Source organism: Metabacillus mangrovi (assembly GCF_009711125.1).
Classification (GTDB): Bacteria; Bacillota; Bacilli; order Bacillales; family Bacillaceae; genus Metabacillus_B; species Metabacillus_B mangrovi.
Map to the genome: position 1 here is coordinate 1 of NZ_WMIB01000015.1, position 57671 is coordinate 57671.

Here is a 57671-nt window from a genome sequence, read left to right on the forward strand (position 1 = left end):
GAAACCAAAATTCCTATGATTAGGAGTTAACTGCGGTGTATCCATACATTTTTTGTAAGACGTGCATCGCTAATGGGACTGACCCCGCCATATGTATGTCGAATGTAAAAAACTTCAATCTGCCACGTCAGATTAAGGGGGAATTTGTTTACTAACATAATCAGGTTACGGAAAATAGAATTTTGCTGATGAGGAAGAAGAGGGAAATTAATATTTTAAAAGAGTGGAGAAAAGGAGGTGTCTGACCCGCACCCCATTAGCGAGCTAAAGCTCCGGCACCGACTCTGCGGTCCTTTGGTACACAAAGCCTCGCAGCCGCAAGTCTCCGTCCCCCGATGCGTTAAAGCAGAAGGGGACTGGCACCGTGCCAGTCCCCACATTCTCTACCGAACTAAAGCTCCTGCACCAACTCCACAACCCCTTGCTGTGCAAGGGTTCGCAGCTGCAAGTCTCTGTCCCCACATGCGTTAAAGCGGAGCGGGACTGACCCCGCCCCGCCGCCATGCATCGTCCAGCCACCAGCACCCTAAACCGTCAACGTAAACAATTCCTCCAACTCATCCGTGCTCAACTCCGTAATCCACTGCTCACTCTGCAAAATTTCATCGTTCAGCGATTGCTTCTTCTCCAGCATCCCATCAATCTTCTCCTCGATCGTCCCGGTCGTGATCAGCTTATGGACGTGCACAAAACGCTCCTGCCCGATCCGGTATGCCCGGTCCGTTGCCTGGTTCTCGACCGCCGGATTCCACCATCTATCAAAATGAATCACATGGTTCGCAGCCGTCAAATTCAGCCCCGTTCCGCCAGCCTTCAACGACAATATCAAAAACGGCACTTCCCGGCTCTGGAATTTTTCCACCATCCGGTCGCGGTCCGTTTTCGACACACTTCCGTTCAGGAACAGCACATCCTCACCGAACGCACCCTGCAGCAGCTTCTTCATCATTTCCCCCATGCCGATATACTGGGTGAAAATCAAACAGCTTTCCTCCTGCTCGCGGATCGCGGTCACAAGTTCGATCAGCTTCTCCATCTTATTCGAGCGAGCCACCACATCACTCGGCACCGCTTCCTTCAAATAAAGCGCCGGGTGATCACAGATCTGCTTCAGCTTGCCGAGCATTTTCAAAATCAATGCCTTCCGCTGCATTCCCGCAAGCTGCGAGACCTGCTCGAACGTATCCTTCACGAGCTGCTCATACATCGACGCCTGCTCGACCGTAAGCGGGATGTATTCCTTCTGCTCGAGCTTCTCCGGCAGGTTCAGGGCGACCTGTTCATCGCGCTTCGTCCTTCTCAGCAAAAACGGCCGGATGTAGCGGCGCAGTTTTTCAACGAGAACGGTGTCGCGTTCCTTCTCGATCGGCAGGACGAACTTTTTATGAAAAGAATGCAGACTGCCCAAATACCCGTGATTGATAAAATCAAAAATCGACCACAGCTCGGTCAGCCGGTTCTCCATCGGCGTCCCAGTCAGCGCGATATGCTGCAAACCGCTCAGCTTGCGGATCGCCCGCGACTGCTTCGTATGGGCATTTTTTATATTCTGCGCTTCATCGATGCAAATTGTACTCCAGGTCACCGCTTCCAGATCCTCAACGTCTGCCTGCGCGAGCCCATACGACGTCAGCACGATATCCTGATCGAGAATACTCGCGCCAAACGCCTCGCCTCGAGGCCTCGTCGGACCGTAATGTAGCCTCACCTTCAAGTGAGGCGCGAACTTCTCAATTTCCTTCTGCCAATTCCCCAATACAGACGTCGGCGCGACAATTAATGCCGGAGTATCAGGCTTTTCCACCGCCTTCACATACGTAAAGTAGGCGATCATCTGAATCGTTTTACCGAGGCCCATGTCATCCGCGAGGCAGGCCCCGAACCGGTTCTCACGCAGACCAAGCAGCCAATCCACGCCTTGCTGCTGGTAAGGCCGCAAATTTCCCAGGAAATCAGCCGGTACCTCATAGGTGGAATCATGGTTCAGTGTCGTCAGCCTCTTCATCATCCCGCGCATCTGCTTCGTGAGCTCAATCTCAATTCCTGCAAAAGCGCCCTGCGCCTCATCGTTCTCCTCGCCGTCTTCCCGGGCCAGCTCCTGGTGCAGCACATCCGACACGTGCAATCCTTCCTTCTCCGCCTTTTGCAGCAGCGTCTTCACTTGCTGGATAAAAGCGGGGTCAAGCTTGATCCACTGACCGCGGAAATTGACAAGCTTCCGCTGGTCGTTCACGAGCCGGTTGAAATCCTCCTCCGACATCTCGATCCCGTTCGTCGCAAAGCGCCAGTTAAAATCAACGAGTGTGTTCATCCCGACAAACGACTGTCCTCTCGGGGTGGAGGAGAGCTTCGCCTTCACCATCATCTGTGATTCCTTCACCACCTGCCACCAAGATGGCAGCAGGATCTCGACACCCATGTTCACGAGCGTCTCGCTCGCGTCCGTCAAAAACATCCACGCCTCATCTTCGCTCACCAATGTGACACCACCGCTAAAGCTCAGAAAAGGCACGATCTGCTGAAAGCGGTCAAGCTCCCGTTCCACGTCATCCGCAAAGCCCTTCCAGCCGCGCGGCAGGGAGGATACACCCTCATACACGTGCAGATCATCCTCGCGCTTCTTGCTGCGGAGAATCACCTCAAGACGCCATTCGCCGCCATCGTATTCCGGCTCATTCAGGCGAAGGCCGATCGTGAACGGCTTTTCATCAATATACCAGCCAATCCGCTCAAGCCAGTCCTGCTCATCGAGAAAGTACCCGGTAAAGTTCGCCATCACCGGATGGGCATCGCGGATCTCCATCCACGCCATTCGCAGGGTCTTGTTCAAGGTGATCAAATCCGAAACCGCCGCACTGAACCATTCCGCGGTAAACCCTTCAAGCTCCTCCGACTCGGGCTTCCAGCCGATCTGGCCGACCTGCCATGCCTGGAAGTCCGGTTTGAACTGCCCATAGGCGGCCAGTTTATAGATCACTCTTGCGGCATCCTGAAGCGCAGGCTGCATCACCTGGATCTCAGCCATCGAATTGAACGCGTTCTGCCCGAGCAGCTCGGCTGTCATCCAAGGGGAGAGCAAGAAGGCCGGCGTTCCGATAAAGCTGATATCCTCAAGGGCCGTTCCGTAATAGGAGGATTCATGCCAAGTGAAAAATACCCGTCTCATTTCTTTCAGGCTGACCGGCTCATCCTCATTTTTTTTCGCCCAAACGGTAAATTGAAAATCCTCCGTCTGTTCAATATGAAGTTCATAGTTATCCATCAATCAACTTTCCCTTCACCAATTCTTCCTTGAATGCGCGGAGGCGCTTATACCGTTCCTGCATCACATCCAGATAGTCTTCCCAATCCTCTTCGTTTTTCAGCTTTTTATACAGCTTCTTTACTTTTTTCATCAAACGGACCGCCCGCCGGTAGCTTTCCCGGTTCCGGTTTTCCATTTCCATGAAAATTGTCTGCTTGTAAAGACCGAGCACTGATTCCGGCTCCCGGGCCTCCGCCTCGTGCAAAAAATCCTCATCCAGCTCATAGATCGGAAACCCAAGAAGCAGATTCAGCTCCGCCCATTCGTAAAACCGCTCATCCATGCCCAGCTGGTTTTCAAAGGCCTTGTAGCTGAACGGCAGCATATCCCGGCATGCCTCCTCGAAGGTACGGTCACTATCCTTTTCGTCCGAATAGGACCTCATGATATACAACAGATGGTCCGTTCCAATCCGCTTTTCGCTGCTGCTGTAGTCTCCATCAATAAAATCCTTCCGGTGCTTCTCTAAATACGGGATCCACTTTTCCAGTCTCCGCATATTTTTCGCTGCCGCGAGAGTGCGAGCCCAGTTTAAAGAGGCAGTAAAAAAGAGTCCGCCTGCATCCTCCAGGATTTGCAGCAGCTCATCGTCTCGCTTCAATAGAAAAAGAATATGCAGGTACGCGTACAAATATCTCGTATCTGTTGCGCCTTCCTTTTCTTTTTCAACGAGAGCCTTATACTCCGCCTCCAGCCACTTCGGCCGGTTCAGCAGCTCCTCCCACAGGATCTTATACAGTTCAAATGCCGGCGGAAACAGCGCATCCCGCGCTTCGAGCAGCCTCCTAAAATACGCACCGCTCTGCTCAAGCAGCGGATCAAGCGCGAAGGGAGCGGCATAGCGGGACATCTCATCGAGCTCCTGCTCCACCGCATTGCTCATATGCGTCACATACACCTTCGCCATGTTCTGAAGCGACGGATCCTTTGCCTTCGTTCTACTGTAGGACTCCACCATCCTCATGATCGTCACAACGGCCAGGTGAATGACGAACAAACGCTTCAGCTCAAGCTTTTTCGGCGCCTTCTGCTTCAGCTTGAAAAAATACTGATGGTAAAGCCCCTGCATCGTTTTCACTTGGAGGGACTGGTATTCTTTTTCAAAATAGCTATGCCAGCTCTCGAGCGAGTCCTCCTTAAAAGTGGGCTCCTGTCTCAGAAGGGCACTGGCGCGCTGCATCTGCTTTAAAAGTTGGGCGTCGCGATCGTCCTTCCAGGCGTCCACAAACGTTCCGACGCGCTCGACGCTTGCATATACATATAAAAAAGCGGCCATCAAATGCCGGCAAAAACCGCGGGCGGGACAGGAGCATTCACTCGCCTGGACAAAATCCAGATCCAGAATAATCGAAACCGGAGACACATCCTGCACCTTCGCACGAATCCGCTCAGCGGAAACGTTCACATTATAGACACTTCCCTGCCGGTACAGCAGCAGCCCCTTTTTTACAACCGCCCGGTCATCCTCACTGCCCGGATCCAATATCGTCCGAAGCCGCTCCGCTGTAAGCAGAACGCGCTCTTTTTCAAGATCTCGCATCAGCAAACTGATCTCTCCTTTCGGGCTGCATTCGGCCCGCTTGTCGAAACTTCAGAAGTCCTAGCACGATAGGCACTTCCAAAGACTGTATCCATTCCTTTATTATAACGTAGAAAAATGTTTCGTTAAAAGGTTTCGAAAAAGGAAAATGCGGGGACTTAATTGTCAGAACGACTCGAATCGTATAAGAAGAGGCTTGCAAATTTTGTAATCTCTTATTATACTATTCTTCGTACATGCTGTATAAAATTGTAAAAGTGAGAGGGAACAATGTACAATGGACACTAAGCAGATGAAACAAGAGGAGTTTCTGCAAATCCTGATGCACGCCTACCGCACTGGCGAGCAGAGAAACGTAACGACAAAAGAGATGCTCGAAGAAATCATAACGCAAATGAAAAAAGTCTATGCATCCTGAGTGGATCGCCCATACATGAAAAGAGAGTCCGGACTCCCCGCCGGGCTCTTTTTCGATAACATTCCGCAAAACCCGCAAATAATTTTTTGCGGGTTTTTGAAATTTTATGATTCTAAATACCTACAAAAACTCCATTGCTCTTACACGATAAGGTAAATGAAGCAATCATAATCGACATCATTCGACCAAATCAAAGGAGAGACCAACATGTCCCACCAATGGATGACCCCCGAACAAGCGGAATTAAAAAAACAGCGCAAGCAGCGTTTTATCATGATTTCTATTCCGATAGCAACCATTGTACTCGGCGCGCTGCTAACCATACTTACAAACTGATAGAAAAGCACAGGCTTGTAGGAGCCTGTGCTTTTTAGGTCTTTTGTCACTAGTTCAAAATTAGTTAAAAATAGAGTTTCTTTGTAAATTTTTTGTATCAATTTCCTGTTTTATGTGGTAAATTCCTATCTTGGGAACTATAATTGCAAGTATTCCTACTCAATAACAGATGGAGGCAACTATGGAAGAAACTATCAGTCTGAAAGAGCTCTTTCAGACACTCAAGAAACGTCTCGCCCTTATTTTTATGATTACTGCCCTGGCAACCGCAGCAAGCGGTGTGGTCAGCTACTTTTTTCTAACCCCGATCTATCAAGCGTCCACACAGATTCTTGTCAACCAATCCAAAAACGAGCAGCAGGCTTACCAATTCAATGAGATTCAAACAAATATTCAGCTGATCAATACGTATAGCGTCATCATGAAAAGTCCGGCCATTATGGACAAAGTGGAAGCACAGCTGAAAACGGAATTATCAGAGGATGCGATCACGGTCGCAAGTGAAAAGGACTCTCAGGTGTTTACGGTGACCGTTGAAGATGAAAACCCGGCTCAGGCTGTTAAAATCGCTAATGCAACTGCGAATGTATTCCAGAGTGAAATCAAAAACATCATGAAGATCGACAACGTCAGCATTCTGTCAAAGGCAACTTCAGGCGAAGATCCGTCTCCGGTGAAGCCGCAGCCTGTTCTGAATATGGCGATTGCCCTTGTAGTAGGTTTAATGGCTGGTGTCGGGATCGCGTTCCTGCTTGAATACCTGGATAACACGATCAAGACAGAACAAGATATTGAAAAACTGCTCGAGCTGCCGATTTTAGGAGCGATTACAACAATTACAGAAGATATGGAAGCAGCAGGACCATCCCAAAAGCAATCCTACACCAAGGCAAGAGGTGAAACGTATGGCGCGTAAAGACCGCAAACAAATTTTTCAGATTCAGAACCGCAGCCTGATTTCCATGAATAATCCAAAATCTCCGGTTGCTGAGCAATACAGGACGATTCGGACTAATATCGAATTTTCACAAGTAGAAGGCAATCTGACTACAATGCTTATCACATCCTCAGGGCCGGGTGAAGGAAAATCTACGACATCCGCCAATATGGCCGTTGTATTTGCCCAGCAAGGGAAAAAGGTGCTGCTCATCGACGGAGATCTGAGAAAGCCGACAGCTCACTTCACTTTTAAAATGGATAATTCCGTAGGACTTACAAATGTACTGACTCGACAAATGTCTCTTCAGAACACGGTCCAGCTTACTGATCAGACAAACCTGCATCTTTTAACAAGCGGTCCAATTCCGCCGAACCCTTCAGAACTGCTTGCATCCGGCAATATGCGGAGTCTGCTGGATGAAGCAAGAAAATTATACGATTTAATTATTTTCGACACACCGCCAGTTCTTGCCGTAACAGATGCCCAGGTGCTGGCCAACCAGGTAGATGGAGTTGTTCTCGTTGTTAGCTCGGGCAAAACAGAGATTGAACGTGCTCAAAAGGCAAAAGAACAGCTTTTTAATGCAAGTGCCAAAATTCTTGGTGTCGTTCTTAACAATAAAAAACAAGAAGACAGCCTCTATTATTATTATGGAGTAAAAAAGTCATAATTCGACAAAATTTACCCCTTTAAGCAGATTAAGGATAATGATAGGATTAAAATAGTGTAGAAAAACATAAAAATAGGTCGAAAGATTTAAAAATAACGCAAAAATATAAAGGAGGTGTTCTGTGTGATTGACATACACTGTCACATTCTTCCGGGTCTCGATGACGGATCACAGCATCTGACAGATTCCATCGCTATGGCCAGGGCTGCAGTAGAGGAAGGGATTACGAAAATTGTGGCTACACCCCATCATCAAAATGGAACATACGACAACCAGAAGGATGAAATCGTTGATCACACAGAACGCTTGAATAAAGAGCTAGACGCCCTTCATATTCCGCTCACGATCATACCCGGTCAAGAAGTACGAATCCACGGTGAACTTCTGCAAGGAATTGAGAACGATGAAATCCTTCCCATTCACGGAACCAGCTGCCTGTTAATTGAATTCCCATCCGGACACGTACCAAGATACGCAGAGAAGATGCTGTTTGATCTTCAACTGAAAGGGATTACCCCTATTATCGTCCATCCCGAGCGCAACCGGGAAATCAATGAGAATCCCGATCTTCTTTATACTTTTGTCAAAAAAGGGGCCTTAACCCAAGTAACAGCGGCCAGCCTGACTGGCCAATTCGGAAAAAAAATCCGCAACTTCTCGCTGGACCTTGTCGAAGCACAGCTCACACACTTTATTGCATCAGATGCGCATAACACGACTTCAAGAGGCTTCCAGCTTTTAAATGGAATAAACGTTCTTGAAAAAGAATTCGGAAGTCAGGCAGCGTACTACTATAGAGAAAACGCCGAGCTGCTGATCAGCGGTCAGACTGTATTTGCCAAGGAACCAAGCCGGATCAAGAAAAAGAAATTCCTCGGCATATTTTAAAAGAAACAAAAAGGTGATGCCTCCTGACCTCTATCAACGGAGACACTCGGCCGCACTGTGGGTGCAAACCTTAGACGCCTGTCGTCAATAGTGCGGTGTGAGGGTGGGTTGAATGCCCATTTATATTTATACATAAAAGAACGATCTAATGAGCGAACACGAGTTTGTTCTTTCATTAGATCTGTTCTTGTAAAACACATAAAGGAGAGTGGTCTAATGACGTTCGGAAAAAGACTGGCATTCTTGGTTTTTTTGGATTCGTTTACCGTCGTTGCTGCTATTTATCTCAGTTATTTCATGATCAATCCTGCCAAAGAGCTTCTCAATCCTGCAATCATAATCAGTTCAGTCGTGCTGCTGGCAGCGCATCACATTTTTGCTTCTCTTTACAAGCTGTATGTAAAGGCGTGGGAATACGCCAGCATAAAAGAACTGCTGGCTATTTTTTATGCAGTATCCTTTTCAGCGTTCACAACCGGAGTTTTTCAGCAGGTGGCTTACCAGGATGTCTATGTACGCATACTACTCATTACGTGGTTAATTCATATGGTGTTAATATGTGGGACAAGGTTTTGCTGGAGAATCTTCAGAGATGTCTATTATAGAAATGCTTCTGACAAAAAGAGGACATTAATAATCGGGGCCGGAATGACAGGTACGATGGTAGCAAGGCAGCTGATGAACAATCGTAACACAAACCTGCTTCCTGTCGCATTTCTGGATGATGATAAGAAAAAGCAGAATCTGCAGATTTTTGGGTTGGCTGTTGCCGGAGGAATTGAAGCGATAGAAGAAGCTTGCAGCAAACTATCAATCGAAACGATTATTCTAGCCATTCCTTCATTGGATAAAATGGCACTAAATACAATTTATAGCAATTGTGAGAAAATAAACGTTAAGGTGTTAACGATCCCAAAGATGGAAGATATCATGCTTGGCAAGGTATCTTCAAATGAATTCAGAGATGTAAAAGTGGAAGATTTACTCGGTAGAGAACCTGTTGAACTGGATATAGAAGGAATTACAGAAACCATTTCGGAAAAAACGATTTTAGTAACTGGAGCCGGAGGTTCGATTGGCTCTGAAATCTGCAGGCAGATCTGCAGATTCAGCCCATCAAAAATTATCTTATTAGGCCATGGAGAGAACAGTATCTATCAAATCGACATGGAACTCCGCAGCAAATTACAGAATGAAATAGAAATTATCCCTGTTATAGCCGATATACAAGACCGGAACCGAATCTTTGAAATCATGCAGGAGTACAAGCCATATGTGGTATACCATGCGGCGGCTCATAAGCACGTGCCCTTAATGGAGTACAACCCGAGAGAAGCAGTGAAGAATAACATTTTCGGTACTAAAAATGTGGCAGAAGCAGCGGATACATTTGGCGTAAACACATTCGTATTAATTTCATCTGACAAAGCCGTTAACCCGCCGAATGTGATGGGTGCTACGAAAAGATTCGCAGAAATGATGATTCAGCATCTGTCCCAAAAAAGCTCGACAAAGTTCGTAGCCGTTCGTTTCGGTAACGTTTTGGGCAGCAGAGGAAGTGTCATTCCTTTATTTAAAAAGCAAATCCAATCAGGTGGCCCGGTTACTGTAACCCATCCAGAAATGACAAGGTATTTCATGACAATTCCGGAGGCCTCACGACTCGTCATTCAAGCGGGGTCATTAGCACGGGGTGGAGAAATCTTTGTTCTAGATATGGGAGAACCGGTTAAAATAGTTGATCTTGCAGAAAATTTGATCAAATTGTCTGGTTATACAACTAAAGAAATAGGTATGAATTTTTCAGGACTACGTCCTGGAGAAAAGATGTATGAAGAGCTTCTCAACGAAAATGAAGTCCATTCAAAGCAAATATTTCCTAAAATTCATATTGGGAAGGCTGCATTAATCAATGAAGAAATCTTACTTGATTTCATGAAAGACTTCTATGTATTGGAAGAAGGCGAGATTAGAGATAGATTGTTGGATATGGCTAATAATCGGATAAATGTAACGACTGCTGTTTAGGTCGTCTTAAGTTAATTATGTAGGAAAATTAATAAAAATAGTTTATTCAATTGGTCAAATGAAATTGTAAGTTCAAAGTAATTTGTCTTGTGCGAACCTAAGGTTTAAAAATATGTTAAATAATATTTAGCGGTAGAAGGATCCACTCTTTGATATAAATTGTGGATCCTTTTACCATTTTGCTAAAACATAAAGACACGGAGGAGTTCAGCAAGTGTATATGAAGATTAAAAGGTTACTAGATATTATTCTTTCTTTAACTGGGCTAATATTATTATCACCGTTTATTTTAATTTTTGTAATAGCTATAAAGCTCGAGTCAAAAGGCTCTGTATTGTTTAAACAAAAACGTATTGGCATAAATAAGACACATTTCAATATCCTGAAGTTCCGCACTATGAGAATAGATACACCTAAGGACACGCCCACACATTTGCTGGAAAATCCAGAACAGTATATCACTAGAATGGGTAAGTTTTTGAGAAAGACTTCACTTGATGAGCTACCGCAGATTTGGAACATCTTTGTCGGTCAGATGAGTATCATTGGACCTAGACCTGCATTGTGGAATCAATATGATTTAATCGCTGAACGTGATAAGTATGGAGCAAATGATGTTCCGCCAGGGCTAACTGGCTGGGCTCAGATTAATGGGCGTGATGAGCTTCCTATTGAAATCAAGTCCAAGTTGGACGGGGAGTATGTTGAAAGAATAAGTTTCTGGATGGATGTAAAGTGCTTCTTTGGTACCGTCGTTAGTGTTTTAAAAAGTGACGGTGTTGTTGAAGGTGGGACTGGAACTACAACGAAGAAAGAAATCGCGAGTAGTAAGGAGAGTATTTCTAAATGAAAAAAATACTGATAACTGGTAAGAACAGCTATGTGGGTACGAGCCTGGAGAAATGGCTAGGAAACTATCCTGATAGATACTTGATAGATTCAATTAGTTTAAGAGACGATTCGTGGAAGGAGAAAGACTTTTCAGAATATGATGTTGTAGTTCATGTAGCTGGGATAGCACATGTTTCGTCCGATCCTAAAATGGAAGATATGTATTATAAAGTGAACCGAGATCTTACAATAGAGTCTGCTGAAAAGGCCAAAACAGAAGGAGTTAAGCAGTTTATTTTTATGAGCAGTATTATTGTATATGGGGATAGTAGTAGCAATAGAAGAGTAATCGACAAAAATACAACCCCTACACCGAGTAATTTTTATGGGAATAGTAAATTGCAGGCTGAGCAGGGTATCAAACCTTTAGAAAATGAAAACTTTAAGGTCGCTATAATTAGACCCCCAATGATTTATGGGAAAGGGTCCAAAGGGAATTATTCCAGACTTGCAAAGCTGGCTCGAAAATTACCTTTATTTCCTGATATAGATAACCAGCGTAGCATGCTCCATATTGATAATCTTTGTGAGTTCTTAAAAATTATCATTGATAATCAAGATTGTGGACTTTTCTATCCACAGAATAAGGAGTATGTTAAGACGAGTGAGATGGTTAGTCTTATAGCAGCAGTACATGGGAAGAATATGATGTTAACCAAGATGTTTAATAGCCCTTTGAGAATATTAGCATTTAAGATTAGCTTGATTAATAAATTGTTTGGAAATTTGGTATATGAACAGTCAATGAGTAATCATGAAGTGGAATATAGGATTAGGAATTTTAAAGAGTCAATTAAATTGTCAGAGTTAGATTATTAATTAACTTAGTTTATACATGGAACAGAGGTGTACCAATGAAAAAAGCATTAATGATGGCATCAGTAGCCTCCATGATCGATCTATTTAATATGGATAATATAAAAATCCTTCGAGATATGGGATTTGAAGTTCATGTAGCTTGCAATTTTGAATACGGAAGTATAACAAGTCAAGAACGAGTAGATAAATTCCGCACGGATCTTGAAAATAATGGAATAAAAACCTTCCATATTCCTGTACCACGAAGTATGTCTGCAATTAAAAATATCGTAAGATCTTATAACTACATGAAAAAATTATGCGCAGAACATAACTATCAAATTGTTCATTGTCATTCCCCGATTGGTGGAGTTATTGCTAGAATGGCTTGCAGAAATTTGAGGAAGTATGGGACTAATGTAATATATACTGCGCATGGTTTTCATTTTTTTAAAGGAGCTCCTTTAAAAAATTGGCTAATGTACTATCCTGTAGAGCGCTATCTCTCAAAATTTACTGATATATTAATTACAATTAATAAAGAAGACTTTAGGAGGGCATATGGTTCTTTCAATTCAAAAAGTATTCAGTATGTTCCTGGTATTGGACTCGATACTAAGAAAATTGAACTTAAGTCTGTAAATAGAGTAGAAAAACGTAATGAATTAGGAATTAACAACAACGGGTTAATTTTACTTTCTGTTGGTGAGATAAATAAGAATAAAAACCACGAAACGGTAGTTAGAGCTTTATCAAAAATAAATAATTCTAATATATATTATGTTATATGTGGAAAAGGTCCACTTGATAATCATTTAAGAAAAATAATAAAAGAATTAGGAATGGAAAAACAAATAATGTTATTAGGTTACCGAACAGATATTGTAGAAATAGCTAAGGTCTCAGATATTTTTGTTTTTCCTTCTTTTCGGGAGGGGCTTTCTGTAGCCCTAATGGAAGCAATGGCTTGTGGTTTACCAATAGTGTGCTCAAATATCCGTGGAAATAATGATTTAGTTAAAGATAGAAGAGGTGGATACTTAGTTACCCCATCTAATACTGATATGTTTGCAAGTGCAATAAGTAAGTTAATTAGTGATAAAAGGTTATGTATCGAAATGGGCGAGTATAATAAAGAAAAAATAGTAAACTGCGATATAAGATTAATAAATGAAAAAATAAAAAAAATATACAATAATTAAAGGGAAGTTAGATAGAAAAGAGTCGTTCATCTATTAATTTTCATTTAATGGAGAGGAAAATGTTACAATTTTAAAATTAAATGGTTAATAATTTAGGATGTGCATGTTCCTTTAATTGAACAACAGTGTGATTAAATACAGAGCGTTGTCAAATATTTTGACCTAATATAAAATACATGCCTATGACTAAACAGCTAGCTTGAATTATAAATTTTGAAGATAAAGCTTGAATTATTCCCTACTTTATTGATTGGAATTTACAAGAATATGTATTCTCAAGGTGATTAATGTGTTAATTTATCCTATAAAGTGAGTACTTATTATATTTAAGGAACAATATGAGAACTGGCTATTATTCTATTCTATTCTGTTGAAAGTCGTATATCTAGGAGAGACGAGCTTTGAGAATACTTCACATAATAAACAATCTAGGCCCAGGTGGGGCAGAAAAATTAATAGAAGAATTATCACCAGCAATTAATAATTTGGCAGGAACAAGTTTAGACATCCTGGTATTATCTAAAGATAACAATATATATTATGATTCCTTAAGTTCAAAAGGAATAAAAGTAGACATAATTAGGTCTCAAAGTATTTATAGTCCACTTCACATTTTGAAAATAAACACCTACATTAATAAAGGGAATTATGATATAGTTCATTCCCATTTGTTCCCAACGCAATATTGGGTTGGATTATCTAGAATATTTTCCAACAGTAAAAAGGTGAAATACGTTACAACTGAACACAGTACAAATAATAGAAGAAGGAATAAACCATATTTTAGATTAATGGATAAGTATATTTATTCTAAATATGATTCTGTCATTTCAATTACGGATAATACAAGAAAAAATCTAGTTAACTGGATTAAGCCAAAAGATCGTGAACTTAACAGATATAAAGTGATTGAAAATGGTATTAACATAGATAAATTCATTAATGCTGCTCCATATAGTAAAAATAAAATAAAGGAGGAGTTCTCGGAACAAACAAAATTGATATGTATGGTAGGAAGGTTTGAAAAGGCAAAGGACCAGGCAACTCTTATTAGAGCAATGAAAGTACTTTCTTCGGAAATTCATTTATTGCTTGTAGGGGAAGGGGCATTAAAAGGAAACAATATGAGTTTAGCTAAAGAACTTGGGGTTTCAAACAGAGTGCACTTTTTAGGGTTTAGAAATGATATTCCTAATGTGCTTAAGACTGTAGATATCGTAATATTGTCTTCCTATTGGGAAGGACTTAGTTTATTTTCCATAGAGGGGATGGCATGCGGAAAACCCTTCATAGCAACTAAAGTACAGGGTCTAGAAGAAATTGTTGGTGGATATGGATTATTGTTCCGTCAAGGTGATGTTAAGGGCCTTTGTTTATTAATAAATAAATTACTATCTGATAGAATTTTTTATAAAGAAGTATCAGAAAGGTGTATTACAAGATCAAGAACATATGACCTTAGGAATACAGTGGAAAAACTTGTGCAACTATACAGAAATTTATAATTCACTTTGTAGAGTTTTTTAATAGTTACTATAGTCCATCTCTGCGATTAGGAGTGAATACATTTTGAAAAATGATTTACTAGATGTAAGTAATAAACTTAAACTGAAAAAAGGCATTTATTTATTAATTTCGGTAATCATAGCTTTTTTATTTGCATTACCTGAAGACATTACTTGGGCAAGAGATCGTTTAAATTATTTAACTTACGCTGAATCAAGTTCAATAATTATACAACGCTATCTTTCTACCGGCATTTTATCAATTTTTTCAAATGAACCATTGTTCTTGGTAATAAATATAATTTTGTTGGCCATGTTTCCTCCAGAACAAATAGTGAGAATAATAATTTTTATATCTACTTTAGGTGTTTTATACGCTTTGGGGAAGGTAACAAACTATAGCTTCTGGATTATTATATTATTCCTCTTTATACCGCAAATAGTAAAAAATCATATAATTCATTTAAGGCAAGGTTTAGGATTAAGTTTTTACCTAATAGGTTTAACTCTTAATAATAAATTTAGTAGATACTTAAAAGTTTCTGCAGTTTTTATTCACAGTAGTTTTGCATTTCTAATACTTTTTGAAATTTTAGAAAGTTTCCTCAAAAAAATTAAATTTAATTTTGCGTTAAGATTAGTAACTTCCACTATATTCTTGACTTTTTTCGTTTTTCTTGTGCCCGAATTGGCGCGTTTATTTGGAGATAGAAGAGCAGCTGACTATGACTTTTCAATAGCGCAAAGTGCGAGTGGCTTAGGTTTTTTATTATGGGCTGTAGCTGGTAGTATATTCATTCTAACTATAAAAAAGGATAAAATAAATGTTATTGCTTGTTATGGAATAATGTTTTATCTAGTTTCTTATTTCTTTTTGGATTTTGGGGCAAGAATATTAGAAAATATTATTCCTTTAATTTTATGTGCAGTATTAAAAGATCAAAAAGAAACTAAAATATTCTTTATTATTTTTTTAACAATATATGGATTTATACAATGGTACACAAATGGTTATAGTTTCCTCATATAGGAATAAGTTATTTTCAATCGCATTTATAAGGTAGGAGAAGCATGAAGAAAATAAAGGTGCTGCAGATTATACCAAGTTTTGGCGTTGGTGGAGCGGAGAAATTAGTTTTAGATTATCTATATTTCTTTGATAATGAGACAGTCGAAATCAAAGCAATTTCTATGTTCGAGAATCAAAATACTATAAATGATGAATTTATAAGAGAAAAAGGATTAGATGTCGTATATTTAGATAAAAAACCAGGCTTAGATTTAAGCATGTTTATAAAAATTAATAAAATTATTAAAGAGTTTGAACCTGATGTTATCCACAGCCATATGAATACAATGAAGTATTTAATTTTTAGTAAAGGAAAAGTAAAATTATTTCATACTATTCATAATGAGCCGGAAAAAGATGCATATGGTATGGACAAATTAGCTAATAAGTTTAGTTTTAAATATTTAAAATGTACACCTATCACTCTTTCGGAAGAGTTAGCAGAAAAAGCAAACGAATACTACGGCATAAATAATGCAATTGTTGTAAATAATGGAATAGATTTTAAAAAATTTATTAGTCTTAAACACAGTAAAGAGGATTTGAGAAAAAAACTAGGTCTTCCTACAGATTCATTTATAATTGGTCATGTTGGTAGGTTTATGGACCAAAAAAATCATGATTTTTTAATTAACATCTTCGCGGAAGTAGTAAAGGTTAAGGAAAATTCTTTGTTACTGTTAGTTGGAGATGGAGAATTACGATGTTACATTGAAGAGAAAGTTAAAAAATTAGGTTTAATAGGGAAAGTGAAATTCCTAGGTTTAAGAAAAGATATTCCTGAAATAATAAAAACTTTAGATGTTTTTTTGTTTCCATCTTTACACGAAGGATTTCCAATTACCTTAATAGAAGCCCAAGTAGCAGGTGTGAGATGTGTGATTTCAGATCTAATCGATAGAAGAATTGTTCTTAATATTGATACAGTTCCCGTAAGTTTGAATACTCCTGCTCGTGAATGGTGTAATACCGTATTAAATAATGAAATTAAAGGAACCCCTATTGATAAAATAGATTATTTCGATATTAATGTAATTGTTAAACAACTAGAAAGAAAATATCGAGAGGAATAACAAGGTATACCTTATCCGGTAGTTATTGCATTGCTTAGTTGCTATCTTATGAAGAGCAAAATATCTTAAAATTTCAAAGATGGACAAAAAATATCTTAAATTTAATAAAGGCAGCGTTAGAAGAATTGAAATGTTATATTTAGTGCTGTTTTTGAGAGAAAAAAAGTTTTTAATGTTAAAATATTATTTACCAATAACCGATGAGATCGCTGTTTAAATATATAAGAAGAATTGTAGTAATGATTACCTAAAAGAGCAATTAATTTATAATTCTGAACAAGAAACATTTAGAACTAAAAATAATTGGAAACAATAGTGGTTTTAATAAGGCGGACAAAAAATGAACTGTATCTCGAAATCAACATCAAAAAGAAGGTATAGTTTATAGGGAAGATAAGAAGGAGGTAAACATTGAAGTATTTACATGTTTTTTCCACTGATGAAAATGAAAAATTTTCAAAGTCATTTATAGAGTTTGTTAATAGTAATTTTAATTCGAAAGATCATGTTTTTTTATTGAGTAATGGGAAAGAGACTAAAACCTATATTTCAAACGCACCTAATTTAAAGATATTGCCATATAATTTAAACAGCATTCTATTAATTTCCCAGTATATGATAAAGTCAAAAAGAATTTTTTTTCATGGGTTTAGCAACAACAAATATATAGATGCCGCCCTTTTTTTTCAACCTTTATTGTTAAAAAAAAGTTTTTGGATAATTTGGGGTGGAGATTTATATCTCTATAAATCACAAAATGAAAGTATTAGAAATAAAATACGCGAAATGCCTAGGAGATTCATTTTTAAAAATATTGGTGGATTAATAACCCATATTAAAGGTGATTACGAATTAGCCAAAAAGTGGTATGGAGCAAAAGGGAAGTATTATTATTCATTTATGTACTTGAGTAATTTACATAAGAAGCATGATGATATTCATGTAAAAAAGGATAATAAAATTTATATACAAGTTGGAAATTCTGCATTAGATACTAATGAACACATAGAGATATTTAATAAATTAAAGATATATAAAGAGGAAGCGATAGAAATAATTTGCCCCCTTTCATATGCACATGAATCTAATCCTAACTACAGAGACAAAGTTATAGAAACCGGTAGAAGTATATTTGGTGATAAATTTAATCCTATTGTAGAGTTTCTTCCTTTTAACGAGTATGTTAGTTTATTATCAAAAGTCGATATTGCGATTTTTAATCATAAAAGGCAGCAGGCAGTCGGAAATATAACCACTTTACTTGGGTTAGGTAAAAAGGTCTACATTAGAAATGACATTACAACTTGGGATTTTTGTAGAGAGCATGGACTAAAAGTATTTAATGCAAATGGTAATTTAGATGATTTGTTTGTGAAAATGGACAATTACAGCAGTAGGGAAAATGTTAATAATGTAAAAAGTATGTTCTCAGAAGAGAAGCTAATAGAAGATCTGAATAAACTCTTTTCATAGGGGCGCTGTTATGAAAATTATTATATTTGGTGTAGGAGACCTTGCTAAACAACTTTACTACTATATTAGTAGAGAGGAAAAGTATGAGCTGGAATATTTTTGTGTGAATAAATCTTTTTTCAGTGAAAGTAAGTATTTAGGGAAAGAAGTAATTACTTTTGAAGATTGTTTAGGATTTCTATCTAATAAAGAATATAAGTTTATCTTAGGTGTAGGGTACAAGAATTTGAAAATGAGAAAAATAATTTTTGATATGATTAAAGAAAAAGGCTTTGATTTTATTAATTATATAAGTCCGAGTGCAACAGTCTATGGCGATATAAAAGGTGAAGGAAATATTATACTACCTAATGTTACAATAGAGCCATTTTCAGTTGTCAGAGATAACAATATAATATGGAGCAATTCTACAATTTGTCATGATAGTGTTATTGGAAATCATAATTTTATAGCAGCTAATTCTGTTGTGGGTGGTTTTTCTAAAATATTAGAGAATAATTTTTTAGGGTTTAATTCTATCATTAAAGATAACATTAGTGTGGAAAGGGAAGTGCTAATTGGAGCAAACAGTTTAGTGATAAAATCTCCAGAAAACTATAGTGTTTATTATGGGACACCTGCAAGGAAAATAAGAGAGCATTTTAAAAATGGTTTACAAATAGAATGATTACCCCTACTCCATAACTTCAAATACCTTTTTGAATTACTATGAGTTTTTTCGTCTTATAAAAGGAGCGATTTATATTAAAAAGCTAGTTGTAATAGGTGCAAACGAATTTCAAAAGAAGTTAGTTGTAAGAGCAAATGAACTAGGTTATGAAACTCATGTCTTTGCGTGGGAAGAGGGAGCAGTTGCCAAGGAAATAGCAGATTTTTTTTATCCTATTAGTATTACAGATAAAGAAAGTATTTTTAAATTTGTAAGTCAAATAAATCCTGATGGTATATGCTCTGTAGCATCTGATATGGCAATGCCTACAGTTAATTATATTGCAAAAAAATTAGGTTTAATAGGAAATTCGCTAGAGTCCACCGAATTAACAACAAATAAGTTTAAAATGAGGAAAGCTTTGAGTGAAGAAAACTTACCTTGCCCTAACTTTTATTTAGTGAAGGATAGCAACTCTATAGATTTTGAAGGAATAAAATTCCCTGTGATTATTAAACCCATTGATAGGTCTGGCAGTAGGGGGATTCGAAGAGTAGAATATATTGATGAAATTGATAACGCGATTGAAAATGCCAAAACGGTCTCTAGTGAAGATAGAGTCTTGGTTGAAGAATATATAGATGGAAAAGAATATAGCGTTGAACATATTACGCAAAATGGTAGACATATATTTTTACAAATAACAGAGAAGTTTACAACTGGTGCACCTAATTTTATAGAAAAGGGACATCTATCACCAGCTAGATTGTCTAATGAAAAAAAGCAAGAAATTATTAACATAGTTGAAAAGTCTTTGAGTGTATTAAAAGTTGAGAATGGGGCATCTCATTCTGAAGTAAAAATAACACCAGATGGTAAAATAAAAATAATCGAAATTGCTGCAAGAATGGGTGGAGACTTTATTGGATCTGATATGGTTTACTTATCTACAGGTTTCGACTTTCTAGAAAGCGTAATAAGAGTAGCTGTTGGAGAACCAATAAAATTAGACGATTTTAATCCTATAGAAAAAAATTCTATGGTAAGTTTCATTTTTAATGATTTTGATAAAGGGAAGTTTGAATTTTTAAAAAAGATGTACCCAACCATTATCAAAGAATATTACATTAAAAAAGAAATGAACAACGTATATGATAGTTCTTCTAGAAATGGTTATTTTATTCTAGAGACCACTAATAAAGAGTTACTATCAGAAGTGTTAAAAGTAACTAACATGGAGGATTAAGACATGATAGTATTTAATGTACCGCCTCTTGTGGGAAATGAAGAAGCTTATATCGGACAAGCTATTAAAAAAAATCAAAAACTTTGTGGAGATGGTCCCTTTACTAAAAAGTGTAATTCCTGGTTTGAAGAGCACTTTAATACTCCCAAAGCTTTACTAACAACTTCATGTACTCATGCTCTAGAGATGGCTGCCCTTTTGATTAATATTAAACCAGGTGATGAAGTGATTGCTCCTTCATATACTTTTGTGTCAACAGTAAATGCTTTTGTTTTACGTGGTGCAAAAATAGTATTTGTTGACATTCGTCCAGATACTATGAATATTGATGAAACCCTAATTGAAGCAGCGATTACAAATAAAACGAAAGCAATCATTCCTGTTCATTATGCAGGAGTAGCTTGTGAGATGGATAGGATTATGGAAATTGCTAATCATCACAAACTATTTGTAGTAGAAGATGCGGCACAGGGAGTAATGGCAACTTATAAAGGGAAGATGCTTGGGACGATTAGTGATCTGGGCTGCTATAGTTTTCATGAGACAAAAAATTATTCTATGGGAGAAGGAGGGGCACTTCTTATTCAAAATAAAGAATTTATGGAGCGCGCAGAGTTTATCCGTGAAAAAGGAACAAATCGTAGTAGGTTCATTCGTGGACAAGTAGACAAATATACATGGATAGACATTGGAAGTTCATATCTTCCTAGCGAATTAAATGCAGCATACTTGTTTGCTCAGTTGGAGGAAGCTGCTAAAATAAATAATAACCGTTTAAAAACTTGGGAAATTTACTATAATGGTTTGAGAGAGCTTGAAGAAAAAGGTTATATTCAATTACCGGTTATTCCGGAAAATTGTAATCATAATGCGCATATGTTTTATATTAAGTGCCGTGATATTGAAGAAAGAACTAAGCTTATTAAATTCATGGAAGAGAGTAATATTCAGACAGTATTTCATTATATTCCTCTGCATTCGTCTAAAGCTGGAATGAAGTACGGAGAGTTTTCTGGAAAAGATAGGTACACCACAAAAGAAAGTAAACGTTTGGTTAGGTTACCATTGTATTATGGGATTGATCCTGAATCTGTATGTACTGTAATATCACATATTAAAAAGTTCTATAAAATGAATAACGAAAGAACTAATGATATAAACAAAATGGTATTACTGTAAAAATAAGGGGAAACGTGAAGAGAATAAATATGTTGTCGGAAAATAGGTTTTTTAAGAATATTGTATTGGTGGCAAGTGGCACAGCCTTTGCTCAAATACTAAGTATAGCTATGTCTCCCATTATTACAAGAATATATCCGCCAGAAGAATATGGGGTTTTATCAGTTTTTGTGTCACTGTTATCCCTTATTAGTATAGGTGCTTCTTTAGATTTTCAAAAAGCAGTTCCAATTGCAGATGATGACCAATCTGCTTATAATTTAATTGTAGGTGCATTCTTAATATTAATAAGCTTTTGTGTGACATTAATAACTGTTTTTGCTTTTTGGGGAGAACAGGTCTTTAATTTATTAAATAGTGAAGTTTTAATAGACTATATGTATTTAATAGCGATAGGTGTTTTATTTATAGGTGTATATAATATTATGCTACACTGGTCTTTACGCATTAAAGATTTTCGAGTAATTACAAGAACAACTGTTACTCAGAGTATTGCATCTAACTTAAGCAAAATCGGTTTAGGTTTAATGGGATTAGGTTCTCTAGGCTTAATTTTAGGCCAGATTATCGGGCAAAGTGGAGGGATTGCTAGACTTTCATTTCCGCTAATAGAGAAGAGAAGGGAAATAATAAACGTCATAAAATGGAGCGAGATACGCAAACAGTTAACTCGATATATCAAATTTCCATTGTTCTCTGCTCCCAGCAACTATATTTACACAGCAGGTAATGAAGTTCCACTCATAATATTAACCTCTTTATATGGAACTACTGTGGCTGGATTATATGGTTTAGCAAATTCAATTGTTAGTTTACCTATAAGTTTATTAGCAATGTCAATTTCGCAAGTCTTCTATTCGGAAACGGCTAGTATTGGAAAGAGCAATCCCCAAAAAATAAAGTCACTGTCGTTGGAACTTTCTGGTAAATTAGCTTTAATTGGACTTTTACCTCTATTAGTATTCGTATTATTTGGCCCTTGGATATTTAGTGTTGCTTTTGGCCATCATTGGTATGATGCAGGTAAATATGCTCGTGTATTGGCATTTATTGTTTATGTGCATTTTGTAATATTACCTGTTGGTCGTATACTAGAAGTAATTGAGAAACAAAACATAGGTTTAGTAATTAATTTATTTCGTTTGGTGGTAATTATTCTTACTTTTATCATTTCGAAATTTTTGCAATTTACAGATATTCAGACTATCACATTATACGCACTAGTAAATATTGCGAGCTACATTATATCTTTTATTATTGTTCAATTAATATTAACTAAGGAAATCCAATTTTCAAGGGAATTTCGTAAAAAATTATAAGCCAAAGTTTTGTATGAATACGTCTAAGCCTCTTATATAAAAGAGTGCTTTTTTTAATTATTTAAGGGGGTTACATTTAATGAAAGGTATTATATTAGCAGGTGGGTCTGGGACACGTCTATATCCACTAACGAAGGCTGTATCAAAACAAATTTTACCTATTTATGATAAACCTATGATCTATTATCCAATTTCAGTTTTAATGTTAGCAGGGATAAGAGAAGTATTAATAATCTCCACCCCTAGAGACATTGGGGTTTTTAAAGAATTACTTGGTAATGGTAAATATATTGGTATGTCTTTTGAATATGCTGTGCAAGACCAACCTAATGGCTTAGCTGAGGCGTTTATTATTGGTGAAGAGTTTATTGGTGATTCTTCTGTGGCACTTATTTTGGGGGACAATATTTTTTATGGATCGAATTTTGGAAATCGACTTATGGATGTTGCTAAACTAGAAAAAGGTGCTACTATCTTTGGCTGTTTTGTAAAAGATCCACGAGCGTATGGAGTTGTCGAAGTTGATGAGAATTTCAAGGCTATTTCAATTGAAGAAAAGCCTGAGGATCCAAAATCTTCTTTTGCTGTTCCGGGTTTATATTTCTTTGACAATAATGTAATAAAAGTGGCTAAAATGGTAGAACCATCTACAAGAGGTGAGAAGGAAATTACATCAGTTATAAACCATTATCTTGAAGTAGAAATGTTAAATGTTGAACTTGCTGGGCGTGGTTTAGCTTGGTTGGATACAGGTACACATGAATCTCTACTTGAAGCTTCAAACTTTGTTGAGGCTGTACAAAAGCGTCAAGGTCTTTATATTGCCTGTATTGAGGAGATTGCTTTTCGTAAAGGATATATTAATCTTAAACAATTACGTATTTTAGCCGAGCCATTACTTAAAACTGAGTATGGACAGTATTTAAAAGAAATTGCTGATTCTGAAGAGAAAAAGAGAATAAATGTAAAAATGTAACATGTAATTGGATATTTGTATATTGTATATTATAATGAGAAAATTAATGCAATTATTAGGAGAGTTGAAATAATGATCAAGAAGAAAGTCCTTGTAACTGGTGGTGCAGGTTTTATTGGTGGGAATTTTGTTCAGTACATGATAAATAATTATGCTAACTATGATATTTATAATTTGGATTTTTTAACCTATGCAGGAGATCTAACTAAGCATCGTAATATTGAAACAACAGAAAACTATCATTTTATAAAAGCGGATATTGAAGATCGGGAAACAATCATTCCGCTTTTTGAAAAAGAAAAGTTTGATTATGTAGTTCATTTTGCGGCCGAAAGCCATGTAGATCGTTCAATCACTGATCCAAGTGTTTTTGTTCGGACAAATGTACTGGGTACACAAGTTCTTTTAGATGCGGCTAAACAAGTAGGTATTACAAAATTTGTACATGTATCAACGGATGAAGTGTATGGAGAATTGGATTTTAATCCAGCAACATTTTTCACTGAAGAAACACCGTTACAACCGAATAGCCCTTATAGTGCGAGCAAAGCTTCTTCTGACTTATTAGTCCGAGCATACCATGAAACATATGGATTACCAATCAACATCACCCGCTGTTCAAATAATTACGGACCTTATCATTTTCCAGAAAAGTTAATTCCATTAACGATCTCCAGAATATTAAATGACCAAAAAGTTCCTGTATACGGTGATGGTAAAAATATTCGTGATTGGTTACATGTCATTGATCATTGTGCGGCTATTGATTTAGTGATGCATCAGGGAGTGAATGGAGAAGTATATAATGTTGGTGGTCATAATGAAAAACCAAATTTAGAAGTCGTTAAAACGATTATTAATGCTTTAGGTAAATCACAGGATTTGATTGAGTTTGTTGAAGACCGTCTAGGGCATGATAAACGGTATGCTATTGATCCTACTAAATTAGAAAAGTTAGGTTGGAAACCAATGTATACGTTTGAAGCAGGTATCGCTCAAACTATTCAATGGTATCTTGATAACAAAGAATGGTGGGAGCAAATCATAAGCGGTGAGTATCAAAAATATTTTGATGAACAGTATATTTTGAAATAAAAATGCACCTGGATATTGGGTGTTTTGAAAGTGACTAAAAATAAATAACTCTAATTTTGGCAGGCTTAAAGAGGTAAGTTTGCCATTGGGAAGCATCGAAAAAAAGTCGTGCCGGTATTCATGCTTCTTTTTTACATAATATAGAGTAATTGAAGAACTAAATGGTTCACGAAACTAATTTGTAAGTGCGTTAATGCTGTATAATTATGTCCAAATGTTGAAGATATTATTTGTTCAAGAGCTGATCTTATTTATTAAGTCTTTAATTCACATTGAGAAAGTAAAATAGGAGGTTATACTTTATAAGAGCAGCGGTTCCAATAAACAATTTTCCGACTTTTATTTTTGAGGCTTATTCTTTAATATCTACCTACTTTTGTTTTGTTCTAGAACTAGAGGATTTTATGCCCTCTTTTTTGTTTACGTAATAGTGATACTCTGTCAATTAAGTAAACACATAAAATTAATAAAAGGTAATGGCTTCTTTTTTGCATATACTTGGCGGAAATTCGATAGGACTCCAAGTCCAATGGGCTCTGAAAGTCTATTAAACTGACTGATAAGGCCCTCTCACTTCTCTGTAATACTACAGTTCATACTCAAAAGACGACAAGTAATTAGAGGCGGAGCGAATGCGTTTCGCATTATAAAAATGCACGAAGTACTCAAAAATCTTCTGTATCACATGTTCCTTTGTTTCGAACGAATTTTATAGAGATCAGCCCACGCTTAAAGACACCGTGAAACGATTCAATGCAAGCGTTATCGAAACTTTCCTTTCCGGCTTCTACTCGTATACATCCACTTTGCACGAAAGAGGGTGAAATTCCTAGCACGTATCTCCCTGATTTAAATTATGCACGATACTTGGATTTGGAGGTTCGGCCAGAAGAGAAGGTTTTAGTGTCGTTATTACAACCTATTTGGACTTTGGTCAACCGATGACTTGTGTGTCATCGAATACTCCGATGAGGAGAAGCACCGGGACGGTCCTTGTGCTTCTTTTTCATTTAGTGGAATTAAATTGCTCGTAAGAGCTCTTATTTGCAGAAAGTTAATGACGTCCTGTAATGTCCTGATTATGTCCTCGAACTGAAGGGGTTTTTAACTATTTCTTTAAAATTTTTCAGAATTAACTTGAATCCTCATGAGCCACCTTATGGTTGTCGTTATATTTGGTAGGCTTTAATGAACGAAGAAACAGGGAATATCAAATTATTTTGTCTTTGTAATATTTTTAATAATTTGGTAGATTTATGATCATCCTATCCATCATCAAATCTAGCTGTACGTTCATTCTTTACCTCAAAGCCTATCATTATTATTAAATCAAATTTATATGATAAGCAATAAATCACCTTGAAGAATTCGGTCAGCAAGGTGAACATCCCGCTCCCAGGAACGATAATCTAACTCATCTTCTCTTTTAGCCTTTGCCGCACGTTCCCTTAATTGCTGAGTGTCTTTTTCTTGCTGGTTAAACATTTTGGACATAGTTCCTGGTTTGTATTGAATTAGCAGAGGCATGGCTTTACTTTCGGCCGGTCCATTTCATGAGATGGATATGGAGAGGGTGAATGATAAATTGTCGCCAATTTACAGGCACATCTGCTTCTTTATGTATAGAATGAATGAGCTCTAACTTGTTATGATGCAACTCGACTTGCAGCCTTGCCGCTCAAGCTAATTTTGAAGGTCTATTTCCTTCTGCCGTGCTGCCAATTCCCTCTGCCTTTGAAACGCTACAGTTTTCTTCCCTTTCCCATGCTGAACAGAATAAGACAGGCCACTTCTCGGAATTCCAGCCGTTGTCCGGCTACCTGACCTGGAATTTACACTATGCCGAAGACTTTGCACTCCAGCACTGATTCCAACGCTCTTCCGTCCTAAATACACTCTTACCCCGGGTGCAATTTTTAAAGCTCTTTCGAAAACCCAATCCCATTTATTTAACACCTCCGTTGTAAGTGTATCATTTTACAATAAAGACTAGGAGAATCATCATACGCTCTCTTCTTCACCTTTCCCAGTTCACATATAGCTTGAAGTTACTCTATAAAGGTTAACCATAATCGTATTGAGATTTTTTGAGAACTAGAAGCAGTTGGTACAATAGATTCAAGGATAACTTCGGTTGTAAGACCATAGGTAAGTGGAAAAACAGAAAAAAATTCCTCAGTTACTATTAAAGAAGGATCCACAGTATTAGCTACTACAAAGGCCTCTTACATTGGACCTTATACCTTTAATCCACTAGAGTTAAAAGGTGGAATAAAGTTATTCATTATAGCAACGGATAAAGGAGGTAACATCAGTAAGGGAAAGGAAGTAATCGTATTGGATTTGTCCATATCCCAAATTTCTGTATCGGCATTAAATGACAGTTCAATTTCAATTAAAGAAGCAGAAGCAAATGCAAAAGTGTATGCAATGAATGGAAAAAGAAATTAGGCGGATCAATTGCAAAGAATGGTGTGTATACACCATTAAGATTACGAAGCAAAATGCAAGCATACTATTTATTGTATGCTGTTGATATGGAAGGAAACTTTAGTCTCAAAATAATGGAACCACCCCAAGTATTCCAACAGTTAATCCTATTCATGACAACGCAACAGTCATTATAGGTAAAGCAGAATCAAATGCAACAGTATATGCTATGATCCGAACATCGATAGGATATAAGGAAATTGGAGAAGCAATATCAAAAAATGGCTCTTATTCAATTAAAATTCCAAAACAAAAAGCATGAACAGCTATTACTTTGTATGCTTTCGATTCTACGTTAAATATAAGTCCTGAAAAGACAAGTAAAGTCCTGAATAAAACCACTCCAGGCAATCCGACGATTAATAAAGTTACAACTAAGAAAGAAACGGTCACTAGTAAAGGCGGTAGCGAAAAAATTGGGCAAGGCACTGTTGATACCAAATGGAATTCTAAAGTTAAAATCAAAGCTCAGAAGAAAGGATCCGTCTTAAAGTTGTATGCTCAAGATCCTCTAATAAGATTAAAAGTAGAATTGTTAAGGTTCTTTAAGGCAGATTAGGAAAGGATTCTCAAGTTGACAACTCAGCAATACACTTTACAATAAGAAAGAACAGCACCTTCACGTGCTGTTCTTTCTCAAATGAATTTGAATGTTTTCAGGAAAGGGTGATGTTGCAGCATCATCTTTTCTTATTTATTTTCTGCTACTGGCGTTACTTCTACATCAATCGATGTATCAACATCAGCAAGATCAGCCTCGGTCATAGGAACATCTTCAGCAGTATCTTCTTTAACTTCATTTACTGCTGCTCCATGAGCCGCTACATCTGCATTAGCTTTATTAATTTCGCCTTCAAGTTCAGTTACCTTTTTATCAGCAACTTTAGCTCTCTCTACAGCTTCACGGGCAAGTGCCTCATAGGATGCAATTTTTGCATTAGCTTCATTTAGCTTTCCATTAGCAGTATTTAGCTCAGCAACTTTAGTGTTGTATTCTGTAGTTTTTGCATCAAGTGCAGCTTGTGTTTTAGCGTGATTACCTTGTTCAGCTTTTAAAGTTTCTTTTAAAGAAGCAATCTCTCTACTCAAGCTATTTACATCTTCTTCCAACTCGGCAACCTTAGCAGTAAGCACAGCTTTATCATTGGATAGTGTAGTAATTTGAGTGTTTAAGTTAGAAACTTTGTTATTCAGGGTGGAGATGTTTGTGTTAGCTTCAGTAAGCTTTGTTTCAGCTGCCAATTTAACTTCACTAATTTTTGCAACTAGCGCTTGTTCGTTATCATCAAATTTAGCAATCTTTTGACCTAGATCCTGTACTGTCTTTTCTGCTCCATCAAGTGTTACTCCTCCAGAGTAAGCTAGACCAAGCGCTCCAAGTGATACAGTACCTCCAGCTAATATAGCTGCCAAAACTTTAGATGTGAAAAATGCCATTCTACCCATCTCCTAATTAGTGTATTTGGTGGATTTCCTTTCCACAATATGTATTTTATAACGAACGTATTACTATTACAAGAGTTTTTTTAAAGAACAAAAAAATATTAATCATTAAGTTAATCTCTTGATAATAAAGAAAGCCGTGACCAAAAGATCACGACTCCTACACTAATTGGACTACCTAAATGGCAATAAAGGTAGTAGCAGAATTATAACACTTCACTTTTACATACACAATAACTGTATGTTTGAATATTCATACTAGAATGAATTCCGCCTGTGAATTCGCATTAAGCTACATACGGCTTCTCTGGTTTTCCAAGAACAGGCTTTCTGCTAAAGTTCCATTTACCTCCGGTAACAATTTTCCTAGGTGGTATTATTTACAACTACCCCCGTTTAACTAAATTTACCCTCAACTTAACAAAACCTTAAGATCCGCTTCATACCATTCTTGTACATTTGATAGGGACAATTCCATCAAATGTACAAGAATGGTTTTATTTTACCCTGTAGGTTATTGTAGTATCTGTTGACACTTTGCTGATAAGCCATGAACGCACGGATGCCAAAAAGAAATCCCTCCATAACAACGGTGCTGTACTTTAATAATGCCCATGAAATTAGTCGGGTTATGAATAATTGGGGATAGTGGGGTGGCGTTTCCAAGGCCAGTACCATCGATTAGGTTTCGTATCTCTTCTTCTAGTTCTATCCCATCATTCATTCACTTCTGTTCAAATTTCTCTCTAATTTGTTCCACACTCCAATAGACGGCTGCGTTTACATCTACCAATTATCTATAAATAAATGATCAACAGATCAGCGTCCAAACGATTTCCATCTTAGAGGCAATGGCCATTTCTCTGGAAATCAATATCCCCCTTTAAGGAAAATTCTACTTGACATGCTTCAATTAAAGGAGAATTAATTAAGAAGCTGAATGCATTATTTTTCATCGAAAGAGCCAATTCCGATACAAATCTTGCCAGAGCAACAATCACTCATACTCCGAATAAGTATGCTGTCACATTATAGATTTGCCCCCTTTGTTTGGTTTTTTTTTGAGTTAGGCTAAAAGGCTTAGGTATATAATTTTTACCATTAAAATGACGACCAGGTTGTCGGAATTTGATGAGAATTCCATATTCGACTTTTGGCCCTTGTGGGATATAATACTTTATAACGTTAATTTTACCAATAATTGAGAAGAAGGTGGAGCAATGGAAGCGAGTAGAGAAGAATTAATATCGAGGGTGCAGGACGGATATCCGTTTGCCGAAAAGTACCAAAAGCTTGAGAATAAACTAAACAGACTTAAGAAGACAAAAAGAATTGGGTTCTTCATTTACCTCACCATGTTTTGGGTAAATTCAACTTTTTTTTACCCGATTAGTTATGGTTTTTTTTCTTTTATACTTTATGTACAAATACTTGGTGGATTTTTGTGGCTTCCTAATGTTTATGGGAAAATTTATTATTTTGCAGCAAGAATGAGAAAGGCTATTAAAGTTGAACAACAAATGGATGAAGTATTGAACGAGTTTACAAAAAAGACCAGTATATTTTATGAATATTGCAGAGTCCCTATTCTAGAAAAAATGGAGAAGTTTTTTTTAACAGCAAGAGCAGATACTTTCAAAGAATGCTATGCATTAGTGGATACCGAATTACATCGGGACCAAGTACTACATTTGAAGGAAAGGCAACTGGACGCACAATTGGAACAAAATTCCCTTTTATCAAAACAAAATGATAGATTAAAGAGTATTGAATCTAATACATTTCATTCTTAATTTCATATAATCTTATAAAAAGTACATAAGCTCCTATACTTTTTAGGGGTTTTTGTTTTGTTGTTAATGTATGTAGTTAAATTGGAGTTTGTTTAAACTAAAGTGTCTTAAATAACTTGGATTTAACTTAAATTTCATACAACTAAACTGCTCTAACTTTTAAAAGGTTTTTTTAACATAAATATCCAATAAAAGGAGCACTTCAGCAAATCAATAGTAGCCCTCTAGAAGATTGGACAAACGAACTACACTCTTAAGTCGAATTATTAAAAAACAAACAATAAAATACATAATGGAGGAATTTATGCAAAAACTTGGGTCATTAACGCTTTTGTTTTCCTTTTTCCTGCTTACTGCTTGTACTCAAGAAACAAATGGTGAAATCCAGGCCGAACAAAAAGATGAAAGAGAAGCGATTGTACAAAACGAAACAGAGCAATCGAAAGAAGTAGCAGAAGAAAAACCTTTAGCAATTAAAAAAATCACTCCTTTGGAAATGATTGAAACTTACAATTCATCCGCAAAACTGACCGAAACCACACTTCTAAGTTCAAATTTCATAAAGGATGTAGAACCCTTTATGAAGCTTGAAGAAATTTCGAGTGGTGAAGAAAGACTGCCAGATGAACTGCTGCCGGAGGTACGTCTTGAGATTTTAGAAGATAGCAAGGAAAAAGTAACGATTAAAACCATTGAAATGGCTGATGAGGCTTATAAGCATGGCAGACACATTACATTGACAGCTTTATACAATGAAGAACAAGGAAACTGGGTATTGGATGACCTGATTGTAGAGGAAGTTAAAAAGGGGTTCCCGCTTAAATTAACATGGGATGAGGCAGTGAAATATGCGAAGTACAAAGGGATGGAAATTGAAAAGATTAAAGAAAAAACAGATGCGGGACCTTTATCTTTTGTGTTTAAAGTGCTAAGTAATAGTAAGGAGCAGATGTTTGCAGGTGCAGAACATCTTGAAATTAATACCGACAATGGGTTGATTACATTACCTGAAGAATACAATAAAGTTGAAGAGGAACCTGAGGAAGAGGCTATTATAAATGAGCCGGAGTCTAAAGATGTGCCAGATCAGAAAGATGTGCCAGTAAAAACGGGAGAAGGAGACTGGAATGGGTACTGGGCGGATGCATCTGGGACATCATTTCTTAATATAACCAATTATAAGAATAATTCCGCGTCGGTAACGTATAGCTTTTGTTTTACTGACAGCTGCACTCAAATCGGTGATACGGGAGAGCATGTTGTTAAATTTGTAAACAATCAGGCAAGGATAAAATACGAAGATGAGGGCTGGGGAAATCCTGGAGAAGTTGAAATCCAACTGGGAGAAGGAGTTATTCATACTACTTTGTATACGTACAATAAAGAATTTAAGGACACGTTAAAAAAGGACGAAGAGTTAAACGAGTAAAAGTGAATAAGGAGTTCACGGGAACGGTTCTCATGCTTCGAATACAAGTCCTGCAAAGGGTGAATCCTTTGCGGGGCTTTTTAGCGCGTCCTTCAATGAATTTGGAAGTTCTAAAGGCCCGACATCTTTAAGATCGTTCTCTGTAATTTAAGAATGAAGCACCGAACGAGTTCCCTGTTCAAAAAGAACATCTTTAAAGGAGTCAGCGTGTTACAAGGAGGAAGACCTGATTCCGTTGATGGTGCCCCATTAGTTACAAAAGGACCACTAGACAAATTTTTATTTTGTAAATTGTAATGTTCTTTTTCAAGCACAAAATAGTTAGAATAAACTAGAAATGATGAGATTTTCAAAGTAATCAGTTCTTAATAAGGGATAAATGGACGTATTTCGTATTTTGGTAAATGTGACCTATAGGCTATACTTATCTTAATTATTCGTTAAAAAGAACAAAACGGGTGGTGATTACAATTAGAAGGTTTACAAGAATTCGTAAATTTAGAAAAAAGACTAAATCGCTTTTCCTTGCCCTCCAAATAACTGCAATCTGGTATTGCATAATAATCTCTGCTACATATCTTACATCTAACACTGCTGCAACCTATAACGATGTTGAAACGATTGCAAATTCTATTCATGCAAATTGGGAAGAGAATAATGAGAACAAAAGTTTAGATTCATCAAAAATAAACATCTTAGTAAGTTCATGTGACAAGATCGTAGCCGAAAATAAAGATTATTCCGTAGATGTTACTGAACCAGTCTTATACGAGATTGCTAACTCAAATAATGAAATTGTTGAAGAGGGAAAAATTGAAGGTGAACGTTCAGCTGGCACCTCTGAAAAAATTATGTTCAGTCCTGATAAGGAAGGACATTATAAATTAGTTGTTTTTCAGGAAACAGGCAGCAAGATTTCAACTGAATTTGTAGTTCAAGCATGCGGCAGTCATACGGTAAATGAAGATAAAGAAAAAGTTGAGGAAAACCAAAATCCAAATGCTGAGATGTCAGAACAGACTAGTGAAGAAGAGGTTAAACAATTCGAAACACCTATCGAAGCCATAGCCGATAATAGGCAAGAAGCTGGTGAAGTGCAGGAACCGATTGCAGAAAACATCAGTAATTCAGATGAAGGAAAAGACAAAGGTCAATCAGCTGACCAAGTAGCTGAACAAACAGCTGAACAGGAAGAACTAGAAGATGTAAATGGGAACTAAAACAAAATGAAAAAAGGCGGTGTAGAATGGTGAAAGTTACTATTAAAAAACTGATCAGCAACATCATTACGTTTGTTCTGTTTTCATTGCTCATCTTGATGACCATAGTGGTTATTTCCTCAAAATCATCAGGAGGTGAGCCGGAGATATTCGGATACCAATTGAAAACCGTCCTTTCCGGTTCGATGGAACCTGCATTTAATACGGGATCCATCATTGCAGTCCAGCCAGCGGAAAATGCTGCTGCACTTAAAAGTGGTGATGTTATTACTTTTATGCAAAGTGATAACACGATTGTGACTCACAGAATAACCGACATAATTAAAAACGGTGACCAGACTATGTATCAGACAAAGGGAGATAACAACAAAGATGCTGATTCACAGCCAGTCCTGTCACAAAATATTATTGGTGTATATACGGGCTTAACAATTCCATATATGGGATATTTCATAGACTTTGCAAAATCGAATATGGGCACTGCTTTTCTGCTAATCGTTCCAGGAATCTTATTACTGATCTACTCAGCTTATACAATCACAGTGGCCTTAAGAGAAGTGGATAAAAGACAGATTGGTTCGGATTCAGAAAGAGCAGTCTGATTGATCTCCTTATTTAATAGGGATTCAATATAAAAAGTACATACCTCAAATAATGAGGGGAAACGGGGAGGAAAGAACATGTCAATTAAAAGGAAAATTGGTTCAGGGGTAGCTTCAGCGGCGTTGGGATTATCTTTAGTAGGCGGAGGAACATGGGCAGCATTTAATGACACAGCAACTGTTACCAATCAGTTTGCATCTGGAACGCTGGATTTGGAAGTAGGTAAAAGCGGGAATAAACCAATCAACTTCGACTTGAGCAACATGAAGCCAGGCGATAATGTACAGAGAATATTTGAGTTAAGAAATGCAGGCTCTATAGCAATCAAAGAAGTGCTGCTGGACACTACAGTAACAAGTTTTGTCGATGGTACCCTTCCATCGTCACAAGCCGACTATCTTTCTCAATTTGAAATTGATTTTATGCAAGTTGATGGTGAGTCTGATAAGTGGGAGCCTAGAGAGAAAGTAACGAAAAATGGCGAGACACTTACATTAGCTGATTTAGTTAATGGCAGCTATCAAACTAAAGTAAAAGAAGAATTTTTAGGTGCTGGCGGTAAGATAAACTTAGCACCACTGACAGTGAAAGATCAACAGTATAGAGGTATTCCTGTCACACCGGCAGACAAAGATGAAGTCTTTATCCAAATCACGTTTAAAAATGATCTTACGAAATCAGCCGACAATAAATATGTACAAAACAAATACCAAGGAGATAAGGTTCACTTTTCCTTTAACTTCGAAGCAACACAATGGGATGGTGTAAAAGTTGATTCGTCCAATGGTAATGGAGCAGTCAACAACGGTGTTCAAGGTTCTGCAGATGGTGGCACTATGCCTTCACCGATAACAACGCCTGTTACAAAGTAAAACAAAGCTCAATACAGAACATAAAGCACGATGAGCGGATCTATCTGCTCATCGTGCTTTTTTTTTCTAAAGGTTCGCTCCCAATAGGCGAAAAACGAATGAAGTAGTAACATTCGGTAATTTTACATTGCTATAGATAAATTTTGTTTTAAAATATTGACTGAAGCTGAGTTTCAATAAGGTTTTGAACATCATCTGAAACTTTGTACCTTATAGGTTGAAACTGGATTTGAGTCTTTTAGAACTACTGATTTATGCTTATATTCCTTATAATGGATTTTGTTTCATATTTTACAATAAAATAGGTTTTATAACCTATTATTATGGGAAGTAAATGGAAGGGGTAATATGTCTAAGAACTTAATAATATTCAAATAAATCCAATTCCTGAATGATATGAAATGAATACTAAAGAGGTGAAGGTAATGGATTCAAGCCACGTTTCGGATTTGGCAAAGAAATATGCAGAGGCTTCCGAGAAAGTGAAAGATTCAGAGTTTGTTTTAAGGAATGCGGCAATGAACGAGATGACAGGCTGGTCGGGAAAGGCAAGGGAACAATTCGACCAGGAGTTCCAGAATATGCTGACAAAGTACAGCTGGTTCTCTCAGGAGCTGTTGGAAACAAGCGGGCAGCTCCAAAAAGCAGCATCTCTTATTGACCAGAAAAATGCTGAACTAGCAGCAGAAAAGCTTGCAAAGGAACTGGCATCTTCAAACCTTTCCTGCCAGAAACCTACTACTGCTTAACAGGAGATGAAATCGGAAAATGGCTGAAAAAATTTCAATTGAACCTGATAAACTGGAAAGTCTGGCAAATTCTATTGTGATTGAGCTGGCACTCATTGAAGAAATCAATACAGATTTAAAAGATGCACTTTCCCGTACTATATTAAATGCCGATCCGCAGTTTGCCCACTGCTTTTCAGGCGTTGATGCTTATGGCAGCGCCGGTGATCAGCTGATTGACAAAATGGATGACATCGATAAAGATCTTAGGGAGGTTTCTGGGAAAATATCTGAAGCCGATAATACCCTCCAATTTTTATACGGGCTATATGACAATTATGGAACGGTTGCAGGGATGACGGCTGTAGCAGCCAATCAAATGAAGTACTTGCTGACAGGTTTGACGGATTATACATTAGGGGCAGACGGGCTATGGAGATTTAAGCATTATGGACCATTTGCAGCACTTGCAGAGAAAATAGATGCGTCCAAATATAGGAACTTAGCAAGGGGGGCTTTAAATCCAAATTACTTGAGAAAGCAATTCATGAATAACTCTCTTGCGGATTTAGTGCATATGAAATATGCCAAATATCTTCCGCAGGATGTTGTAAATTATACAAATTCCTTTCAAGGGTTTATAAAAGGAGCATTAAATGAAGCTGGGGAAAAGGTCACCTTTGGCCAAGTAATGAAAACTGGCTGGAAATTTGCTAAAACCTCTGCCCCTTTGACAGCAATAATTACCGCAGGAACAGAACTTACCGGCATGGGTCTGAGTATTGCCGGGAACTATGAAAAATACGGAAATAACACTGAGGTGTTAAAACGGGAAAATGCAAAAGCAGTAGGAAGAGCCGTTTATAAAACCGGAGTTGTGACTGGATTCTCAGTTGCCGGGGCTGCTCTAGGCGGCGCCGCAGGTACGTTCCTTGGACCAGGAGGCACCATTGTTGTGGGAGCTCTTGGGGCAACTGCCGGAGGGATTATTGGAGAAGTTGTAGCGGAAAGTACTCAGTGGATTGCGGAAGATGTCGCATTAGTCTTTAAAGATCAGATCCATACGGGTGTTGAGCGGTTCAGAGGCACGATGGAAAAGGTAGGAAAGGTTGCAGCTAAAGTTGACGACGCCATTGAAAAAGGAAACGAAGTGATTAATGAGGGGAAAAAAGCAATCGACAAGGGGTTAAAGAAGGTTTCAGATACAGCTTCCTCTCTAATTAAGGACGCCGGTAATTTCTTTAGTAAACCATTATTCGGATAGGAGTTGAGAAGAGTGAATACCATTAATCTAAGTGTAGATGAACTCTTGTTTTGTTTATTCAGCGAAGGGGATTTCGAACAGGGCCAAAACTTTAAAAACATCTATTTTCCAAATCTTGAAGACGAAGATTTTGATTTAATGCTGAAAGTTACCTGCCGTTCATTGCTGGCTAAAGACCTATTGAATTACAGCGGGAACAAATATACATTAAAGAAGGAATACTCTTCCTATATTCGGACCGTAAGTCATGCCAATTATTCTATAAGAGCATCTAAAGTAACGGAGACAGAAGACCTTGGTATTTCCTATAATTTCGGCAATGAATCTGTTCATTCCCATGAGATGATCTATGATCAGCTTGTAAATAAACTCACTCTGTTTGAAACAGAAGAGGAAATTCTTACAGATATGAAGCACTTTATGGACATTGACAGTACAGTTGAATTGGACTATTCCAGAATATTGGGTAATAAAGATGAATTTGAAAAGCTTCTGAAGATAGCAAGCAATGAAACAGAGGGGAAATTTGAATTAGATCACACAGATGACCTTTTTAATGAATTTTTACAGGATCTGAAAATAAAAAAGGGAAAAGTAGACAGTCTGGCTTTTTTTGAATATTCAACAGGAAACATACCTAATATTTTTGATTTGATTTTTGTTCTGAAAGGGGCAAGGAGGCATTGGTTCATAGATGGAACGATTATGAATCAATTCCAGCTAAAGAGCTATAATTCAGATTTGCTCCATTCTTTAGTTTTTAGAAAGAACACTACGCTGTCTATTTAATGTTTACAGGAGGACATCTTGAATACAACACTTTTACAAAATCGCCCGATAAAAATAAAAATGAATCCGTTCTTCTTTGTATGGCTGTTTATGGTGACGGTCGGCGGTATTGCATTGAGTATCTTTTTAATTGGATACGGGTTTCAGTTTAAGTCATCATATTCCTTAATATCAATATTTGTAGGAATAGTAACTCTTCCATTTTCAATGCTGACGACCATCTTATGGGTGCCTTCATTTTTTAAAAGAGGCACCACCCTATATAAAATATACGAAGGAGAAAATGGATACATTACAGACGGAAAAAGACAAGTTGCTTTCAAGGATATACAAGATATCCGTTTGAATCTATACAGGCCTAGCCTTCAAGGGCTTTTTTATCAGGAATTAATTGTATCAACTTTTGATAATCGGGTAGTCAGGTTTCACACCTTCAATACATTAAAACCACTTGATGTTAAGCAGCACATAGAGAAATATGTCATTCCCTACATGCATCCACATGCCCAGGAAGCCTGGTTCAGGAAGTTTACAAATGGCAGGATCCAGCCTTAATACATATTATCCCGAGAGGTGTGAACCACCCTGCAAGATTATAAAAATTCAAACTATAAACAGAAAAAGCGGGATGAAAAGGGAGAAGGCTGTATAAGCGACTTGAAAGGTGGCTGTCTGGACAGTTGCAGCTGCACCAACGGCTGTTTCACATTAGCCATGATTCCTATTCAATTTATTGTGCTGGGGTATTATTTAGTTGATTTGGTCTTTTAATATAGCGCCTGTTCGGGAAAAGCTCTGCAGAAGAAATCTGCAGGGTTTTTTTGTGTGAGAAATGAGATAGGTTAATTGATTCTAAGTAAAGCTCAAATATATTTAGTTCTATTTATGTGTTCAACAAAGAATTATGGTCAAATAGAACTGAGTTTTTAGTATCTGGAAGAGTTCAGGTAATTACCGTGAAAATAGGGAAAGGAATAAATGGTTATTTCTCTTTAAGTAAGATTTTCTTGAACAGTTGCTGGAACGTGTATGATTACGGCCAAAATACAACATCAGGGAGGATTACTATGCAGAGGATGGAGTTTTTATCAGATCTTACAGTGGATAAAATGAGAAAAGATTTACATGAATTAATAGCAAAGTTACATCGGGTGGGCATTAATACTGAAAAGTTAGAACCAATTTACAGCAACTTAAATGCTCTCAGCTTATTCAGTGATCGTCAAATCGTTTCAGTTACTGGTTTACAGAGCGTAGGGAAGACGTATTTAATAAAGCGGGCTTTAGGGTTGCCTGAAGACTTACTTCTATCTGAGGTAGGAGTTGGAGAAAAACGGCCGGTCCTTATTTCTTCTAGGGATGATATTCATGAAATGCAGTTCTTTTCTTCAAAATCCATACGGAATGAATCGGGCAGTATGGACGTGGTAAAGTCCCCTATAACTAAAGATGAGTTAAACAAAAATGTCCAAAATCCCAGTAGCGATATGCTGTGGTTTGAAATAGTGCTGCCTGATGGTAAACAGCTTGGTCATTTAACTTTAGCATTGCTTCCTGGGTTTGAACGGAAGGGTGAATCTGATTCTCAGAGATTTTTAGATCTCTTTTTAAACTGCTCTTCTGGGATGATTTTAGTACTTAACCATATGCGCCTTGCCCAACGGGATCAGGAACTCCTATTGAAAAAGGTATCAGACATATATAGAGATAAAGAACCAGGTTTTGTTTTGACACATGCCAACGAACTTTCTGAAGAAAATAGAAAATCCCTTGTTGATAACCTGGCAAGTAAATTTACCATTATGAATCAGGACCAAATCGTTTATGCCGATAAATCAATTGAGAGTGTACCTGGGGATATCGAACGGTTAATTAAACAAAATAGCCGTTTCACGTATGATTCTTTAGGTCTTCATTACAAAAAATTGTTAGAAGTCGGACAAACGCTGTCGAATGTATTAAGTGAAATAGAAAGTGTGGTTAATGCTAAATATACTGCTAATGAAAATGCGAATGAAATCAGGATTATGCAGCGTGAATTTAATAAATACAGGGAACAATACAGCAGCGATTTAAAAAAAGATTTAAGACTTGCCATGGATCAGCATCTCAAGAAATGTGATCAGGAAGTAATTCGGGATTTAAGAAACGAAGAAAACAGGTGGTATAAAAAAATAAGTACTGCTTTTAAAAGCGACTTAACCTTTAATGAGAAACAGGAAATCTTGGACTGGGTAAAAAACATTTATTCAACACCTGAACCAGATAAACTTAATCAAATCGTTCTGCAATCTATTGATGGTGTTACAAAAAAGAAAGCTAGAAAATATGAAAAACTAGGGATTAAGTCTATAAACTCACTTGAAAAGCATGAAGGAACTGATGCTAAAATGAGTCTGAGTTTTATGAATAGAAATTCTAAGAATAGTGACCGTCCATCTGGTAATGATGATGAATCCTTTATTAATAAAGAGATTGTGAATACGTTAAAAGAGATTGAAAGTTATTTAAATCCTCAAGAGTCATATCGTACGCTTACAGATCAAAATTTACGTTATATGCCAATAATAGCCGGTGCGATTTCACAGCATATTATAACTTCAAAGAGTGTCCTTGAACTAAATGGGATTACTGAAAAAGAAATGAATGACTATCAGACATTAAAAGAAAAAGCGGGAGATGTAGATTTATTTAAGGAAGAGGTAAACAATCTGGCAATAGACATGAAACATATGGTAGCAGGAACGGCTGTATTTTTCGGCATTGATGCAATCGATGGGGAATTTAATAGCTTTGGAGCTGCACTCAGCGCATTGAAAGCACTTGGAATAACCGGCTCCATAGCAACAGGGATAACTGCTGGCTCATTTGCTGCTCTAACAGTCGCATTTGCAATGAAAAAAGGGGCAGAGAAGTTAGAAAGATATAAATTTGAGCGTCAGGATTATGCCCATCATGTACTAAAAGCAGCTGGAGATTACCAGGTAGAGTCAATCGTTAATTTAGTAAATGAAGTGATGGAAGAAATGGAGGACCAATTGGTAATGGTTCATCAGGCACGACTTCAATCAAAAGTTAATATTCCAATTTATGAGGAAATTGCAATAAGAATTGGGCGTTTAAATAATGACTGTGGAAAATTAAATGAAGTGGCATATAGAAATGCAGCATTTATTAATTGAATTCCAAAAACATCGGATGGATTGGGCATTTGAAGCAAAAGATGATTTCTTAAACCAATTTCGAATTTTTAAGGCAACAGAGAATAAGCAGGAAGATAGAAAATTAATTATTTCAGTTTATGGCCCCACTCAAGTAGGAAAAACATCGCTCATTCTAACCCTGATGGGAGTAAAAGAGCAGTATTTAGACGAAATATCGGAGTTTTTGAGAGGAAAGAGAAAGCTTGGTGAATCTGCTACTGCCACAGTTACAAAATATCAAATTTCCCCTACTGAAGACTTTATTGTAAAAGTACCGGATCATCAAGAAAGAATAATTAAGTCTGTTCATGAATTTGAGGAACAGATGGCACATCTAAGGAACCTGGTGGAAACAGGATCCATTCAAAGCATAGAGCCCGTTAATATTGCAGTTCCCAAATCAAAATGTAAGGAGCAAGTACGTCAAATAGAGTTGCTTGATTTACCAGGTATTGAGTCAGCTGAATTGAAAGAGCAGAGACATGTTGCACGATGTGTGGAATTTTGGGTACCTAACTCTCATATCTGTTTGATCGTAAATGGAGCAGCAGATTTAACCTTTCTAAGGGACATTCCAATGTCAAATCTGCAAAGGTGGTATAAACTCCCTGATAATTATTTTATCGTATTAACACGCGCTTTTTCCCCTGAATCAGTCCAACGCAGAATTCAAAGTAATGAGATTGTTGAAACTAAAGATGTTATCTCGTATTACAGGCGTGAAATAGAAGACATACTAAAGGAGAAAATTGGCACCATTTATCCAATAGAAATTGGAGGGAGTATCAAGTTTTTATCTGAGAAGGAACAAATACTCGCAAATAGTATCTTTTCAGCATTAAAAGAGCGAATTGAGAAGCTTGATATTCAGGATATATCCTTTCGGTTTCTGACAGGCTATTACCAGGAGATAGTCGTACAAAGTGAACGCGAAATAAAATACCATAAAGATCAAATAGCTGCAAAGCAAGAAGAATTAGATCAAATTCAGAAACAAAAAGAAAGATTTCAACATGAAACATCAAAGATGATAGACGATTATACATATCGGCTATCAATACTTAATAAAAGGATCAATCGAGCTGATTTTATTTATTATAACACCTTTAAATCAGACTGCTTTGAGGAAAAAGCATTATCAATTTATGATCATGTTTCAGAGGAAGGGATGTTGGTATGGAAAGCAAGTAAGCTGAACCACCTGGCTTCAAACACTGTTCTTACTATTCAAGATGATATGATTCTTCATTTAAATGAAATGAATAATCTTTTTAATGAAATCAATGATGCTTTTGAATTGTATGGGAATGACGTGTTGAGAATGGAGACAGAACCGCATATTGCATTCTATAATTGGGATTACTCAATAATGGATCAATATTTTTCAAAAGGGAGCTTTAAAGCTAAGAAAGAAGAAATGTTAGAATTGCTTTTAGACGATATAACTGCAGCTTGTAGATCTGTTGGTGAAAATTATCAAAACATAAAAAATAGATGCCATTCCTTAAAAAGCAATGTGCTTTTTTCAAAAAAGAGGTTAGAAAATGTATACAAAGTAAAGGTTGATAAGACAAATAAGCACTATCAGCAAATTTATGAACATAGAGAAAGTTTAAAAGACTCATTAGAACAAATCATAGAACAATGGAAACAAGATCTGGACCATGCTTCCAAATACCGAAACTATATTATTAAACACTTCCTCCAGCAAAAGAATTATTTACTGAGGATGGCAGAATCAGACAATTTAGAGGAGCGATATTTAGCGGGCTTACACTTATATACCTTAGGGAAAGATGCTTCAAAAATCATTCATACATTGGAGTTTGAAAATGAGCAGATTCTTTAAATCAAAAGGTAAAGAAAACGAAGAAGAACTGTACGAAAATGCCATGAAATCATTAAAAGAACTAAATCAAGAGATATTTATAAACGATTTAAATGAACAACTAACTCAGTTTGCTGCAACAATATCTATTGATTTAACGGAGCTGCAGCAGCAATTAAAAAAAGAAATTCAATTTACCAGTGCCAGTACATCCATAGTAAATAACAGAGTAAATGAGTTCACAGAGAACATTAATAATAATCTAGAGGAACAGGATAGTCAGATTCAAACTTATCTTGAAGAGCTTGTCAATTATTTAAATGCTAAATTAAATGACACCTTATCCACAGCAAGTAAAAACCACGACAAACTCCTAGAAGATATTAAGGACTCTGTTCAAGAGAACTACAAAGGCTTGGATCAGTTTCATGAATGGCACCATTCATTTAATGAGTCATTTACCAAAGAAAACACCAAATTGAAGGTTATATTAGCTTCATTTCAGAGTAATACTGAACAAAGCATAGAAATCCTTAATGAGATTAATCGTACCTTTTTAAAAGCAACAAAGAACACTAGTGCGCGATTTATAGAAGAACTGGAAGAAGTTAAACATTTGACAGAGACCAATAGGGGATTTTTTGAAACAGCTAATAAGAAAGTATCATCCGAAATTGTCCACTTAGAAAAAGTAATGGATCAGCATCATCAAAGTCAATTGGATTTAAGAAATGATCACGTAAAAAGTATAAACCAATTAAGAGAATATATTACTGAAACAAAAATTGAGCAAAATAAACAAATGAATTCAGTGGCAAAAAGTTTAGAAATTAAAAATAATCAGCTTATAGAACATTTTGAGAAGCAACAGACTCAGCTTAAATCGAATCAAAAGGTAACACTGGTTTTCTTTAGCTTCATAACAGCAGCAGAAATCCTTTCTTTTTTCTTTAAATAGTTTTAACAGAAGAATTATACATTGGAGCACTGAAATCCCAGGTAAAGAGCACCGCTTTGACAATATGTAGCCTCGCTAAAATCCAGTGGGGCTTATTTACCTATATTCAAAATATTAAAGGAAAAAGGAGCTGAGTTTTTCATAATCTCCCCATGGAAAATTTGCAATTTGCTGGCTAATTTTAAAATCAAGATACGAAATAGCTTTTCATTCCCCTCATAACAGCATATAATTACCTTAAGGTTCTTTATTAAGAACGATAAGGGGGATTACTATGCATTTCATTTCTTATTTCTATAAGATGCTGATGGTTTGTTTATTGGTATGCCTCATTTTTCCTTATTCTAATACGAAAGCAGAAATCATCCCATTGGACCTAGTAATTGATGCAAAAGAGACCTTGTTTGGAATAGAAAATTTCAAACCAGGCGATTGGGCGGAAAGGACCGTGAAAGTGACGAACAGGGGCCGTGAAGATTTTGCCTATCGGGCCTATTCGGAAATGATTTCGGGTTCGGATAAACTATATAACGCACTGGAGACTGAAATAAGGAACGGGAACGAGCTTCTTTTTAAAGGAAGATTAGCAAATGCCAACTTGAGTAGTCCAAGACCTTTGAAAAGCTATGAAGAGGAACAACTTCAAATTGTGGTGCGGTTTCCGGCAGAGCTTGGGAATGAATTTCAGGGACTGCAAACAAAGGTGCTGATTTCTTTTACAGCAGAGGCAGCTTTACCCGGAGGCGGAACCAATCAGAATGAAATTGTAAATGAAGGGAATGAAAACACCCTTCCCTCTGATGTTCTGCCTAAAACAGGTGAAGAGAACCCGATTGTCATGATCCTCACAGGTATCCTATTGGCAGTCGCAGGGGTGTTGCTTTATAAAAAACCTGCCCGAGAACAGCATTTCTTATGAGAAAGGCAATCAGCCTGATTCTAATTATGGCTGGATTGTCAATGGCATTCTTTCCTCAGGCTGCTTCCACATACAGCGATATGGAACAGCGGCACCTTCTTGATAAATGGAAAGAGCAGGAGTTCAAAGAAATGGATCTATGGGACGAGAGAGCTGAAGGAAAAAAAACAGAAGAAAATCTTCTTGGTCAGCTGACCATCCCTAAAATTGGTTTGGAAATGCCGATTGTAGAAGGTGCCACCGAAGCAAATCTACATTCGGCATCTGCCCATATTACAGGTACTTCTCAAATCGGAAAGGTGGGCAATGCTGCCATAGCCGGCCATCGAAGCAGGCAGTTTGGGAGAAAATTTAACCGGCTCAATGAACTGGAAACCGGAGATGTGATACAGGTAGCCACAGCCGAAGGCACCTTTTCCTACCGGGTCACGAAAAAATGGATCGTCACTCCTGAACAGGTCCAAGTTCTGGACAAAGAAGGGTCAGTCCGGCTGCTTACCCTCGTAACCTGCCACCCAGTTGATCAGCCCACCAAAAGGCTGATTGTTAAAGCGGAGCAGCTGTGAGTTATTGCTTCATGAGATTACTTAATCGGAAACCTTAAATATTTATAAGCAAAAAGCTATGCTGATGAAATTCAACGCAGAGCTATTCTGATATATATGCTCTTAAATAAAAATCACCCTTTTGTCCCGCCAGCAGTTAATCCAGCAACAAAGTACTTTTGCAAAAGGAAGAATAGAATCGAGATCGGAATAGCCATTAATACAGAATAAGCTGCAAATTCTATAAAGCTAAGAAAAATTTGGGTTCGAATAAGTATAGAAGAGTGACGTCTTCAGGGATTAAAATATAAATGTACTTGAATAAAGATGGTTCGATAGCAGCTGCATAACCGCTATATAAAAAAATTAGGTAATAGAAAATATGAAATACCCTATAGATTTAGTGAAGAACCATTTGATGATTTAGGAATCGTTTTGCCAGAGGAAATTAGTCTTTTCTCAAATTTTATTGAAAATTAGCTACAGAAGATCAAGCAGATGAATGTATAGGATATCCTAATAAGGTACTAACAGGTGAATTAAGAGATTTTGAGATTGAATTAAATGCTACAAGCGTAGTTATAAAGGAACAACTTGCGCCAGTTGAAAATAGGTATCGAATAGAGACGGAGTCCGATGATTGAGGATGTTATGGTGCATGCAGCGGCTGGAGTCTTCGGACTGGCTGTTTATCTATTGGTAAGCCGCTGTAAAAAAGCGATGTAAGGTAATTCATGATTATAATAAAAGCCCGGCAAAGAGTGCATTCTCTGCCGGGCTTATTTGTGTTTTTATGGGACGAAGAAATCGCTGATCGCAAGAGTATAAGACCTAAATGGGGGGACACAAAGGAAGCTGTATGAGAACCTTCACCGGGCTTTATTCTTAGAGTGAAAAGTCCTGCATCAAAGTAACTTGAATAGATGATCTAGTATGATGGAATCTGTCGAAAGGAGAAGAAGAGGACTTTTGGGTGATAGAAAGAAGTTATGTATTATTTTACCATTGGAGTATCGAGCATTTGGAAAGGAGTGGTTTTTTGCCGGATATCATTGAAATGGAAGCAAGGGCTGCCCGTGCAGCCAAACAGATTGCAATTATGAAAAAAATCGAGTCCCTGCAAAAGTATCAGATGGATCTGGGAGATGGAATGGATGAACTCCGGAGAAACAAGCAAAATCTTAAAGCCGCTCACGAGACCTACCTCGGACAATGGACAGGGAAAGGCGGAACGGCATACAAGGAGCTGGCAGAAGATCTCAATAGCCTGAACTTGCAAATGGAGTTCTCAGGATCGGAAACCATCGATGCCATCAATCAGGAAATCAGCCGCCTCCAGCAGGAGCTAAACTCCCTATGACCGATATCCAAATCAAACCATCGGAGCTGCTGGAACTCGCCAAGAAAATTGGCGAGTCCATTCAAATGGCACAGGAAGGTCAAACCATGATCACCGGAGCCTCCTCCTACGCTACCACCGAGGCGATCGAAAATGCTAAAATGAAATTAGTGAAACAGCTTGAAACGTACCTGGAGACGATTGATCATGGGCATCAGAAGGTGTTTGTAGCGAGGGAGCTGATGCTCGGAACAGACAAAAATTACGCCGCCATTTACGACGAAAATGAATGGAGCATACCGAAATCAATCAAAGACAACCCTATGGCTATCATTGAATGGAAAAGAAAGAATATTCATATGGAAAATGGCGTCTTGGTAAATCCTATGGGGTACAAAGATCCACCAAAACCAAATATGAAGGAATCAATGAATAAATTTGTAAAAGCAGAAAGAAAAAGAATTGCAAAAGTGGTCCCCAGAGCAAAACTCGTAAAGAAAAAGTTTGATTGGGGAGAGCATTTCAGACAATCTGCAGAAATGTCTTTGAACATGAACCCAACTACAATGGGATTACAAGATCAGGTAAAAATGCTGACCGGTTATGACCTTCTTACTTTCAAAAAAATATCAAATTCAGAAAGAAAGCAATCAACCTCAGCATGGGTAGACGGAATCCCCATTGTCTCAAACATTAAATCAGCAGTAGAACTCGACTCAGGCGTAAATCCCATTTCTGGAGAAAAACTCTCTGGTTTTGATAAAGCCGCAGCCGCCCTCACAATTGTAGGCGGAACCTTCACTCGGCCAATCAAACCCGGGATCAGAGCAGTTAAAACCATACCGAAACAATTTGTCCGGAAAGCGGATGATGTGGTGGGGAAGGTTGATGGGAAGACGGGGGCGTTTGAGGCTTTAAATAAGGGTACGGGAAATGTTCAAACTGGGGGCAGGGAACTTTCAATTGATGAATATCTAAAGCGGCTTGATAATGCAGAAGAAATGTATGAGTCCTTTAGAAAATCCAAAACTGATGTCCAATCTATTGCTAATAATACTGGAATGACTAAACAGAGAATACAAAGAATCAAGGAGCATCTATTTATCAATGAGCATATAAAAGAACATGGAATTGGACGATTTGAATCAGATTATCAAATTGCGCAAGCTTGGGATAGGCTTCAAAAAGGTACTTATAACAAGAATGATATTGATTTATTGAATCATGAACTTTTTGAATCAAAATTCGAAGGGATATTCAAAACGGATTACAGGTCTGCACATGATAAAACAGTTGAATCTGGGCGTCCTTGGTATCCACCAGAGGAGGAGTAAAATTGGCTTCGTATGTATTATTATTAAAGGAATATGAAGATGATGATACTGTAGTTTATAAATTTGGACCTAATGAAGAGATTATGGGTAAAATTGAGTTGAATAAAACAACCAGGAAGTTTACAGAGTTAGAAAGTTTACCGAATCAAAATTTTCCCACTAAGTTTTATTTTGATCGAGCTGCTCAAAGATTGGCAGTTTGCCTAGTAAGAGAAGATGGTATATTTCCGGCAAAAACAGCTTTTGAATCATAGTAGCAACAAATAAAACCTTGAAGGGGAGAGGAGCCTTTCAAGGTTTTTTAATTAACTTATGTAAGAATATTAGCACTCCAGATACTCCAACGGGACAGCACAGAGTATTTTTTAATCTGAACAATCCTAGTAGACATTCGCAATTTCCATATCATAAAAAATAAAGGGGATAAGGAAGTATGTATAAACCTTGTCTCAGAATTAAGTGCAGGTTCATTAAATTTTCTAAGCGGACATTATGTTGCTTGACGTTTAAAATCTATCAGTATTGGTGTAGGGTGAACGTCCCATTTTCTCGAACATTACATCAGCAGTAGAACTCGATTCAGGCATAAATACCATTTCTAGAGAAAAACTCTCTGGTTTTGATAAAGCCGCAGCTGCCCTCACACTTGTAGGCGGAACCTTCACTCGGCCAATTAAACCCGGGATTAAAGCAGTTAAAACCTTGCCGAAACAATTTGTCCGGAAAGCGGATGATGTGGTGGGGACGGTGGATGGGAAGACGGGGACGTTTACCCTTTCTAATAAGGAATCCGCTAAGTATAATACTAATTCAATGAAACACATATACCACGGGGAAATTAATAAACGTGGGAAAGCAGTTGGATATCATCATGAGAGTATGATGGGGGGCAGAGTTATTCCAGGATCCGAAAAATTGCCCGATAAAAATGGTGTATATATGGCTGAAGTTGAAATCGATGGTGTTAGAAAAGTCGCTGATTCAAGTTTCTTTCCTAAGGAATGGAACCGTGTAAAAGTATTGAAATCTATTGAACAAGCCTACAAAACTAAGCAAAAGTTGGGTTCTAATAAGTATAGAGGAGTGACTTCTTCAGGGGTTAAAATAGAAATGTACTTAAATAAAGATGGTTCAATAGCAACTGCATACCCGCTATACAAAAAATAAAAATTAGGTGATAGAAGATATGAAATACCCCTATGAATTTGTAAAAGATCCATTTGGTGATTTAGGAATCGTTTTGCCAGAGGAAATTAGTCTTTTCTCAGATTTTATTGAAAATGTAGCTACAGAAGATCAAGCAGATGAATATATAGGATATGCTAATAAGGTATTAACAGGTGATTTGGAAGATTTTGAAATTGAATTAAATGCTACAAGTATAGTTATAAAGGAAAATTTTTCAACAGTTAAAAATAGTTATCGAATAGAGGAGCCGTATATAAACCAAATAGAAACTGATCAATTTATAGAGTTATTATTAATATGGAAAGAAAAGATACCGGAAACATTTAAAGGATAATGTAATTAAGGTTGAAAGGAGTGGCTCTTCTGCTTTTAACGATAGAGAGGATGCTGAGAAAGTACCCAGTAAAGTCTTGAATAATAGAGAACGAAAAAGTGATTGAAGCATCGGGACGGTTCGGACGGTTCTAGTGCTTCTTTTTTTAGTTTATTAAGCAATTATAGCGTCTACTTGCTAATAAGAGCTGTGAGCTGTTATTAGTAAGTAGACTATTACAGAAAGAATAAGCCACTTGTGGTGAACAGGGTGAACAGATGAACAATAAGCCTCCTCTTATAATTCCGCCATCGAGCAAAATCCAATGGCTGTGGCAGAGTGGAAGCGGAAAAATATATACATGGAGAACGGTGTGCTAGTCAATGCGATGGGCCACAAAGAAACAGAATCAGTAAGGGTAATTGATGAATACAGTGAGTGGAATGGAACCTACAAGCGCTTTGAGAACGGTCAAATCTATTATGTAGAAGGAAAGCGATTAGTAAGCAGCATCCCACCAAACCGTGTTGGCGGAGTAAAATCGGTTTATGATCAAGATCAATGGGGCCAGGGGGTTTCGGATGTCGTAGACTTTATCCCAATTCTGGGAAATGCGAAAAGTGGGATTGAAGGGATAACCGGTCATAACGCAGTTACTTTTGAAAAACTGAGTGGGATCGATCAGGGCTTGGCTGCAGCAGGGATTGTTGGCGGGCTGATATTGAAGGTTGGGAAGAAGGTTGTTAAGGGGATTGGTAGTCTCTCTCGGAATCAAAGGGTGGTGCTAACCCATTTGAATATGATTTTAAGAAAGGAAGATACTCTAATATTTATGGTCCGAATGGGGATCATCACATTTACTACAATAGATAAAGAGGGAATAAAGATGCCATATCAAAATGAAAAGATACAAAAAAAAATAGCATTAATGAATGCTAAAAAAACAGTAAATCAATTATCTTATTTAGAGCTTATTGATTTTGAAGAATATGATTCTATGTGGTTGGAGTTAATCGAGCTACCATTAAAACAATTTCGCAGATTAAATTCTGAACCAACATTTTCTAAGCCTGTTGAAGGTAGTATTGGTGACATATCCTGGTTTGAAAACTCTTTGAAATTTTTAAAGGGAAAAAAAGAGTGGTTTATTCTAGTGCCGAATTCTCAATTTCCCGTATGGGCTAACGTTAAAGTGTTGGATAGTACAAATGCAATTGCAGAACTTTGGGAGACATCAGAAAATCGTGATATCATATTAGCTGATAAATCCACGGGAAGTATTGCCCAAATTTTTTTAGAAGAAAAAAATTATGAGATTCATTTTGGGAAATGTGATGTGACAAACATAGACACCAAAAATATTTAAATTACCTTTACAAATTACTACCTTAATTGGCTTATTGCCATTCAAGGTTTTTTGAAAAATTACCTGCTGGAGGATATTTATTATATGAGCATGTCAGAAAAATTTTAGGAGGTGTAAGATGTCCATCACTAAAGAAAACAAAATGATTGCTAAATCTGCTTTAGAAGCATTCGGTGGGAAACCTAGCGTATCTAGATATTGGGATGAAAATAACGATAGTAATATTGATTTGTTATCAGTTTTAAATAAACCTTTTGATGGAGTTACATCAATTTCCACTATTGGTTTATCTGAATATCCAATCGAATATTCAATTGATGAAAAACCACTGCGAATAGAAATTGCAGGAGCTTGTGGCTCGGAATTCGAGTATTTTGCAAATGTTTTATCTGCATGTGCTTTCAATATAATAAATACAAAGATGCATGTTTCACATGGTGAAGTATTTAAAGACGTTATAAAAATGTATGATTCAGAAAGCGAGATGAAGCATGTATTATTTACATCACCTTTCATATGGGAAAATCTAGATAACATAGATTTTCCAGATAAAAAAGTTACATGGTTACTGGCAGTTCCAATATCAACAGAAGAGTTGTTATTTGCTAAAAAAGAAGGAACGGAAGCTTTGGAGGATTTGTTTGAAAAAGAAGACATAGATATATTTAATCTAAATAGACAATCAGTTCTTTAACTGAAATTTTATCCATAATAAGTCGTTAATAAAAAGGACAAAGAAGCAACGGGATGGTTCTCGTGCTTCTTTACCTTTTTTAAAAGAATAGTATTAAGAATAATAAAAGAGTTGAATTGTTCATGAGAGTTTACTGTTGGCAATACTTATTACAGCCGTTCCCCCATTAAAATCCCCAACTTAACACCCCCTTAATATCACCTTCACACCTCCCATGTACATTTAATGGGAACGATCCTATTAAATATAATAAAGGAGAGTGTTTATGAACCGCTTTTTTCTTACCCTGATGAGTATTTTAGTGTGTATAGGCTCTTTGCTGCCGAGTTATATGGCCGCGGAAGCCAAGGGGAAACCACGCACAGCAACGGTGCTTTACTTTAACGATGCTCATGAAATTAGTCCGGTTGTGAATGATTTTGGAGATCGGGGCGGCGTTGCCAGGCTTAAGACTGCTATTGATCGAGTTAAAGATGAGAATAAACATACGGCCGTGGCGTTTGGTGGAGACTTGGGCGGAGGTACCCTGTTTGGAGCTGTGTACCAGGGGTTTCCTATGGTAGAAGCCTTTAATAAAATTGGTGTTGATGTGGCTAACTTCGGTCAGCATGATTTCGATTTTGGGTCAGAAGTTACGAAAGAACTGGTCGAGAAATCCAATTTTAAGTGGATGTCTTCTAACCTTACAGATGTTGAGGGAAAACCGTTTGCCGATGTTCCCACCTACAAGATTATCAACAAAAAGGGAATCAAAATTGGCGTGATTAGTCTTACGGATGATATGAGTACGACGTCTTTAGATGGCCAGGTCGTCCAGCAGGATCTGATACAGTCGGCTAAAGATGCAGTTGAGAAAGTCAAGAGAACAAAAAAGGTAGACGCGATTATTGCGTTGACCCAGGAATCGCTAAAAAAAGACGAACAACTATTAGCAGCAGTCCCTGGAATCGATATGGTGTTTACAGAAGAACAAGCGGAGGACCGATCTTTTATCCATGAATACGAAGATAACCGCTACATAGCTGCACCGGAAGGAAACCTCGGCTCGATGATCCGGTTGGATATTAGTAAAGAAGGAAAAGACACCAAGCTGAAGCCGTCCGTAATCGAGGTCGATCACACAGTTCCTGAAGATCCGGAACTAAAAAAGCTCGCAGATTATTATCAAAATAAGCTGGAGGAAGAGCTCGGTAACCCAATCGCCACATTGGAGACCCCTCTCAATTATGGTGACAACCACGAAACGAGAGTTCAGGAAACGAATATTGGGAATTTCGTAGCCGACAGCTATCGCTCATTTTACAACGCAGACATCGGCATGATGAACGGCGGCGGAATCCGGACCAGCGTCCCATCCGGGGAATTCACCCTGCGTGACGCCTACGCCATTCTTCCTTTTCAAAACAAAGTTATCCTTGCAGACGTAAAAGGAGAAACCATCAAAGCCGCACTTGAAAACGGAGTATCAAGAGTCGAAAGCTTAGGCGGAGGATTCATGCAAGTCTCAGGCATGAACTACTCTTATAATCCTGCCAAACCAGTTGGATCCAGGGTAGAAGACATTACAGTCAACAACCAACCACTGGATATGCAAAAAACATACAAAACAGCCATGCTGAATTATGTCTTTAACGGTGGAGACGGATACAGCATGTTCAAGAACAGCACACTCCACGTTGACGAAGCAAACGCCCGAACAGATGCGGAAGTGTTAATCGAGTACGCGAAAGAGTTAGAGGTAATTGATGTGGGGGTAGAGGGAAGGATTAGTGTGTTGAAATAGGAGTAAAGGAAGCAGAGGCATGGGCAGTTACCATGCTTCTTTTTTTTGTCTTTAGTACACGAAAATTAACTGACGATACATATCGACAAGCAGATACATGGGCAGGACGATGAACCGGTCCCTCTGTTCCAAGGAAATAAATGTGGACACTTATATCATAAAGTGATATATTGAAATTAGACAGATGTGTCACATTATGATATATCCATAAGTGATAAATGAGGTGATCAATTGGCCAAAACGGAGCAATTAACAGATTCGATGTTTTATATTATGGCTGCATTGACTAGGCCAAGGCATGGTTATGCAATTATGAACCTGATTGAAGAGACAACAAAAGGGGCGATGACAATAGGTCCCGCTTCGATGTACACCATTATTAAAAAGCTGTTAAAACAAGAGTGGATTTATTTGTTCGATGGATCGGACTCAAGGCGAAAAACCTATTTGCTTACTGAAAAAGGCAGACACGTATTAAATGAAGATGTAAAGCTAAGAAAACGGATGATTGCATTAGCGGAAGCTGGATTGGAGGAGGAAGAATGAGACGCACCAAATATATAATGTCAGGCGGACTGGCGTTCTCTGAGGATAAGGACATGGAAAAATTACGGCGGTTTTCCTTGAAGGGCTGGCATGTTAGCGGTTTTAAGTTCATGGGCTATGTCCTCGAAAAAGGGGAAAAATTAGATTGCATTTACAGTGTAGATTATCGTCCAATTAAAGAGGAGGAAGAAGAGGAATATGCTGAATTTTTTTCATCATCTGGCTGGGCGCATATCGCCTCAGAAGGAGACGTACATCTATTTCGGGCAAACCCCGGTACAAAACCAATATACACGGATCGCGAAACAACCGTTGAGAAATATGAAAATTCAGCAAGGCCCATCAACAAGCTAGCGGTCCCCCTAGTTTTAGCAACCGTACTCTTATGGGTTGGAGCTATGGTAAGCTATGGTTTCTTAAACATATTCCTTACTGTAGCGGCGATTGTCTTAAGTGTAATAGCCATTCCGGCAGCCTGGACGGCCCTCGCAGCAGCCAGGAACAGATGGAAGGCAAACAATAAAAAAACGTTTGTTTATGTGTCATACCTACTGCCAATCCTTGTTTTATTGATAGCTGTTCTTGGCCTATTGCTTTTCGATATCCGTGCCGTCCGCATGCTGGTTTATATGGTGATCGGAGCCATAGCCTTTCCAGCTACTATTTGGTTCATTATGTCTTTTTCTCACAAAATGAGAAAGGATAAGGTCTAAAATAAAGGTCAAAAGCCTCGTTCCCTTCCAATCATAGCAAGGCCTTATTAATTTATAATGTTCCCATAGAATGGAATGGTATCTATTTCATTATTCGCGCGGTTCCCCTGCAAGTGCTGTTTCTTTAACTGGAATTATAGCTGCAGATGAAAGCACTGGAGAGAAAATCTACTCTTTTGATGTAAGTCAGAATCCAGAAGGTTGGGAACGGTTTGGAATAGAAAGCATACCGACATTAGTCATTTTTGAAAAGGGACTAGAATATGCAAAAATATTGGGTGAAAAGAACAGGCAGCAATATGAATTGATTTTTAGCTAGTTCTTAACTGATTTCCGCAGAGTAAACTCTGTGGAATTTTTTATGATAAAAACTTAAGGTTTCCCAACAAATAGAAAGTGGTAATAAAGCAGTGTGTTGAACCAAAAAATTACATATTTTCATAAGAAGTTAAGTAGTCTGAATTAAATAGAGTTCTAAATCTGCTAATGGAATTCAGTTCATTTGGTCCATGAAACAAACACTGGATTCAAAGAAAAAGACTTTTTACCGGTATTACTAACTGGAAATAAATGATAAAGTTTTTGTAGATAAATCTGGAAATTTGTCCGTGAGGAGTGGAATGAGTGGATAGTGTAGTGAAGCTGAAGCATGCGGATGTGACGGGGCATCTGAATGAGATCACTAACTTGCTGGAGAGTGTCGTGCTTCCTTCCCCAAGTGAAGAGTCATGGGGAGAGAATGATTTGCGGCTGACAAAAGAATGGCTCAAAAGAGAGCGGGAAGTCTGTCAGATGTTGGAAGAATACAAAAAAAGTGGTACGGAAAAATGTTGGGATACCCATGCGAACATTGATTTTCTAAGAGAGCAGGATGAGTCCATAACCTATCAGTTTGGACCGGTCCGGTAAGGAGGAGCAGGATGCCAAGAACGTACGACTCAGAAGCTCTGCTCCTGGCGACTAACAAGCGAAAGGAACAATACACCCAGCTCGTCTCCCAGCTGCAGTCACTGAATAAAAAGTACATGGCCATAATTCAGGATGAAGAGTTTCAAGGGAAAGGCGCCGACGCTATCAAGAATTTTTACACAGAGCACACCATCCTGATCGGAAAATGGATTGGCTTCTGCTACATGCAAATCGCCTTCATCAACAGCATCCCAGGCGAAATAACCGACCACAACCTCTCAGAGAAGACCTTCATCCGGGAAGAATTCGTGGAAGGAGAAGTCAGAGACGGAATCGAAAAGTCCAGAGAGATGGTCGTTGACCAGAAGGAGACGCTGGACAAGATCCTATCAGGGATCAAAGATATCCTGCCTCTGGAGGTCTTCTCAAGTGAAGCATTCGAAACCAATATGCGTAAAACATCCAAAAGAGCCACGAAATCCGTACAAAACATGCACAAAGCAGACATCGCCCTAACCGAAGACTACGGCACCTCCAAAATGAACCAGCAGTTCATCAAGCAATACTACACCGAGCTCAATCAAGCCACCAATGGCTCCAAAAATGTAAACCAGATCATGTTCAGCACAGAGGACTTCCGCAAGCGGGAGTTTTATAAGGACATAGAGGCTGTGGATGAGAATGCGGTGGAGTATGTAAAGGAAAAGAACGAGGAACTACGAGTCCGAAGGGTTGAGGAGCTTAAAAAGAAACTCGAGAATTATCATAAACTTTCTCAAGCCGAATTCTTAGAGATAGGTAAAGAAATCGGGTATGATGAGCTGACAAGTGAGCAGCAGGCAGTTTATAGAGCGTATGTAAATGCAAAAAACAAAGCAGATTTTGGAAGGGGAGTTACCCAGGGAATCTCCGAAACGGCATCAGAAGCTTTAGATTCAGTCCTAAACTTGGGTGAGAGTGCGCAAGGTTTAGGACAAGCTATTAAAGACCCGATGGGAACCTTAAATATCATGGTTGACGATGTAAAGACTTCATACACCCGTGACGTCCTTGAAGGCGATACGGTCTCCAGATCCCGCTGGTTCACATCAGAATTTTTATCTATAATAGGTACAAAAGGAATCGGCAGCGCCGCCAAAAAAAGTCTGGAAGCTTCAAAGATAGGGGACAAGGTATCAGATGGAGCGGATGCGGTAAAGAGGAAGATGCCTTTTTTGGAGGATATTCCCTATAATGCAATGAGTCCGGCTGGATTGTCGAGTTCGTTTAGGGTTAATTCAATAAATGATATTAAGAGTAATAAGAATTTTGATAAAAATAAGACAACCGGATTAAGAATTAGTCCTCATCTAATAAAAAAATATGTTAAAGATGTTGAGATGCGGACTAATAGAAAAATACCCAAATCTCAAATAGAAGAATTAAAAGAAGCACTAAGGAATAAAGAATATGAAAAATTGTCTCCTGTAGAAACGAGAAAAAACCGTAGAGATTTTAATAAAGTTAAGAACAAGCTTATAGTGGAATGGGAAGAAAAAACAAATCAAAAATGGCCAACCTACAAAGAAGACGTTATTTCTAAAACCACTGGTGAACCTTTAAGAAGAAAAGGCGATAAGTATGATGCTCATCATATAATTGAAAATAGTTACGGGGGAGAACATGAATGGTGGAACATTCACCCGGCTAAATACCCTAGTGAGCACCAATCTGGTATTCATGGGTCGGGATCCCCTGCCAATGAATTATTTAAAGGAGGTAAAAAACAATGAGATATGAATTTATAAAAAATAATAAAGGTAGTGAGTTTTTCCCTGTTGAACTTTCTGAGATTGAAGAAGTAGAGGAGGCTTTAGGGTTAAAATTGCCCTCAGAATTAAGGGATTTATTTATTGAAGTTGGTTATGGTTTTCTTGGGGAAAGTGAAAATAATATTAATCGATTGATGGGACCTTATTCACTTAGAGATGCAAGACTGAAAGTAAATGATTTTGAATTTTATCCGGATATTGATGCTTACGAAGATTTGGAAGAAACAAAATTGATTTTTTTTGAAGCCAGTGAAAGTGCTCTTCTGCTAATTGAAATGGGTGAAGGGAAAGATAATTCAATCTATTATGATGATATAAAGATTGCAAATTCATTAGAAGAGTTTCTAAAAAAAATGATGGAAAATGACAATTATTATATTGATATAGAATAAAATTCAGATTGTACATGACGGCAGGAAGCATACAAATATCAATGGGCTCGATAGATTAATATCTATGGAGCTTTTTTTATTATTTTCAAAAATTCTAGAATGTTAACAAAGCATTATCAACAGCATACCAGGTGAAATAGCCGACCACAACCTCTCAGAGAAGACCTTCATCCGGGAGGAGTTCGTGGAAGGGGAAGTCAGGGACGGAATCGAAAAGTCCAGAGAGATGGTCGTTGACCAAAAGGAGACGCCGGACAAGATCCTATCAGGGATCAAGGATATCCTGCCGCTGAAGGTTGGTTGCAGTGAGATACAACTACCACACTTACTACTCGATAAAAATTTACATATGAGAATGACAAAGCTTGTTTTGATAAGCAAGTTTCCATAAGAAAATGAATGAACCACTAAAAAATATTTTAAAGCTAGGGTCAAGGGGACTGGAACCTTGTCCCTTCTTTAGCTGGCACGCCTGTTGGGCGCCTTCAACAGCCTAATTATATTTAGGCAGCACTAATTTGGTAAACGGAGGTACTTAAGAAAAAACAGGAATCTTAGAAAGGCCCATTATCCCCTTTTTGCTCAAGAAATGACGCTTTT

The 57671-nt window shown here is 37.7% G+C and carries 54 protein-coding genes and 3 pseudogenes; 50 read left to right on the forward strand and 7 right to left on the reverse strand.

Features of this window, described 5'->3' with window-relative positions; genetic code table 11:
* Window positions 1-526 precede the first annotated feature (526 nt).
* Together GKZ89_RS13925 and GKZ89_RS13930 are read right to left on the reverse strand one after the other, a co-directional pair.
* Window positions 527-3262 carry a DEAD/DEAH box helicase gene (locus GKZ89_RS13925; RefSeq protein ID WP_155113013.1) on the reverse strand — a complete coding sequence of 912 codons (2736 nt, stop codon included), beginning with the start codon at window positions 3260-3262 and terminating at the stop codon, window positions 527-529.
* Window positions 3255-4850: an SWIM zinc finger family protein gene (locus tag GKZ89_RS13930; protein ID WP_155113014.1), complete on the reverse strand. Its 1596-nt coding sequence runs from the start codon at window positions 4848-4850 to the stop codon at window positions 3255-3257. Before GKZ89_RS13930 ends, GKZ89_RS13925 begins: the two co-directional genes overlap by 8 nt.
* A 271-nt stretch (window positions 4851-5121) precedes the next feature.
* Between GKZ89_RS13930 and GKZ89_RS21015 the strand changes: the two genes are divergently transcribed.
* The 19 genes from GKZ89_RS21015 (at window position 5122) to rfbB (ending at window position 24599) form a co-directional block, all read left to right on the forward strand.
* Complete coding sequence (locus GKZ89_RS21015) at window positions 5122-5262, forward strand: YwzD family small protein (RefSeq protein ID WP_164502886.1); 141 nt, start codon at window positions 5122-5124, stop codon at window positions 5260-5262.
* Between the two features lie 207 nt (window positions 5263-5469).
* A complete protein-coding gene (locus GKZ89_RS21435; RefSeq protein WP_277753235.1) occupies window positions 5470-5598 on the forward strand; it encodes a hypothetical protein in 129 nt (42 codons plus the stop codon).
* Window positions 5599-5779: 181 nt separating this feature from the next.
* Window positions 5780-6514: a YveK family protein gene (locus tag GKZ89_RS13935; protein WP_155113015.1), complete on the forward strand. Its 735-nt coding sequence runs from the start codon at window positions 5780-5782 to the stop codon at window positions 6512-6514.
* Window positions 6504-7208, forward strand: coding sequence for a CpsD/CapB family tyrosine-protein kinase (locus GKZ89_RS13940; protein ID WP_155113016.1), 705 nt, complete (start codon window positions 6504-6506; stop codon window positions 7206-7208). Before GKZ89_RS13935 ends, GKZ89_RS13940 begins: the two co-directional genes overlap by 11 nt.
* Window positions 7209-7331: 123 nt before the next feature.
* Window positions 7332-8096: a CpsB/CapC family capsule biosynthesis tyrosine phosphatase gene (locus GKZ89_RS13945; protein ID WP_162356880.1), complete on the forward strand. Its 765-nt coding sequence runs from the start codon at window positions 7332-7334 to the stop codon at window positions 8094-8096.
* Between the two features lie 216 nt (window positions 8097-8312).
* On the forward strand, window positions 8313-10124 hold the full coding sequence (locus GKZ89_RS13950) for a polysaccharide biosynthesis protein (protein WP_155113017.1): 1812 nt from the start codon (window positions 8313-8315) through the stop codon (window positions 10122-10124).
* Between the two features lie 214 nt (window positions 10125-10338).
* A complete protein-coding gene (locus GKZ89_RS13955; RefSeq protein ID WP_162356882.1) occupies window positions 10339-10974 on the forward strand; it encodes a sugar transferase in 636 nt (211 codons plus the stop codon).
* Complete coding sequence (locus GKZ89_RS13960; protein ID WP_155113018.1) at window positions 10971-11834, forward strand: NAD-dependent epimerase/dehydratase family protein; 864 nt, start codon at window positions 10971-10973, stop codon at window positions 11832-11834. Before GKZ89_RS13955 ends, GKZ89_RS13960 begins: the two co-directional genes overlap by 4 nt.
* A gap of 35 nt (window positions 11835-11869) precedes the next feature.
* Window positions 11870-13015 carry a glycosyltransferase family 4 protein gene (locus GKZ89_RS13965; protein WP_155113019.1) on the forward strand — a complete coding sequence of 382 codons (1146 nt, stop codon included), beginning with the start codon at window positions 11870-11872 and terminating at the stop codon, window positions 13013-13015.
* Between the two features lie 401 nt (window positions 13016-13416).
* Complete coding sequence (locus GKZ89_RS13970; RefSeq protein ID WP_155113020.1) at window positions 13417-14520, forward strand: glycosyltransferase; 1104 nt, start codon at window positions 13417-13419, stop codon at window positions 14518-14520.
* A 64-nt stretch (window positions 14521-14584) separates the two neighbouring features.
* Window positions 14585-15550, forward strand: coding sequence for an EpsG family protein (locus tag GKZ89_RS13975; protein WP_155113021.1), 966 nt, complete (start codon window positions 14585-14587; stop codon window positions 15548-15550).
* A gap of 41 nt (window positions 15551-15591) precedes the next feature.
* Window positions 15592-16662 carry a glycosyltransferase gene (locus GKZ89_RS13980; protein ID WP_155113022.1) on the forward strand — a complete coding sequence of 357 codons (1071 nt, stop codon included), beginning with the start codon at window positions 15592-15594 and terminating at the stop codon, window positions 16660-16662.
* Window positions 16663-17073: 411 nt separating this feature from the next.
* Window positions 17074-18135 (forward strand): TDP-N-acetylfucosamine:lipid II N-acetylfucosaminyltransferase family protein, encoded by a 1062-nt coding sequence (locus tag GKZ89_RS13985; RefSeq protein WP_155113023.1) that lies wholly within the window; start codon window positions 17074-17076, stop codon window positions 18133-18135.
* A gap of 10 nt (window positions 18136-18145) precedes the next feature.
* Window positions 18146-18802, forward strand: coding sequence for an acetyltransferase (locus tag GKZ89_RS13990; protein WP_155113024.1), 657 nt, complete (start codon window positions 18146-18148; stop codon window positions 18800-18802).
* Between the two features lie 31 nt (window positions 18803-18833).
* Window positions 18834-20030 carry an ATP-grasp domain-containing protein gene (locus tag GKZ89_RS13995; protein ID WP_155113025.1) on the forward strand — a complete coding sequence of 399 codons (1197 nt, stop codon included), beginning with the start codon at window positions 18834-18836 and terminating at the stop codon, window positions 20028-20030.
* 3 nt (window positions 20031-20033) lie between these two features.
* Window positions 20034-21209 (forward strand): dTDP-4-amino-4,6-dideoxygalactose transaminase, encoded by a 1176-nt coding sequence (rffA, locus tag GKZ89_RS14000; RefSeq protein WP_155113026.1) that lies wholly within the window; start codon window positions 20034-20036, stop codon window positions 21207-21209.
* A 14-nt stretch (window positions 21210-21223) separates the two neighbouring features.
* Window positions 21224-22528, forward strand: a complete 1305-nt coding sequence (locus GKZ89_RS14005; RefSeq protein WP_155113027.1) for an oligosaccharide flippase family protein — start codon at window positions 21224-21226, stop codon at window positions 22526-22528.
* A 79-nt stretch (window positions 22529-22607) separates the two neighbouring features.
* A complete protein-coding gene (rfbA, locus tag GKZ89_RS14010) occupies window positions 22608-23504 on the forward strand; it encodes a glucose-1-phosphate thymidylyltransferase RfbA (RefSeq protein WP_155113028.1) in 897 nt (298 codons plus the stop codon).
* A 72-nt stretch (window positions 23505-23576) separates the two neighbouring features.
* Window positions 23577-24599 (forward strand): dTDP-glucose 4,6-dehydratase, encoded by a 1023-nt coding sequence (gene rfbB / locus GKZ89_RS14015; RefSeq protein WP_155113029.1) that lies wholly within the window; start codon window positions 23577-23579, stop codon window positions 24597-24599.
* A 586-nt stretch (window positions 24600-25185) separates the two neighbouring features.
* Here the strand turns inward: rfbB and GKZ89_RS21610 are convergent.
* The 3 genes and pseudogenes from GKZ89_RS21610 to GKZ89_RS21615 all read right to left on the reverse strand — a co-directional run.
* A pseudogene (locus GKZ89_RS21610) lies at window positions 25186-25293 on the reverse strand (hypothetical protein); the annotation flags it as partial.
* 641 nt (window positions 25294-25934) lie between these two features.
* Window positions 25935-26084: a hypothetical protein gene (locus tag GKZ89_RS14025; protein ID WP_155113030.1), complete on the reverse strand. Its 150-nt coding sequence runs from the start codon at window positions 26082-26084 to the stop codon at window positions 25935-25937.
* Between the two features lie 198 nt (window positions 26085-26282).
* Window positions 26283-26555, reverse strand: coding sequence for a DUF4236 domain-containing protein (locus GKZ89_RS21615; protein ID WP_155113031.1), 273 nt, complete (start codon window positions 26553-26555; stop codon window positions 26283-26285).
* A gap of 204 nt (window positions 26556-26759) precedes the next feature.
* Here GKZ89_RS21615 and GKZ89_RS21620 point away from each other — a divergent pair.
* Window positions 26760-27050 (forward strand): annotated as a pseudogene (locus GKZ89_RS21620) (hypothetical protein); the annotation flags it as partial.
* A gap of 130 nt (window positions 27051-27180) precedes the next feature.
* Window positions 27181-27351, forward strand: a complete 171-nt coding sequence (locus tag GKZ89_RS21625) for an Ig-like domain-containing protein (protein WP_162356901.1) — start codon at window positions 27181-27183, stop codon at window positions 27349-27351.
* Window positions 27352-27779: 428 nt separating this feature from the next.
* Here the strand turns inward: GKZ89_RS21625 and GKZ89_RS14035 are convergent, their stop codons facing one another.
* On the reverse strand, window positions 27780-28526 hold the full coding sequence (locus GKZ89_RS14035) for a hypothetical protein (RefSeq protein ID WP_155113032.1): 747 nt from the start codon (window positions 28524-28526) through the stop codon (window positions 27780-27782).
* Window positions 28527-29752: 1226 nt separating this feature from the next.
* Here GKZ89_RS14035 and GKZ89_RS14040 point away from each other — a divergent pair.
* The 14 genes from GKZ89_RS14040 (at window position 29753) to GKZ89_RS14105 (ending at window position 44704) form a co-directional block, all read left to right on the forward strand.
* Entirely contained in the window at window positions 29753-30325 is a 573-nt protein-coding gene (locus GKZ89_RS14040) for a hypothetical protein (protein ID WP_155113033.1), read from the forward strand.
* Between the two features lie 304 nt (window positions 30326-30629).
* On the forward strand, window positions 30630-31754 hold the full coding sequence (locus GKZ89_RS14045; RefSeq protein WP_155113034.1) for a hypothetical protein: 1125 nt from the start codon (window positions 30630-30632) through the stop codon (window positions 31752-31754).
* A 458-nt stretch (window positions 31755-32212) separates the two neighbouring features.
* Window positions 32213-32974 carry a hypothetical protein gene (locus GKZ89_RS14050; protein ID WP_155113035.1) on the forward strand — a complete coding sequence of 254 codons (762 nt, stop codon included), beginning with the start codon at window positions 32213-32215 and terminating at the stop codon, window positions 32972-32974.
* Window positions 32975-33000: 26 nt separating this feature from the next.
* Complete coding sequence (gene sipW, locus GKZ89_RS14055; protein WP_155113036.1) at window positions 33001-33576, forward strand: signal peptidase I SipW; 576 nt, start codon at window positions 33001-33003, stop codon at window positions 33574-33576.
* A gap of 78 nt (window positions 33577-33654) precedes the next feature.
* Window positions 33655-34449 (forward strand): TasA family protein, encoded by a 795-nt coding sequence (locus GKZ89_RS14060; RefSeq protein ID WP_155113037.1) that lies wholly within the window; start codon window positions 33655-33657, stop codon window positions 34447-34449.
* 401 nt (window positions 34450-34850) lie between these two features.
* Complete coding sequence (locus GKZ89_RS14065; protein WP_155113038.1) at window positions 34851-35198, forward strand: WXG100 family type VII secretion target; 348 nt, start codon at window positions 34851-34853, stop codon at window positions 35196-35198.
* Window positions 35199-35217: 19 nt separating this feature from the next.
* The gene (locus GKZ89_RS14070) at window positions 35218-36441 is read left to right on the forward strand and encodes a hypothetical protein (RefSeq protein WP_155113039.1); all 1224 of its coding nucleotides are present in this window, start codon (window positions 35218-35220) and stop codon (window positions 36439-36441) included.
* 12 nt (window positions 36442-36453) lie between these two features.
* Window positions 36454-37230, forward strand: a complete 777-nt coding sequence (locus tag GKZ89_RS14075) for a hypothetical protein (RefSeq protein ID WP_155113040.1) — start codon at window positions 36454-36456, stop codon at window positions 37228-37230.
* Window positions 37231-37248: 18 nt separating this feature from the next.
* Window positions 37249-37785, forward strand: a complete 537-nt coding sequence (locus GKZ89_RS14080) for a DUF5381 family protein (RefSeq protein WP_155113041.1) — start codon at window positions 37249-37251, stop codon at window positions 37783-37785.
* A gap of 512 nt (window positions 37786-38297) precedes the next feature.
* Entirely contained in the window at window positions 38298-40412 is a 2115-nt protein-coding gene (locus tag GKZ89_RS14085) for a hypothetical protein (protein ID WP_155113042.1), read from the forward strand.
* Window positions 40393-42282 carry a hypothetical protein gene (locus GKZ89_RS14090; RefSeq protein ID WP_155113043.1) on the forward strand — a complete coding sequence of 630 codons (1890 nt, stop codon included), beginning with the start codon at window positions 40393-40395 and terminating at the stop codon, window positions 42280-42282. Before GKZ89_RS14085 ends, GKZ89_RS14090 begins: the two co-directional genes overlap by 20 nt.
* Window positions 42266-43219 carry a hypothetical protein gene (locus GKZ89_RS14095; protein ID WP_155113044.1) on the forward strand — a complete coding sequence of 318 codons (954 nt, stop codon included), beginning with the start codon at window positions 42266-42268 and terminating at the stop codon, window positions 43217-43219. The genes GKZ89_RS14090 and GKZ89_RS14095 overlap by 17 nt, the downstream gene beginning before the upstream one ends.
* Window positions 43220-43493: 274 nt before the next feature.
* Window positions 43494-44138 carry an LPXTG cell wall anchor domain-containing protein gene (locus tag GKZ89_RS14100; protein ID WP_155113045.1) on the forward strand — a complete coding sequence of 215 codons (645 nt, stop codon included), beginning with the start codon at window positions 43494-43496 and terminating at the stop codon, window positions 44136-44138.
* Entirely contained in the window at window positions 44135-44704 is a 570-nt protein-coding gene (locus tag GKZ89_RS14105) for a class D sortase (protein WP_155113046.1), read from the forward strand. Before GKZ89_RS14100 ends, GKZ89_RS14105 begins: the two co-directional genes overlap by 4 nt.
* A 113-nt stretch (window positions 44705-44817) precedes the next feature.
* On the opposite strand, the pseudogene GKZ89_RS14110 reads toward GKZ89_RS14105, so the two are convergent.
* A pseudogene (locus tag GKZ89_RS14110) lies at window positions 44818-44931 on the reverse strand (sugar ABC transporter permease); the annotation flags it as partial.
* 791 nt (window positions 44932-45722) lie between these two features.
* Between GKZ89_RS14110 and GKZ89_RS14115 the strand changes: the two are divergent.
* The 15 genes from GKZ89_RS14115 to GKZ89_RS14185 all read left to right on the forward strand — a co-directional run bounded on the left by GKZ89_RS14115 (window position 45723) and on the right by GKZ89_RS14185 (window position 57462).
* Window positions 45723-46043 carry a DUF5082 domain-containing protein gene (locus GKZ89_RS14115; protein ID WP_155113047.1) on the forward strand — a complete coding sequence of 107 codons (321 nt, stop codon included), beginning with the start codon at window positions 45723-45725 and terminating at the stop codon, window positions 46041-46043.
* Window positions 46040-47356: a pre-toxin TG domain-containing protein gene (locus GKZ89_RS14120; RefSeq protein ID WP_155113048.1), complete on the forward strand. Its 1317-nt coding sequence runs from the start codon at window positions 46040-46042 to the stop codon at window positions 47354-47356. Before GKZ89_RS14115 ends, GKZ89_RS14120 begins: the two co-directional genes overlap by 4 nt.
* Before the next feature lie 2 nt (window positions 47357-47358).
* The gene (locus tag GKZ89_RS14125) at window positions 47359-47610 is read left to right on the forward strand and encodes a hypothetical protein (protein ID WP_155113049.1); all 252 of its coding nucleotides are present in this window, start codon (window positions 47359-47361) and stop codon (window positions 47608-47610) included.
* A gap of 448 nt (window positions 47611-48058) precedes the next feature.
* Window positions 48059-48523 carry an EndoU domain-containing protein gene (locus tag GKZ89_RS14130; protein ID WP_241680261.1) on the forward strand — a complete coding sequence of 155 codons (465 nt, stop codon included), beginning with the start codon at window positions 48059-48061 and terminating at the stop codon, window positions 48521-48523.
* A 19-nt stretch (window positions 48524-48542) separates the two neighbouring features.
* Window positions 48543-48878, forward strand: a complete 336-nt coding sequence (locus tag GKZ89_RS14135; RefSeq protein ID WP_155113050.1) for a tRNA-Val4 — start codon at window positions 48543-48545, stop codon at window positions 48876-48878.
* A gap of 340 nt (window positions 48879-49218) precedes the next feature.
* Window positions 49219-50223, forward strand: a complete 1005-nt coding sequence (locus GKZ89_RS21505) for a pre-toxin TG domain-containing protein (protein ID WP_162356888.1) — start codon at window positions 49219-49221, stop codon at window positions 50221-50223.
* 118 nt (window positions 50224-50341) lie between these two features.
* Window positions 50342-50917, forward strand: a complete 576-nt coding sequence (locus GKZ89_RS14145) for a suppressor of fused domain protein (RefSeq protein WP_155113052.1) — start codon at window positions 50342-50344, stop codon at window positions 50915-50917.
* Window positions 50918-51182: 265 nt separating this feature from the next.
* Complete coding sequence (locus tag GKZ89_RS14150) at window positions 51183-52700, forward strand: bifunctional metallophosphatase/5'-nucleotidase (RefSeq protein WP_155113053.1); 1518 nt, start codon at window positions 51183-51185, stop codon at window positions 52698-52700.
* Window positions 52701-52931: 231 nt separating this feature from the next.
* Window positions 52932-53246, forward strand: a complete 315-nt coding sequence (locus GKZ89_RS14155) for a PadR family transcriptional regulator (protein WP_155113054.1) — start codon at window positions 52932-52934, stop codon at window positions 53244-53246.
* Window positions 53243-53959, forward strand: a complete 717-nt coding sequence (locus GKZ89_RS14160) for a DUF2812 domain-containing protein (RefSeq protein ID WP_155113055.1) — start codon at window positions 53243-53245, stop codon at window positions 53957-53959. Before GKZ89_RS14155 ends, GKZ89_RS14160 begins: the two co-directional genes overlap by 4 nt.
* Before the next feature lie 70 nt (window positions 53960-54029).
* On the forward strand, window positions 54030-54278 hold the full coding sequence (locus GKZ89_RS14165) for a thioredoxin family protein (protein WP_155113056.1): 249 nt from the start codon (window positions 54030-54032) through the stop codon (window positions 54276-54278).
* A 305-nt stretch (window positions 54279-54583) separates the two neighbouring features.
* The gene (locus GKZ89_RS14170) at window positions 54584-54868 is read left to right on the forward strand and encodes a DUF5344 family protein (RefSeq protein WP_155113057.1); all 285 of its coding nucleotides are present in this window, start codon (window positions 54584-54586) and stop codon (window positions 54866-54868) included.
* Window positions 54869-54879: 11 nt separating this feature from the next.
* Complete coding sequence (locus GKZ89_RS14175; protein WP_155113058.1) at window positions 54880-56640, forward strand: T7SS effector LXG polymorphic toxin; 1761 nt, start codon at window positions 54880-54882, stop codon at window positions 56638-56640.
* Window positions 56637-57071, forward strand: coding sequence for an SMI1/KNR4 family protein (locus tag GKZ89_RS14180; protein ID WP_155113059.1), 435 nt, complete (start codon window positions 56637-56639; stop codon window positions 57069-57071). Before GKZ89_RS14175 ends, GKZ89_RS14180 begins: the two co-directional genes overlap by 4 nt.
* Before the next feature lie 124 nt (window positions 57072-57195).
* Window positions 57196-57462: a T7SS effector LXG polymorphic toxin gene (locus GKZ89_RS14185; protein WP_338324934.1), complete on the forward strand. Its 267-nt coding sequence runs from the start codon at window positions 57196-57198 to the stop codon at window positions 57460-57462.
* Window positions 57463-57671 lie beyond the last annotated feature (209 nt).

Coding starts and splice junctions, on each gene's coding strand:
- GKZ89_RS13925 (WP_155113013.1), bottom strand. CDS start 3,262: ATGGATAACTATGAACTTCATATTGAACAGACGGAGGATTTTCAATTT.
- GKZ89_RS21015 (WP_164502886.1), top strand. CDS start 5,122: ATGGACACTAAGCAGATGAAACAAGAGGAGTTTCTGCAAATCCTGATG.
- GKZ89_RS21435 (WP_277753235.1), top strand. CDS start 5,470: ATGTCCCACCAATGGATGACCCCCGAACAAGCGGAATTAAAAAAACAG.
- GKZ89_RS13935 (WP_155113015.1), top strand. CDS start 5,780: ATGGAAGAAACTATCAGTCTGAAAGAGCTCTTTCAGACACTCAAGAAA.
- GKZ89_RS13940 (WP_155113016.1), top strand. CDS start 6,504: ATGGCGCGTAAAGACCGCAAACAAATTTTTCAGATTCAGAACCGCAGC.
- GKZ89_RS13950 (WP_155113017.1), top strand. CDS start 8,313: ATGACGTTCGGAAAAAGACTGGCATTCTTGGTTTTTTTGGATTCGTTT.
- GKZ89_RS13960 (WP_155113018.1), top strand. CDS start 10,971: ATGAAAAAAATACTGATAACTGGTAAGAACAGCTATGTGGGTACGAGC.
- GKZ89_RS13965 (WP_155113019.1), top strand. CDS start 11,870: ATGAAAAAAGCATTAATGATGGCATCAGTAGCCTCCATGATCGATCTA.
- GKZ89_RS13980 (WP_155113022.1), top strand. CDS start 15,592: ATGAAGAAAATAAAGGTGCTGCAGATTATACCAAGTTTTGGCGTTGGT.
- GKZ89_RS13990 (WP_155113024.1), top strand. CDS start 18,146: ATGAAAATTATTATATTTGGTGTAGGAGACCTTGCTAAACAACTTTAC.
- rffA (WP_155113026.1), top strand. CDS start 20,034: ATGATAGTATTTAATGTACCGCCTCTTGTGGGAAATGAAGAAGCTTAT.
- rfbA (WP_155113028.1), top strand. CDS start 22,608: ATGAAAGGTATTATATTAGCAGGTGGGTCTGGGACACGTCTATATCCA.
- rfbB (WP_155113029.1), top strand. CDS start 23,577: ATGATCAAGAAGAAAGTCCTTGTAACTGGTGGTGCAGGTTTTATTGGT.
- GKZ89_RS14025 (WP_155113030.1), bottom strand. CDS start 26,084: ATGTTTAACCAGCAAGAAAAAGACACTCAGCAATTAAGGGAACGTGCG.
- GKZ89_RS14035 (WP_155113032.1), bottom strand. CDS start 28,526: ATGGCATTTTTCACATCTAAAGTTTTGGCAGCTATATTAGCTGGAGGT.
- GKZ89_RS14040 (WP_155113033.1), top strand. CDS start 29,753: ATGGAAGCGAGTAGAGAAGAATTAATATCGAGGGTGCAGGACGGATAT.
- GKZ89_RS14045 (WP_155113034.1), top strand. CDS start 30,630: ATGCAAAAACTTGGGTCATTAACGCTTTTGTTTTCCTTTTTCCTGCTT.
- sipW (WP_155113036.1), top strand. CDS start 33,001: ATGGTGAAAGTTACTATTAAAAAACTGATCAGCAACATCATTACGTTT.
- GKZ89_RS14060 (WP_155113037.1), top strand. CDS start 33,655: ATGTCAATTAAAAGGAAAATTGGTTCAGGGGTAGCTTCAGCGGCGTTG.
- GKZ89_RS14065 (WP_155113038.1), top strand. CDS start 34,851: ATGAATACTAAAGAGGTGAAGGTAATGGATTCAAGCCACGTTTCGGAT.
- GKZ89_RS14070 (WP_155113039.1), top strand. CDS start 35,218: ATGGCTGAAAAAATTTCAATTGAACCTGATAAACTGGAAAGTCTGGCA.
- GKZ89_RS14085 (WP_155113042.1), top strand. CDS start 38,298: ATGCAGAGGATGGAGTTTTTATCAGATCTTACAGTGGATAAAATGAGA.
- GKZ89_RS14090 (WP_155113043.1), top strand. CDS start 40,393: ATGCAGCATTTATTAATTGAATTCCAAAAACATCGGATGGATTGGGCA.
- GKZ89_RS14095 (WP_155113044.1), top strand. CDS start 42,266: ATGAGCAGATTCTTTAAATCAAAAGGTAAAGAAAACGAAGAAGAACTG.
- GKZ89_RS14100 (WP_155113045.1), top strand. CDS start 43,494: ATGCATTTCATTTCTTATTTCTATAAGATGCTGATGGTTTGTTTATTG.
- GKZ89_RS14105 (WP_155113046.1), top strand. CDS start 44,135: ATGAGAAAGGCAATCAGCCTGATTCTAATTATGGCTGGATTGTCAATG.
- GKZ89_RS14120 (WP_155113048.1), top strand. CDS start 46,040: ATGACCGATATCCAAATCAAACCATCGGAGCTGCTGGAACTCGCCAAG.
- GKZ89_RS14135 (WP_155113050.1), top strand. CDS start 48,543: ATGAAATACCCCTATGAATTTGTAAAAGATCCATTTGGTGATTTAGGA.
- GKZ89_RS21505 (WP_162356888.1), top strand. CDS start 49,219: ATGGAGAACGGTGTGCTAGTCAATGCGATGGGCCACAAAGAAACAGAA.
- GKZ89_RS14145 (WP_155113052.1), top strand. CDS start 50,342: ATGTCCATCACTAAAGAAAACAAAATGATTGCTAAATCTGCTTTAGAA.
- GKZ89_RS14150 (WP_155113053.1), top strand. CDS start 51,183: ATGAACCGCTTTTTTCTTACCCTGATGAGTATTTTAGTGTGTATAGGC.
- GKZ89_RS14160 (WP_155113055.1), top strand. CDS start 53,243: ATGAGACGCACCAAATATATAATGTCAGGCGGACTGGCGTTCTCTGAG.
- GKZ89_RS14165 (WP_155113056.1), top strand. CDS start 54,030: ATGGAATGGTATCTATTTCATTATTCGCGCGGTTCCCCTGCAAGTGCT.
- GKZ89_RS14175 (WP_155113058.1), top strand. CDS start 54,880: ATGCCAAGAACGTACGACTCAGAAGCTCTGCTCCTGGCGACTAACAAG.
- GKZ89_RS14180 (WP_155113059.1), top strand. CDS start 56,637: ATGAGATATGAATTTATAAAAAATAATAAAGGTAGTGAGTTTTTCCCT.